The sequence below is a fragment of the Cryobacterium sp. W22_MBD10_FK3 genome (assembly GCF_052113745.1).
Lineage (GTDB): Bacteria > Actinomycetota > Actinomycetes > Actinomycetales > Microbacteriaceae > Cryobacterium.
Genome location: NZ_JBGQOH010000011.1, coordinates 56137 through 103964, shown reverse-complemented (window position 1 = coordinate 103964; position 47828 = coordinate 56137). Strand labels below are relative to the sequence as shown.

Below are 47828 nucleotides of genomic sequence, written 5' to 3'. Positions count from 1 at the left end.
CGCCGCGCCCGTCGCGCCCGCCGCGCCCGCCGCGCCGGCCACGCCGGAAGACTGCCACCGGGTCTCGACAGGCTCGGCCATCGAAATGGTCGAGGCCCGCCCACTGGTCGAACTTGTCGAGACCCCGCCCACCGCTGCATCCGCTCAGCGCTCGAGCTCGCCCACCTACGCCGGCGTCGGCGTCACCGCGATCGTGATCGCTCTCGCGCTCAGCTCATTCGCCACCTTCTTCGCCAGGTTCGGCGGCGAGCAGGGCCTCGTTCCGGTCGCCGCCTACGACACCGGCGGACTCACCCCGCTCACCCTCGGCGTGGCGCTGGCCGTGTCGACCCTGTTGTCGCTGGCAGCACTGCCCGTGGTCGGCTCGCTCATCGACCGTGGTTACCGCTTCGCCGTGCTCGTGCCCGGCACACTCGCCTCGGCGGCGGCCCTGCTGATCTTCCCGGTGGCGAACGGTCCGTGGCTGTTCGCCCTCGGGATCGTGCTCTACGGCCTGGCGACCAGCGTGGCCGCCATCGTACCGACGGTGCTCATGAGCGAGGCCGTGCCCGCCCGGCAGAGCGGCCTCGTGGTGGGCATCACCCGCACCGCCGGCGACCTCGGCGCCGTCGCGGGGCCGCTCCTGGCGCTGGCCGTTTACGACGCCAACGGCCTGTGGCCTGCGGTCCTGGTGGTCGTGGGCCTCCTCCTGCTGGCCAACGTGTCCCTCGCCCGGCTGTTGCTGCGTCGCCGCTGAGCCGCCGGGCCCACTCGGCCCCGCCTCGGCCCCAACCTGCCGGCACCCACTCTTTTGCAGAACTGCCCGGCGCCGCGGGCGGGGCACGGCAGCGGGGCACGGTGCGCGTTCCGACCGACATCCGGGCTGGTCACGGCGGTTTCAGCTTGCCTTCAGCGGCATCCGTCAGACTTGGCCTCGGCGGCCGCTTGGCCAACAGACGACGATGGGGGCCGGATGCGGGTGCTGGTGGTGGAAGACGAGGTGCGGCTGGCGACCGGGCTCAAGCGCGGCCTCGAGGCCGAGGGCTTCGCGGTCGATGTGGCCGGCACCGGCCCGGACGGCCTGTGGCTGGCCCGCGAGAACGAATACGCGGTCATCCTGCTCGACATCATGCTGCCCGGCCTCAGCGGGTACCGGGTCTGCGAGACCCTGCGCGCCGAGGAGAACTGGACCCCGATCCTGATGCTCACCGCCAAGGACGGCGAATGGGACCAGATCGAGGCGCTCGACACCGGCGCCGACGACTACCTCACCAAGCCGTTCTCCTCCGCCGTGCTGCTGGCCCGCATGCGTGCCCTCATCCGCCGCGGCACCAGCGCCAGACCCACCGTGTTGCGGGCCGGCGACCTGCCCCTCGACCCCGCCACCCGCCTGGTCACCCGGGGCGCCGCATCCGTTGACGTCACCGCTCGGGAGTTCGCGGTGCTGGAGTACCTGATGCGCAACCGCGGCACCGTGGTGAGCAAACGTGACGTGCTCGACAACGTCTGGGATTTCGACTTCGAGGGCGACCCGAACATCGTGGAGGTGTACGTGCGGCACCTGCGCAACAAGGTGGACCGGCCGTTCGACCGGGCCGCGATCGAGACGCTGCGCGGCGCCGGCTACAGGTTGGCGGCCGACGGTGGCTGAGCCGACCGATAAGAAGCGCGGCCCGCGCGCCCGGTCGTTGCGGGGCCGCATCACCCTGGTATCAACCGCGATCGTGGCCGTCACCCTGGTGGTGGGCGCGCTCCTGTTCGTGCTGGTGCTGCGCAGCCTGCTGCTTGACGGGGTCGACGCCGCCGTCGACCGCGACCTGGCGCTGATCGAGACCGAGCTGGAAGACACCGGCGGCCTCACCGGCGTCGACACCGACGACGACGAGGTGCTGGTGCAGGTCACCGACGGCTCCGGCGCCACGTTGGCCGTCAGCGACTGGCTCGACGGCCACACCCTCGACACCGCAGACTTCGCGGACGACGACGGCGCCCGCCCGGTCGGGGTCCCCGGCGAGGACGCCGCGTTCCTCGTCGCCGCCGAGACCCTCGACGACGACACCACCGTGCTGGCCGGCCGGTCGCTCGACGACGTGGACGAGTCCGTCACCACCGTCGCCGGTCTGCTCGCCGGCGCGGTGCCGCTGCTGATCGGTGTCGTGGCGCTGCTCACCTGGATCGTGGTGGGCCGGGCGCTGGCCCCGGTCGAACGGATGCGCCGCCAGGTCGACGCCGTCACCGCCACCAGCCTCGACCGCCGCATCGTCACCCCGGGAGGCGCCGACGAGATCGGCCGGCTGGCGCTCACCATGAACGGCATGCTCGATCGGCTCGAGCGCTCCCAGCAGGCCCAACGGCAGTTCGTCTCGGATGCCTCGCACGAGTTGCGCTCGCCGCTCGCGTCGCTCCGCCAGTACGCCGAGGTGGCCCAGGCGCATCCGGACCGGGTCAACCTCGACGACCTGTCCGAGGCGGTGCTCGACGAGGGCGCCCGGCTGGAGCGGCTCGTGGCGGGCATGCTGCTGCTGGCCAGGGTGACCGAGCTGTCGCCCGCGGCGACCGGCACCGCCGTGGACGTGGACGACCTGGTGCTCGCCGAGGCCCGCCGGTTGCGCGACACCATGGCGCTCGCCATCGACAGCACCGGGGTGGGCCCCGCCCGGGTGCACGGCGACCAGAACCTGCTCGGCCAGGTGGTGCGCAACCTCGTCGACAACGCCGCCCAGCACGCCTCCGGCCGGGTGAGCCTGTCGCTCGGCGTGGTCGACGGCCAGGCGCTGCTGGTCGTGGAGGACGACGGCCATGGGGTGCCGCCGGGCGAGCGCGAGCGGGTGTTCGAGCGGTTCGTGCGGCTCGACGAGTCCCGGGCACGGGCATCCGGCGGCACCGGGCTGGGGCTGGCGATCGTGCGGGAGAGCGTGCACGCGCACGGCGGCAGCGTGCGGGTCTCCGATAGCGCCCTCGGCGGCGCACGCTTCGAGGTGCGCCTGCCCGCCCAGGCCGACACCGCCGACGAGGCCTGAGCGCTCGTCACGCGCGTTTCTGAAGCGGCGTTCAGCGGGCTTCAGCCTGGCTTCAGCGGTGCCTTGGCACAGTAGGAACATCAGCCACGGCAACCGTGGCACCGCACGAGACAAGGGACACACCGTGAAGAAGAAGACCATCTGGATCACCAGCGCAGCCGTTGCCGCCGTTCTCGTGGCGGGCGGCGCGGGCCTGGCCATCGCCGACCCGTTCGACGGTCCGTTCGGGACTGACGGCCCCCTCACCGGCAGCACCCTCGACAAGGCCAGCGCGGCTGCCCTCGACGCCGTGGGCAGCGGCACCGTCACCGACAGCCAGGCCTCCGACAGCGAGGACGCGCACGCCTACGAGGTGGAGGTGACCCTCGCCAACGGCTCCGACGTGGAGGTGGCGCTGGACAAGACGTTCGGCGTGCTCTGGGTCGACGGCCTGCCCGCGGATTCCGCCGGCTCGGCTCCGGCCACCGGGACCGCCGGCTCCGACGACGCCACTGGTTCCGACGACTCCACCGGCACCGACGACTCGGCCCTGGCGCCGCTCACCGACTCTGACCGCGACTCCGCCTCGGCCGCTGCCCTCGCGGCTCTGCCCGCCGGAACCGTCGGCACCGTCTCCGAGGTCGAGCGCAGCGACGACTTCGACCACGCGTACGAGGTAGAGGTCACCCTCGAGAACGGCCAGGACATCGATGTGGAGCTCGACGCGAGCTTCGCCGTGGTCAAGGTCGACGACGTGCCCGCCGCGTAACGACGAGAAGCAGCCACCACCTCAGACCCAGGTCTGGCGGTGCTCCTCGACGAAACTGCGCAGCGTGGTCGCCGGCCGGCCGGTCAGCCGGCGGATGCTGCGGTTCGGCAGCGCGGTGAGGCGCCGGCGCACCGCGCGGTACCAGCCCGCCTGCGCGGCGATGTCCGGGGCACTGGCACCCTGTTTCGCGGCGAGGCCCGAGAACTCGGCCTCGGTCGTGATGGTGTAACGCACGGGCCGGCCGAGCACCTCGGTGAGGAGCTCGGCCAGCTGCGCGTAGCTGTGTGACTGCTCCCCGGCCAGGGCGTACGCCTTGCCCAGGTGGCCGCGTTCGGTCAGCACCCGGGCGGCGGCCCGGCCCACGTCGGCCGCATCCACGAACGCCACCCTGGCCCCGCCCGCAGGCAGCACGATCTCGCTGCGCAGGCGGATGTCGTCCCGATACAGCGTGGACAGGGTCTGCATGAGCACGTTGGGCCGCAGGATCGTGTGCGGTGTGCGGGTGCGCTTGAGATACTGCTCCACCTGGTGGTGCGGCGACCGGATGTCGAACCGGCTGCCCGGTGCCGATAGGAAGACGATCTGCTGCACGCCGCTCACCTCCATCGCCTGGTCGATGAACGGGATGAGGGTGCGGCCCACGTCGGAGATGGTGGGCGGCACCAGCAGGAACACTCTGTCGACGCCGGCGAGGGCGCGGGCCCAGGTGCTGCGGTCGGCGAAGTCGAAGGCGCGCACGCTGGCGCCGGTGCCGTCGGCAGCGTGTCCGGCGGCGGCTGCGGCGGCTTTGCTGGATGCGGCGCCGGGCCGGGCCGGGGTGCCCGCTGCGCCCGAGCCGGGGCGCCCGACCGTGCGGTTGAGCGGCGCGGCGGCGAGTCCGTTGGGCTTACGGGCGGGGTTGCGTTCGGGTTTCTGGTTGGGCGCCCGCACCGGCTTGGCGCCCGGCCGCACCGGGACCGCACCGACGGCGCCGGTCCGGCTGGCGCCTGGGCCCGCGGTACCGTCGTGGGCAGCGCCGGCTCGGGCAGCGCTGGAACCGTCGGGCTGTTGCCCGGCCGCGGTGCCGCTGGCCCGCCGGGCGCTCTCCGCGATCCAGGCGCGCGGGTCGCGCATCCCCGCGACCACGGATTCACCCGCGGCGGCCAGCGCATCCACGACGGCCCGCCCCACGGTGCCGGATGCCCCGGTGACCAGGATCTTGCCCGTCAGCGCTGGGCGCCGGGGCGGCGAAGTCTGGTCGTTCATGCCCCTTACGTTAGTGCCGCCCACCCCGCCCGTCTTCCGCGAAAGCGGGCGTATGGCTACCTCACGCAATTGAGGTAGCCATACGCCCGCTTTCGCGAAGTGCACACCCACGAGAGCGGGCATGTGGCTGCCTCAATCCGCTGAAGCAGCCATATCGCCGCTCTCGCGAGATCCCCCGCACAAGATCCCGCGCGCGCAATCCCGAACATGGGTCCCCGCAGGCGACTCTTCGCAAGTGACTCCCGGCAAGCGACATGGCACGGTGTGATGCCCCCCGCGCGAGTGGTCCGTCCCCGCGCGAGTGGTCCGTCCCCCGCGCGAGTGGTCCGTCCCCCGCGCGAATGGTCCGTCCCCGCGCGAATGGTCCGTCCCCGCGCGAATGGTCCGTCCCCACGCGCGAGTGGTCCGTCCCCCGCGCGAGTGGTCCGTCCCCGCGAAAGCGGGCGTATGGCTGCCTCAATCCGCTGAAGCAGCCATAAGGCCGCTCTCGCGAGATCTCCTATCCGCGAAAGCGGGCGTCTGGCTGCCTCAATCCGCTGTAGCAGCCATATGGCCGCTCTCGCGAAACATCACACCTCGCGAGACATGACGCCTCGTGAGACATCACACCTCGCGAAGCCAGCCCTCGCGCGGCGGCGAACACGTCGCGCGGTCAGGAAGCCCTAGACGGCGTCCAGGGTGAACAGAGCCGCCTGCTCCGGGGTGAGCAGCGGGGCCGGCAGTCCCACCTCGGCGAGCATGGCTCCGGTGAGCACCAACTCATCCGCGTCGGCGGCCAGCCAAGCCGGCGGGATGGTCTGCACGACGTGCGGCTGCGGGCCCACGAGCAGCGGCCGCACCCGGTACCGCCGGGCGGGGTCGAGGCCCGGGAAGCGGATCGGCGCGGGCAGCGCGGCGCGCGGCGCGGCCAGCGCGACCTGCGCGAACACTGCGGAGGCGCCATCCGTCGCCACCACACCGTGCAGCTCGAGCGCCGGGTCGGAGCCGTCGGCGTGCACAACGACGCCGGTGTGCAGCAGCGCCCGGCGCTCCTTGAAGACGGCGATCCAAGCCGCGATCTGGTCGAGCTCGGCCTCCGACGCCTGGGTGAGGTCCCACTCGATGCCGGCGCTGCCGAACAGCGCCGTGGCCAACCTGAAGCCCAGCGCCGAGGTGCGCCCGGTGGTGTGTGCGGTCGCGGCGCCGAGGTGCCCGCCGAGGTATTCCGGCGGCACCAGCACGCTGGTGTAGCGCTGGATCTGCTGGCGTTCCAGCGGGTCGTTGGTATCGCTGGTCCAGACCCGGTCCACCCGTTCGAGGATGCCAAGGTCGATCCGACCGCCGCCCGAGGCGCAGGACTCGATCTCCAGGCCCGGCTGCGCGGCGCGCACGGCGTCGATCAACCTGTACAGCGCGGCGGTCTGCCGGTGCACGGAGCCGCCGAGCAGGTCGCGGTTGTGGTCCCACTTGAGGTACGCGATGGGGTATTCGGCCAGCAGCGCGGTGAGCCGTTCGAGCAGCCAGGCGTACGCATCCGGGTTGGCCAGGTCGAGCACCCGCTGGCCACGCCAGGTGGGGGCGGATGCCGCGCCGAGCAGCCAGTCCGGGTGCGTCCGGGCCAGATCGGAGTCGGGGTTGACCATCTCCGGCTCCACCCAGAGACCGAAGTCGAGTCCGGCGGCGTGCACGCGTTCGATGAGGGGGTGCAGGCCCTCTGGCCACTTGGCGGCATCGACGAACCAGTCGCCGAGCGCGCGCTGATCGTCGGTGCGGCCGGAGAACCAGCCGTCGTCGAGCACGAACCGCTCCACACCGACCCGCGCGGCCGCATCGACGAGGCGGCTCAGGGTGGGCAGGTCGTGGTCGAAGTACACGGCCTCCCAGGTGTTCAGCAGCACCGGGCGTGGCCCGGCGATGGTCGACCACGCGCGAATCCACGGGTGCAGCCGGGCGCTGAGCCCGTCCAGGCCCCGGTCGGAGTACACGGCCACGGTCCACGGGCTGGTGTAGCTCTGGCCGACGGCCAGGCTCAGCTCGCCGGGCGCGAGCAGTTCGCCGGCGCCGAGAGTGGCGTAGCCGAGCGCGCTGCGCTCCGCGAACACGCGCTTGTCGCCGCTGGTGGCCAGGTGCAGCGCCCACACCTCGCCCCGGCGGAAGCCGAAGCCGGGGGTGCCCGCCACGGTGAGGTAGGAGTCGTCATGGCCGGGCCGGCCGTGCCGGGACTCCCGGCTCCAAACGCCCTGGCCGAGGGTGCTGCGCTGCGGCCGGCGTTCGTGGCTCCATAGCCCGGTGAAGTCCAGCAGTTCGCCCGCCCGGTCGGGCACCGGCAGGGTGGCGTCGAGGCTGCCGAGCTCGAACGCGTCGCCGCCGGTGTTGGTGAGGGTGTGTCGCAGCCGCAGCACGCCCTGCACGGTGAGTTCGAGTTCGGTGGCGACCGAGACGGATGCCGCGGCATCCGCCGACTCGATGGTCAGCTGGTTCGTACCCCGCTCGTGCACCGCCACCAGGCCCAGGGCCAGGTCGAGCGGCCCGGCGCCTGCGCGGAAGCCGCCGAGACCGGGCCGGCCGCTCCAGCCGTCGGCCAGGGTGGGCAGCAGCGAGAGCCGCAGCGGCACATCCACCGAACTGGGACCCACGGGCGGCACGTTCGCCGCGGCCAGCGCCGCGAGATCGGTCGGGGACAGCGCGCCGAGGTCGCCGCCCCAGTGCACGATCACGGGCACTCCGCTGCCGGAGGCGTCAAGAACGAGGCTGGTGCCGGCGGCACGGAGGTGGTGGATCATGGCGCTGCTTCCTACGGTCGGGTATTCGGGACTGGCCCGGATTTGCTAGTGACGGAGCCCACTCCACTAGCAAAAGTGGGCCAGTCACTCCAGGGCAGTTCTGGACTGGCCCATTTTTGCTAGTGCGCGGGTGCCTTCAACTAGCAAAAGTGGGCCAGTCACAACAGGGCAATTCTGGACTGGCCCGGATTTGCTAGTGCCGAGGCCCACTCCACTAGCAAAAGTGGGCCAGTCATGACTGGGGTGGCCGGGGTCACTGGGGTGAATGCGGTGAACGGGGTGAATGCGGTCACTGGGGTGAATGCGGTCAACGGGGTGAAGGGGGTGCTGACACGACCGCACCGCCCGGCGGATGCGCCGGGCGGTACGGTCGGGCAACGAGCGGGCGAGTTACTCCTTGACGGGAATGGACTGCGCCTGCAGGGCCTTGACGGTGGCGCTCTGGCCGGTGCTGAGGGCATCCGCGAGGGTGCCGTTGCCGCTCACCGCAGCCTTGAAGCCGTCCGAGACGTCGTTGTACGTCTGGGTCATGGTCGGACCCCAGACGAAGTCGCTCGAGACCTGGCCGGATGCCTCGGCGAAGACGTCGTAGATCGGCTGGTCGCCGTAGAACTCCACGCCTTCCTTGAGCACGGGCAGGTTCAGGCCTTCCTTGGCGGCCGGGTACAGGTTGGCCGATTCGTTGAGCATGGTGAGCGACTCGCTCGAGCTGTTCAGCCACAGGGCGAACTGCGCGGCTTCGTACGGGTGCTTGGAGCCGGTGAAGACCGCGGTGGATGAGCCACCCCAGTTGCCGCTGGCCTCATCGCCGGCTTCCCACTGCGGGGAGGCCGCGACGGCCCACTTGCCCGCGGTGTCCGGTGCGCCGCTGGCGATGGAGTTCGCACCCCAGGCTGCGGAGTTCCAGGTCCAGGCCGCGCCGGTGTTGTAGGCGTTGTCCCACTCGGTGGTCCAGGCCGGCTGCGTCGACACGAGGTCGCGGTCGATCAGGTCCTGCCAGTAGTCGGCCACCATGATCGACTCGTCGCCGGTCAGGTCGACGTTCCAGTCGGTTCCGTCGTTGCCGAACCAGGTGCCGCCGGCCTGCCAGACGAGTCCGGCGAACTGGTTGATGTCACTCTGCGAGAAGTTGGTGATGTAGGCACCGGTGGCGCGCACCTGCTCGGCGGCCACGGCGTACTCTTCCCAGGTGGTGGGGATCGCGATGCCGTTGGCCTCGAAGAGGTCGGCCCGGTAGAACATGGCCATGGGGCCGGAGTCCTGCGGGATGGCGTAGGCGGCGTCGTCTTCGTTGAAGCTGACCTGGCCCCAGGTCCAGTCGACGAAGTCGGCCTTGGCGTCCATCACACCGTCGCAGGATGCGAGGTTGACCAGGCCGTCCTGCACGCGGAAGTTGGGCAGGGCGTCGTATTCGATCTGGCCGAGGTCGGGCGCGTTGCCGGCCTCGAGCTGGTTGAAGAAGTTGGCGTAGGTGCCGCCGTTGCCGTTCGGACCGGTCTGCACGGCCACCTGGATGTCGGGGTTGGCCTTGTTCCAGACGTCGACGACCTCTTCGATGCCGGGGATCCAGGAGGTGAAGGTCAATTCGACCTTGCCCTCGGCGGGCTCGCAGGCAGCATCGGCGCTGTCGCTGGAGGTGCCGGCGGCGGAGCAGCCGGTCATCGCGACCGTGGCTGCCGTGAGCAGGGCAACGGTGGCCGCTCTTTTCGTGATTCGCATGATTTTCCTTCGTTGGGTTTTCGCTGAAAAGGAGTGGTGCTGGATGGTGCGGGTGAAGCCGGGTGGAAAAGTCGGGAGGTAGGGGGGTTACTTGACGCTGCCGGCGCCGAGGCCGTTCCGCCAGAAGCGCTGCAGCAGCAGGAACAGGATGATCAGCGGGATGATCGACAGCAGCGCGCCGATGAGCACGTAACCGCGCAGCTCGGGGATCTGGTTCACCTGCGAGTTCCAGGCGTAGAGGCCCAGGGTGACCGGGAACAGGGTCTCGTCGCGCAGCATGATCAGCGGCAGGAAGAAGTTGTTCCAGATGGCCACGAACTGGAAGAGGAACACCGTGACCAGGGCCGGGAACATCAGCTTCACCGACACCGTGAAGAAGGTGCGCACCTCGCCGGCGCCGTCGAGCCTGGCGGCCTCGATGAGTTCGTCCGGCACGCTCGCCGAGGCGAAGATGCGGGTGAGGTACACGCCGAACGGGCTGACCAGGCTGGGCAGGAACACGGCCCAGAAGGTGTTCGTGAGGTTGACCTGGCTGAAGATCAGGAACAGCGGCAGCGCCAGCGCTGTGGCGGGCACGAGCACGCCGCCGAGCACGATGTTGAACAGCAGTTCCCGGCCCGGGAAGCGGTACTTCGCCAGGGCGTAGCCGCACATCGCGGCGAACAGGGTGGCCAGCAGGGCGCCGGCGCCGGCGTAGATGGCGCTGTTCAGCATCCACTTGAGGAAGACCCCGTCGCGGTAGGCGACCAGGTTGCCGATGTTCGCGAACAGGTTGAAGTCGGCGAACCAGAGCGGGTTGGTGCTGGTGAACTGGGCGCTGCTCTTGGTGCCGGCGATGAACAGCCACCAGATCGGGATGAGGAAGTAGAGCGTGAAGACCAGCATCACGGTCATCGCGCCGACGCGGGAGAGCGGGCTCTCCTTGGCGACCTTGGCGGTCGGGGTGGTGTTCCTGGCGCGCTTGGCGGGGCGGACGACGGGCTCGGTGAGGGCGCTCATTTGCCTTCCTTCCGCTGGGTGAACTTGAGGAACGAGAACGAGAGCACGAAGGTGGCCAGGGCCAGCACCACGCTGAACGCGGCGGCGAGGTTCACGTTGGGGATCGAGGAGGTGGAGTAGACCATCAGGTTCGGGGTGAAGGTGCTGGTCACCGCGGAGCTGAAGGTGCGGAACACCTGCGGCTCGGCGAGCAGCTGCAGGGTGCCGATGATGGAGAAGATGCCGGTGAGCACGATCGCGGGCATGATCAGCGGGATCTTGATCGACCAGGCGATGCGCAGCTGCCCGGCGCCGTCGAGGCGGGCAGCCTCGTAGATCTCGGTGGGGATGGCCAGCAGGGCCGAGTAGATGATGAGCATGTTGTAGCCCACGTAGACCCAGGTGACGACGTTCGCGATGGCCCAGAGCACCAGGTCGGCGGAGAGGAAGCTGACGTTGCTGGTGAGCGCGGTGAACGGCGACAGGTTGGGCGAGTAGAGGAAGCCCCACATGATCGCGGCGATGACACCGGGCACGGCGTACGGCACGAAGAAGGCGAGCCTGAAGAAGCGCTTGCCGCGCAGCAGCGGGGAATCCAGCAGCAGCGCGAACAGCAGCGCCAGGCCGAGCATGACCGGCACCTGCACCACGCCGAAGGCGAGCACCCGGCCGATCGACTCCCAGAACGGACCGTTCTGGAACACCGCGATGTACTGGGTCAGGCCGCCGAACACCTGGGTGGCCTTGCCGAACGTGCCGTCACGCTCCACCACGAGCAGCGACTGGTAGATCGCGTAGCCGATCGGGATCAGGTAGAACAGCGTGAACAGGATGGCGAAGGGCACGATGAAGACCGCGATCGCCTTGGGGTGGGCCACCCTGATCTTGCGGGGCTTCGGTGCGGGGCTGCGGGTGGCCGCACGCCGGGCATCCGCGGCCGGAAGGGCTGGTGCACTCATGATGCGGTGTCCTCTCTGAGTACGCGCACGGCTCCGGCCGGTACGCGCAGGGTGCGGGCGACAGCGGCGTCGGTGACGAGTTCGTGTCCGGTCCCGCTCACCTCCACGTCGGTGTCGCCGTGGTTGATGATGAAGCGGTAGGAGCGGTCGGCCGCGGCGCGGCGCACGACCTCGAGCAGGCCGTCGTTCTCCGGGCCGACCGCGGTGATGCGCGCGGCGACGCCGATGGTGCGCAGCAGGTCGCGGTAGGTGTCGGGGTCAGGTGCGGTGGCGAGGTACCAGGCGGTGCCGGCGCCGTGGCTGTGCCGGGTGATGGCGGGCACCCCGGCGAGGGCGCCGTCGGTGTAGCCGGCCAGGGCCTCCGCTCCGGCCAGGCTGAGGCGTTCGGTCCACAGCGTGCCGGTGCTGCCGGCGGTCAGCCCGGCCAAGGCGCCGTCCAGGCCCACGGACTGGCCGGGCCGGATCGGGGCGAACTCCTCCACCGAGATGCCGAGCAGGTCGCGGAACGCGCCGGGGTAGCCGCCGAGGCGCACCCTGTCGTCTTCGTCGACGATGCCGCTGTAGAAGGTGACCAGGGTGTGCCCGCCCGCGGCGACGAACCCGGCGAGGTTGTCGGCCTGGCCGTCGGTGACCAGGTAGAGCGCGGGCACCACCACGAGGTTGTAGCCGGACAGGTCGGCATCCGGGGAGACGATGTCGACGGTGACGCCGAGCCTATGCAGCGCGGTGTACGCGGCGTGCACCTGCTCGAGGTAATTCACCGACTGCGACGGGCGGGATTCACCGTCCCCGGCCCACCAGGCTTCCCAGCTGAACAGGATGGCGACATCCGCCACGACCCGGGTGCCGATGATCTCGTCGAGGCTGTCGAGGGTGGCGCCGAGGGCCACGACCTCGCGCCAGAGCACGGTGTCGGTGCCGGCGTGGGGCACCAGGGCGGAGTGGAACTTCTCCGAGCCCTGCTGCGAGGCGCGCCACTGGAAGAAGCAGATCGCGTCGGCGCCGCGGGCCACGTGCGCCAGCGAGTTGCGGGTGAGCTCTCCCGGCGTTTTGGCCAGGTTCAGCGGCTGCCAGTTGACGGCGCTGGTGGCCTGCTCCATGAGCAGCCAGGCGTCGCCGCCGGCCAGGCCGCGGGTGAGGTCGGCGGCGAAGGCCAGTTCGGTGGTGGGGTCGGCGAGCCGGTGGTCGAGGTAGTGGTCGTTGGCGACCACGTCCACGGCGGATGCCCAGGACCAGTAGTCGAGATTGCGGATGTGCGCGGCGACCATGAAGTTCGTGGTGACGGGCAGGTCGCTGTGCCGGCGGATGACGGCCTCTTCGGCCTTGTAGTAGCCGAGCAGTTCGTGGGAGCTGAACCGGTGGAAGTCGAGCACCTGCCCGGGGTTGCGGCTGGACAGGGTGAGCCGCGGGGTGTGCACCTCGGCCCAGGCGGTGTAGCGCTGGCTCCAGAAGCTGGTGCCCCAGGCGGCGTTCAGGGCGGCGATGCTGCCGTACTTGGCCTCGAGCCAACCGCGGAACGCGGCGGCGGTGTCGTCGTCGTAGCAGAGCGCGTTGTGGCAGCCGAGCTCGTTGGAGACGTGCCAGAGCGCCACGGCGGGGTGGTGTCCGTAGCGGCGGGCGACCTGCTCCACCAGGCGCAGCGCGTGCTCGCGGAACACCGGCGAGCTCGGGCACCAGGCCTGACGGCCGCCGGGGTAGCGGGTGGTGCCGTCCTCGGTCTCGGGCAGGATCTCGGGGTGCAGGGTGGTCAGCCACGGCGGCGGCGACGAGGTGCCGGTGCCCAGGTTCACCCGGATGCCGTGCGCGTGCAGCAGGTCGACGATGGTGTCGAGCAGGGTGAAGTCGTACTCCCCCGGCGCCGGTTCGAGCGCGGACCAGCCGAAGATGTTGATGGCCACGAGGTCGACGCCGGCCTGCTGCATGAGCAGCACGTCTTCGGCCCAGACCTCGGAGCCCCACTGCTCGGGGTTGTAGTCACAGCCGTAGGCGATGCCGTTCTGCACGAACGGGGTCGTCGGGGTGACCGTGTCGGTCACGGCCGGGGTGGCTACTGGGGTGCTCATCTGCTCCTGCTCGGGGTGGGGCGGTACGTTCTGTGAACGTGCACAGGCCGACGAGCGAATGACTCCTCGTTGAGTGTCTGTGAACGTACACAGAGTAAGTACATCGCGGCGCCGGTGTCAAGCTGAGAGGACTGTACAGTTATCGAATGGTGACAATTCCGGGGCGGCGAAGGCGCGCGACGATCCACGACGTCGCCGCGGAGGCCGGGGTCTCCCGCGGCACCGTGAGCCGAGTGGTGAACAACGAGCCCTACGTGTCGGCGGAGGCCCGCATCGCGATCGAGGCCGCCATCGAGAAGGTCGGCTACGTACCGAACACCGCCGCCCGCAACCTGGTGATGCAGCGCTCCCAGGCCGTGGGACTCATCGTGCACGAGCCGCACTCCCTGTTTCTCGAAGACCCCAACATCGGCGAGATCCTGCTCGGCGCCAACAGCGCCCTCTCCCGCGCCGATTACCAGATGGTGAGCCTGGTGATCGAGTCCGACCGCGACACCGAGCGCGTGGCCCGGTACCTCAGCGGTGGCTTCGTCGACGGCGTCGTCGTGGTGTCGGCCCGCGAAGAAGACCCGATCACCCGCGTGATCGAGCGGCTGGACCTGCCGGCCGCGTTTGTCGGGCATCCGCACGACCTGCACGGCCTGTCGTACGTGGGAATCAACAACCGCGCCTCGGCCCGGGCCATCACCGAACGGCTGATCGGCACCGGACGGCAGCGCATCGGCATGATCGCCGCGGCCCTGGACCGGGACTCCGGCGCCGACCGGCTGGCCGGCTTCACGGATGCCCTCGGCGACCGGTTCGACCCGGCCCTGGTGGCCCCGGTGCCGCTCTACACCTACGCCGACGGCCGCGACGGCATGCGCGCGCTGCTGGCCCAGGACCCGTTGATCGACGGAGTCTTCGCGGCGTCCGACGTGATCGCCGCCGGCGCGCTGAACGCCCTGCGCGAGGCCGGCCGCAGCGTGCCCGGTGATGTGGGCATCGTCGGGTTCGACGACAGCGCCTGGGCGCTCCGCTGCCAGCCGCTGCTCTCCACGGTGCGTCAGCCCGCCAACGGACTCGGCGAGCGCGCAGCCGAATCGGTGCTCAGCCAGCTGCGCGGCGAGGCCCCCGAGCTCGGCGGCATCCTGCTCGACACCGAGATCGTCTGGCGCGACTCCGCCTGACCGGCGCTCGGCCCTCTCGAGACCCCGCCGCTGGTCAAACCCGTCGAGACTCCGTGAGCCAAGTGGTACCGCTGCGGACATTTTCCCCCAGTGCGCCGGGTGCAAATGTCCGCACCGGCAACAGTTGCGGCGCAGAACCGGCACGCACACAATGGGGAGCGTGAGTCGCAAGCGGGTGATCGTCAACGGAATGGTGCAGGGCGTGGGGTTTCGGTACTACACCGAGGCGCAGGCCAGCAGCCTGGGCGTGGGCGGATACGTGCGCAACCGGTCCGACGGCGCGGTCGAGGCCGAGATCGAGGGCACCGACGACGCGATCGAGCGGATGCTGGCCTGGCTGCACACCGGACCACGCTCGGCGAGTGTCGAATCGGTGCAGGTGACCGACCTGGCGGAGCACGGCGAGGCGAGTTTCAGCATCCGGCTCTGACCGGGCTGGCCCCGGGCGGCCGCCGGTCTGGCGTACCGTGGGAGTATGGGCGCGCAGGCTTCCGGTTCCGGCCGGACGGGACCGACGGTGCGCGAATCCTCCCCGATGCGGGAGGGTCCTAAGGCGCGCGAGCCGTTGCGCGCGCGCCCACGCCTGACCCTGCGGTCAAGTTACGGCATCGGCCGGCTGCTGTTGGCCACCGCCGGCGTCATCGGGTTGATCGGCAACTACGAGTACGTGCTGCTGTTCCCCACCTTCGCCGCCTACAACGTGTTCACCTATTTCACGGTGCAGAGCGCGATCGCGGCGGTGATCGCGTTTGTGCTCGGTGCGATCGTGGCGTTCCGCCAGGAGAAGGACCCGCAGTGGCTGGACCTGTTCCGGGCGGTCGTGACGACGTACATCCTCGTGTCCGGAATCGTGTTCCTCACCATCGTCATCCAGTCGTCATCGCGCGACTACACGATGGAAGTGCCCTGGCCGAGCCAGGTGCTGCACTTCTACATCCCCACCATCGCGCTCCTGGACTGGCTGACCGATACGGGCAAGGCCCGGCTGTCCTGGCGCTTCCTGCGCTGGATCCTGCCGTACCCGCTCGCCTGGGGCGTCTTCACGCTCGTGCGCGGCGCGAACGTGGGCTGGTACCCGTACTTCTTCCTCGACCCGGCGCAGGTGAGCGGCCCGCTTGAGACCCTGCTGTACTGCGTGATCGCCGCGGTACTTTTTGTGGGCATTGCGGCGTTGCTCGTGGCCACGTCGCGACTCAGCTGGCGGCCCCGGCCGCGCGGCGACCGCGCGTCGTCGGTGCCGAACTAGCCGGGGCGAGTGAGTGTTACTGCTCGACGGGGACGAAGGTGTACTGGCTGGTGAGGTGCTCAGACTCGCAGGTGCCGCAGTAGAGCACGCCGGAGGCCTGCATGGCCGAGACCCGTGGCGAGCACTGGATCACCTTCGGTCCGCAGCACGGTGAGATCACCATGAAGGCTCCGGGCTCTGCGGCGGCGTGGCCGCTGAGGCTCCGGTGATGGTGGCTGCCCTCGCAGGGCAGATTGGGATTGAAGTCCAGCAACGACACGGATTCAAGATTTGTCAGAATATACATGGTTCACACGGTCAATCGGGATGGGCAGTGGCCACGGTGCATATGGGACATCGGGATCGCGACCACACCCGGTGGCCGACGGCGAAAAACACCCGGCTGGACTCCGTCGGCACGACCAGTCGGGCAACGACTGGATCTCCCCGTGGGGGTGTCCCTGAGACGGGCGGCCCCTTCACCGTCTAGACGTTTCGAGGAGCTTACACCGGAACTCTGAGTTTTACTCGTTAATCTCCGGGCGACGGTTCCTGGCCCGCGCGGGCCGCGGCGGATGCCCCGGTCAGGGCGCCGGAGTGGCCGTCGCGACGATCGCGAACGGCTCCAGGCTGCGCAGGGCGGCGTCGGTGAATTCGGTGTTGTCGGACTTCGCCAGCGCGAGCGCCTGCTCGCCACTGACGAACCCCACCAGGATCGGCTCGTTGGTGATCGGCATCATGTTCACCCACACCCTGAAATCGAGGGTGTCATCGCCGACCGTGGTCCAGAGCACCGCCTCGGTATCCCAGAACGGCTCCTCGAAGCGCAGCCAGATCTTGTCGAGGGTGCCCATCCCGAGGGCGGCGATCGCGCCGCGGTGCGCGAACGGCAGCGGCGGGTCGAATTCGATCACGTCGCTCTTGAGCACGCCCAGGGGCACCGTCACGATCGCCCGGTCCACGGTGAGCGATTCGCCCGTGCCCAACCGCAGACTCACGGATGTGTCGGTGTACGACACCCGGGTCACCACGCTGGAGTAGAGCACGTCCAGGCCCGCCGCATCCTCGTCGAGCAGGGTGCTGTAGCCGCCGAGCACGATGCGGGTGTCGTCCGCCGCGGTGGATGCCGGGGTGGGGGTGTACCAGCCGGACATCTCCTCGGCCGGGGCGCCGGACTCCAGGGTGGTGGAGGTGGCGAGCTGGTAGTCCAGCCAGTCGGCGTCGGAGACCCCGGTCTCACCATCCGTCATCGACAGGGTGGCCGAGCCGGTGGCGACGAGGGCCTTGGCCAGTGAGGTGTCCTCGGCCTGCGCGGCGGCCCACGCCAGCGCGGCCGTGACGGTGTCGGCGCCCACGGGCGAGACCGGGGTGACGGTGCCGTCCGGGGTGCGGGCCTCAGCGGCCGGTGCGAACGGCTCGTGCGAGACCTCGAGTCCGGTGAACACCTCGTCGAGCGAGTTGGCGCTGCTGGCGACGATGAACGACGGGCCGAGTTCGACGGGAATCGGCCAGGAGTCGTTGGTGACGGTCTGGATGCGGCCGCCGAGCCTGTCGCGGGCCTCGATCACGAGAACCGTGAACCCGGCGTCGGTGAGCAGCCGGGCGGCGGCGATGCCCGCGGCGCCGGCGCCGATCACGGCCACCCGCTCGCCGGGTTCGGCGACGTCCACCAGGGCCCTGGCGGCGCGCTGACCGGAGCCGAGGGCGCCCTGCACAGTGCCGGGGGCGGTGTCGGAGAGCGCTTCGCCGGCGAGGAACAGCCGGTCGAGGATGGGTTCGGCGAGGTCTTCGCGTTGCTGCGGCGTCGAGGACACCGCCGCGAAGCTGTAGGAACCGCGGGCGAACGGGTCGGCGGACCAGGAGCTGCGCAGCATGTCTTGCGGCTGCGGCACCAGGGACGGCGCTGGCGTGCTGGTGGGTGTGGGCGAGCCCGTGGGAGTGGGCCGGGGCGGCACGCATCCGCTGAGCGCGAGCAGAGACAGCCCGGAGAGGGAGCTGATCAAGAAGGTCCGACGTTGCATGGCGTACTCGCGTCTGGTGACGCACTCCTCTCGGCCCCTCGAAGTGGTACCCCTCACGCTACCTCAGGCCGTGGCCGTCGGCTTTCGGCCGTGGCGGTGGCGCGCCGGGTGGGGTGGGCGACGGCCACAACTGTTCCCGTTCCGGACAATTGGTGCCGGCACACCGGGTGCAAATGTCCGTTTCGGCAACGGTCAGGTCGGCGGGGCGAGCGGATGCGGGCGGCCGACCGACCGGCCGGTTGGCGGGCAGGTCAGGCTGCGGAGCCGGCGGCAGGCGGCTCGAGGAAGCCGTCGTCGAGCAAGGCACGCACCCGGGGCAGCAGCTCGGTCCGCAGGGCGGCCGCGTCGGCATCCAGCAGCTGGGCGATCGCGTCGATGATGGCGCCCACCGGCAGCTCGCCGTCGCAGGCGCCGATCAGGGCGGCCTGGGCGGTGTCCAGCGGCACCGACCGGCCGAAGCCGCCGCCCTGGTGCAGGGTCATCAGGGTCGGATCCTCCTGGCCCGGCCAGAAGTGCCGCTCCTCGGTGACGTCGGATGCCACCGTGAGGGTGCTGCGCGACAGTGCGTCGTCGTCCAGCCCGGCCTGCCAGTCGTGCGCGGCCAGGCACTCGGCCAGGTGGTTGCCGATGCCGGCCGCGTTGTGGCCCAGCGCCTCCGGCAGCCGTTCGAGCCGCAGCAGGCGCGGGCGGGGCGGCGCGGCGCGGCGGCCTCGGCCATCCAGGGGGCGCCGCAGCAGCATGTAGCCGAAGCCCACCTGGCGCACCCCGCGGGCCTCGAAGTCGTCGAGCCAGGCGCCGTAGAGGCGGTCGAAGTCGGGGGTGTCCGGGCGGGTGCCGCCGTCGCGGATCCAGGTCTCGGCGTAGCCGGTGGGCGCCTGCACCTCGCGTTCGATGATCCAGGCATCCAACGCGGCAGGGTGGCCGGCGCGCCCCGTTGCCTCTGGGGCGTCGCCACCCGCCGGGGCTGCCAGCCAGTCCGTGAGCCTGTCGAAGGCGTCATCCTCGTGGTACTCCCAGTTACCGAGCAACTGAGCGACCCCGCCCGGCGTGAGATGCTCGGCCGCGCCGCGCACCACGGCCTCCACGAGGGCGTCGCCCACCATGCCGCCGTCGCGGTACTCGTAGCTGGGCACACCCTCCACCCGCGGGGTGATCACGAACGGCGGGTTGGAGATGATGTGGTCGAAACGCTCCCCGGCCACCGGGTCGAACAGGCTGCCGAGCCTGAACTCGATGTTCTCGACGCCGTTCAGCCGGGCGTTCAGCGCCGCAAGCTCGAGGGCGCGCTCGGAGATGTCGGTGGCGACCACCCGGGTGGCGTGCCTGGCGGCGTGCAGGGCCTGGATGCCGCAACCGGTACCGAGGTCGAGCGCGCTGTCGACCGGGGTGGGGATCATCAGGGCGCTCAGGGTGAGCGAGGCGCCGCCCACGCCGAGCACGTGGTTCTCACCGAGCGGATGCCCGAGGGCCAGTTCGCCCAGGTCCGAGGTGATCCACCAACTGCCGGCCCCGTGCGCGTCGACGAAGCTGTACGGGCGCAGGTCCACCAGCGGCGCCACCAGCGCCGGCCCGGCATCGAGGGCGGGTTCCTCGGCGGTGCCGCCGTGTGCGTGGTGGGCGCTGAGGAGGCCGAGCCGCTCGGCGCCGTCTACGCCGAGGGTCGGCAGCGCGGCGTCGATCTCGGTCCGAGCCACGGGCAGGCCGAGCACGAACAACTGGGCGAGCACCACATTCGGTTCGGGCACGGTGAGGGTGGCGCGCAGCCGCGCGAGCGCCCGCAGGGCCGGCACCCGCTGGTTGCGGTGCAGGGCGGCATCCGCCTCGATGCCCCACAGCCCGGTCAGGGCGGTCACCGAGAAGTTGGCGGTGGCGAGGTCGGCGCGGAGCTGGTCGATCAGAATTGCGGTCACCTCTCTATTCAACTGCACGCCGGCCCGTCGACCTTCCGCTGGTCGAGCCGGCTGCGCCCCGCGAGGCGACCCAGGCGCGGGCGCACCGGGTCTCGACACGCTCGACCATCGAGATGGGCACGACGTGCAGAGAGGCTACAGCCAGCGCATCGTGAAGGCGCGGGCGAGCAGGCCGTTCAGGGGCGGCTGGGCGAGCAGTCGCACGGCCCCGTTGCGCAGCCGCAGCCGCAGCCCACGCGCCGGCCGGCCCATCGCCATGTTGAAACCGGCCTGCCGGGCGGCCATGCGGGCGCTCCGCCGCCGGCGCCGGTCGTAGCCGGCCAGCGTCACGCCGGCCTCGGTCGGCTGGGCGAGCGCGTGGGCGAGCGCCGGCGCCAGCGCCACGGCGTCGAGCCAGCCCAGGTTCATGCCCTGCCCGCCGATCGGGCTGATCTCGTGCGCCGCATCCCCCACCAGCACCATCCGACCTTGTACCATCGTGGACGCCAGTCGCTGCCGCACCGAGAACGAGGCCGGTGCGGCATCCGAGAACGGCAGCAGCACGCCGGTGCGCTCCCGCACCAGCGCCGAGAGGTCATCGATCGAGGCATCCGTCATCAGCGTGGACGTCAGGGCCACCCAGCGACGCCGGCCGTCCGGCAGCGGGAACGACTCGACGACGCCGCCCCGCTCGAAGAACAGCACCGCCTCTGTGCCGTGCTCGCCGGCGTCGGGATAGTCGGCCATCAGGTAGGTGTCACCGCCGCCGAGCGGCCGGGACGCGATGCCCACGGCGTCGCGCAACCGGCCATGGGCGCCGTCGGCCACCACCACGTACCGCGCCGACCCCAGCACCGGAGGCGCGGCGCCACCCTCCGGCCCGGATGCGTCCACGCCCGTTTCGGCGACCAGGCCCAGCTCGGCACTCACGTCCACGTGGCCTCCGCGATCGTGCAGCATGCCCACGCCCACGCCGGAGCGCAACCCGTGCGGTCGCAACCGCCCGAACCGCGCTCGCAGCACGGCTTCGGTCTCGTGCTGGGGCAGGGCCACGACGAACGGGAACAGCCCGGTCGTCTGCGCGAACGACAGCCGGCCGAGCGTGTGTCCGCCGCTCTGCACGCTGCCGGTTTCGATGCGCACGGCGCGCGCGAGCACCTCCTCGGCCACGCCGGCCTGGCGCAGCACCCCCATCGACGGCGGGTGGATGCCGATCGCCCTGGAGAGCATCGACGGCTCGGTGCGCCGCTCGAACACCTCCACGTCCAGACCTCGCTCGGCGAGCAGGCAGGCGAGCAGGATGCCCACGGGCCCGCCGCCCACCACGATCACGTCACGCACGGGTCACCGCTCCTCGGCCGCACGCGCCGACTCGGCCCGCGCCGAGTCCGCCTGCGCAACGTCCGCCGCCTCGGCCCGCGCGGCCACAGGCGGAATCGCCCGCGACCCGGTCGGCGGGGCCTGCCAGCGCAGCATCAGCCGGTACGGCACCTCCCGGCGCACGCTCCAGCCCAGCGGCGCCACCGCCGCCAGTTCCCGCCAGGTGAAGCTGCGCCGAATGGAGGTGAGGCCGTCGGCACGAATGAACGAGCGGCGGAAGAACGGCCAGGTGCCCAGCCCGAACCCGAGGTACGCCAGCGGGGCCCGCTCGATGTCGCCGTGCAGCGCCAGGCCACGGGCGAGCCGTTCGGAGTCGACGAGCAGCGCGCCCAGCTCGGTGCCGCTGAGGTGGTGCAGCACGTGGTTGGAGAGCACGATGTCGAAGCGCTCCCCCGCGGCCACGAGGTCGCTGCTGAGCGCACGGCGAAACTCCAGCCCCGGCAGCGCCGGCCGGCCGCTCGCGTAGTCGTGCGCACGCGCATCCGGGTCGATCGCGGTCACGGTCAGGCGCAGGCCGTCGCGAGCCGCCCAACGAACCAGCGACCTGGCCACGTCGCCGCCCCCGGAACCGATGTCGAGCAGGCTGGTCTCGGCTGTGGCCGAGAGGCGGGGCCGGATGTCGTGCCGGTAGGTGTGCCGCAGCCCGGAGACCACGGCGTTGACGTACCGGAAATTCGCGTAGGTGCGCCGCAGCGTCTCGGCGTCGCAGTCCGGATCGTCCATGATCTCGACCGCGTCGACGGCCCGGTCGCGGAGCTTGCCGAGCACGTCGTCAGCCGCGCCGCACGGTCATCAGACCCGACTCCACGGTCAGGCCCGGCCCGAACGCCATGGCGCAGACCCTGTCACCGTCGGCAGTGGCCGCGCCGTCGAGGATCTCCTTCATCACGAAAAGAATCGTGGCGCTGGACATGTTGCCGTTCGTGCGCAGGACCTCCCGCGACGGCAGCAGCTGCGCCTCGGTGAGGCCGAGTTTGGCCTCGGTTTTGTCGAGGATGCTGCGCCCGCCTGGGTGGATCGCCCAGTGGGCGATCGCGGTGCTCAGCGGCGACGCCGGGGTGGGCATCGTGAGCACCTGGCCGGAGGCAGCGCCGCCATCCTGCGCCTGCTGTTGTTCCTGGGCCTGCTCGGCCAGCGCCCCGGCCTCGGCCACCACCTCCGCCGCGAGCGCCCGGGTGAGCGACTCGTCCCTGCCGAACAAAGGCGCGAGGGCCGACTCGATGTGCTCGTCGATGATGTGCGGCACATACGAGCTCAAGATCATCTCGAAGCCCTCGTCGCCGATCTTCCAGGCCATGTCGCCCTCACCGACGGGGGTGATCACGGTTTCGAAGTGGTCGAGGTCGAGGGCGTTCTCGCCGGCGACCGGCGGGCGGCTGCTCACGATGCCCGCGGCCGCGCCATCCGAGAACAGCGACGACGCCACGATGGTGTCGGGGTCGCTGGAGGTGCGCAGGTGCAGCGAGCACAACTCGGCGCTGACCACGAGGACCACGGCGTTCGGGTCGGCCTGCACGAACTGCTTCGCCGTGCGCAGCGCCGGCATCGACGCGTAACAGCCCATGAAACCGAGGTGGTAGCGCTGGGTGGACGGCGCCAGGCCGAGCTCGCGCACGAGCATGTAGTCGGGGCCGGGCGCGTAGAAGCCTGTGCACGACACCGTCACGACGTGGGTGATGTCGGCGGCGACCACCCCCGGACAGGCGGCCAGCGCGCGGCGGCCGGCCTCCACGAACAGCGTGGTGGCCTGCTCGATGTAGAGCTCATTGCGCACCCGGGTGCCTGGCACGAGCAGCCGCTGGGTGGCGGCGTCGAAGAACTGCGGATCGGCCGCCTCCGAGTCGAGGGTGAGTTCCTCGATCACGGTGTGGCGGGTATCGATGCCCGACAGGTTGAAGGATGCGGTCACCAACCGCTGCGCCAGCCGGCTGAGGCCGGGCTGGGCGGCGAAGATGTCCCTGACCTGCTCCTGCACAAGGACGGTGGGCGGTACAACGGTCTGGAGCGCTCTCAGCGTGACGGCCATGCCCCAGTGTTACACGCACCTGCGCCGGTGCACATCCCCCCGGCAGATTCTGCGGGAGTTGTGCTTTACGGCAGCCGGTCGAACAGGCGGGTGGCGGTGATGGCGAGCCCAAAACCGACCGCGACGATCGCGGTGACCGCGCCGAGATAGGCCACCGGCGCATCCGAGATGCCGAAGGCCCCGGTGGCGCCGATGCCCGCGGCCACGGCGGTGACGACGGCGGCGAGCACGGCGATCCAGGTCTGCAGTTTCAAGCCCACCCTGGCCGGGGTGGGGGTGCGCGCGGCGCGCTGCCGGCCGCCCGACCGGGTGAGCACGGCTCCGGCGACGCAACCCCAGAAGGCCACCACGAGCAGCGCGGCGATCACGTCGCTGGGCCGGTGCCACAGGCTCACCAGCGTCGACACCCCGGCCGCGACGGCGAACGCCGCGCCGATGGTGCCGGCCAGCCAACGCGTGTGCGGGCTCGCGACGAGGAAGACCACCAGCGCGGATGCCGCCGCCACCGTCGTATGCCCGGATGGGAATGAGTTGGGGATGTAGCCGTCCACGCCGAGTTCGGGGCGGGTGAGGATCACGTTCTTGAGCAGCTGGGTGGTGACCACGGCGGCCATCGCGGCGGCCACGGCGACCACGAGCGGGAACCAGGCGCGCCGCACCGCGGCGATGACGAGACTCACCACAGCGCCGACGGCGACCATCACGGAGGGGATCAGGTCGAGCAGTCGGTGCGTGAGGGAGGCGCCGGTCGTGCCGTCTTCGGCACCGTTGAAGGCCAATTGGTCGATGGCCTGTCCGGTGACGTCCCGGATGAAGAAAATGTAGAGCACCGCGAACGCGGCGGCGCAGAGCAGCGCGGCGCCGATATAGCGGGTGGGGGTGAGGCGGGAGATCGAGTGCACTCTCTACTGTCCCACGGGAGCATGGGTGAACCGTGAAAGCAAGGTGCACAACAGGTGTGCGCCCGCGGCTCGGAGACGCTCGAATCCAGCCTTGACATGGGGCCTCTGCGGCGTAGCGTCAGAATATGTTCAGCAGGAAGACCCGCAGGGAACGCACCGATCGACCGGCGAAGGCCGACCGTGGCTGGGGCCGTTCCCTCGACCGGGGCGGGTTCCCGGGCCTCGAGGGCGACTTCGAGTCCGAGCGTCGGCGTGCCGCGGCGGCCGACCACGACCGGATCGAACCGTACGAGCACGGCGAGGGCGAGATCCCTGTGCTGCCGGCCACGGCGCCCGGTCTCACCCACCCCTGAGGCGTCGGCACGACGAGCAGGACTTGAGCGCATCCGGCGCTGACAGGCGGCAGGCCCCGACGTCGCTGAGTCTTCGCTGAGCGCGAGCGGTCACGGCTTGCCACCGCCGTCGAGCCGGATCAAAATGTTAATAGTTGAGTCGGTCAGGCTCAACTTTGACACCCGGGCCGATCCGGTCGGCCGGTGCCGCCGCAATCGATGAAAAGGAGTTGAACATGGCCATGAACTACGATCCCTTCCGCGAACTGGACCGGTTCGCCGGCGCCTTGATGGATGTGCGTGGGCCCCGCGTGATGCCGATGGATCTCTACCGTTCGGGAGACGTGTACGTGTTGAACGCGGACATGCCGGGCATCGATCCCGGGTCTGTCGACATCGATGTGGACGGCCAGCTGCTCACCATCCGGGGTGAGCGCACCTTGGCCAACCACGACAACGTGAAGTGGCTCACCCGCGAACGCACGGCGGGTTCCTTCCTCCGCCAGCTGAACCTCGGCCAGGGCATCGACCTCGACAACATCAGCGCCACCTACGCCAACGGGGTGCTCTCGGTGACCATCCCGGTGAGTGAGGCCGCCAAGCCCCGCAAGATCGAGGTGAGCACCGAGAAGCAGGAGCCGCTGACGGTGCGCGAAGGAGAGAAGCACCTGGAGCAGTAGCGCGACAGGCCGCAAAGGACAGGATCCTGAGGTTTTATCCCTCGGGTCCTGTCTTTTTGCGTGTTGTACACGCTAAGTTCATACTTCTCTGATCGACTGGTTTTGTAGCATCCGCAGCGTAATCCCCGTAAAGTGCCTAAGTACCAAACGAATGGAAGCTCCGTGAGCATTCGAACGGCCGAATACCCTAGGCCGGATTATTTTCTTCTCCACCTCAGCGACACCCACTTGCTCGCAGACGGCAATCGCCTCTACGGCAGCGTGGACAGCGCCGCACACGTGCAACGATTGTTCGCCGATGTGGAGGCGTCCGGCGGCAGACCCGATGCCATCATCATCACCGGCGACCTGGCCGACAAGGGTGAACCGCACGCCTACGCGCAACTGCGCGACATCGTCGAACCCGCGGCCGCCCGCCTGGGCGCGAAGGTGCTCTGGGTCATGGGCAACCACGACAACCGGGCGAACTTCCGCACCGAGTTGCTCGGCCAGGAGCCCAGCCTGGCGCCGATCGACCACGTCGACTACGTCGGCGGGTTGCGCATCATCACTTTGGACACCACGGTGCCCGGCAGTCATTACGGCGAGATCACCGAGCCGCAGCTGGAGTGGCTCGGCGAGCAGCTGAGTTTCCCCGCGCCGGACGGCACCATCCTCGCCATGCACCACCCGCCGGTGCCCAGCATGCTCGACCTGTCGGTGGCGGTGGAGCTGCGCGACCAGGCCAGCCTGGCGCAGGTGCTCCGCGGCACGGATGTGCGCAGCATCCTCGCCGGGCACCTGCACTACTCATCGACCGCCACGTTCGCCGGCATCCCGGTGTCTGTCGCGTCGGCCACCTGCTACACCCAGGATCTCAACGTGCCCGTCGGCGGCACCCGCGGCCGTGACGGCGCGCGGGCGTTCAACCTCGTGCACGTGTACGCCGACACCGTGCTGCACTCGGTGGTGCCGCTGGGCGAGTTCGAGCCGCTGGACTACATCGACGCCGCAGAAAGCGCCCGTCGCCTGGCCGCCTCCGGCATCGAGATCATGCCTGCGGGAAGTCTGCCCGCATACCGCGAGCCGCCAATGACCAGGCCGATCCCGGTTCTGCGCTGACGTCGCCGTTGCCCAGGCCGAGGGCACTCTCGATGAGGGTGTCCTCGCCGTGCTGGCTTTCGGCGATAACGCTCTCGCGTTCCCACGGGGCCACGATCGGGAAGTAACGCTCGAGGAAGTCGGTGACGGCTTCGGTGCGCACCTCGTCGCTGATCTCGGGGAAGCTGCCGTCGTTCAGGCAGAACATGTCCTGATCGCGGCGCTTGAGTAGCTTGTTCATCTGGCGCAGGGCCAGCTTGAGCGTCGTCTCCACATAGAGCGAGCGGGCCTGGGTCTGCTCCACGGCCCGTCCGGTGGCCAGGGCGTAGTAGTGGTACAGCGAGTTGGTGACCGAGATGTCGGTCGCCGAACGGAACCGGCTCTTCATGGTGCGGGTGAAGTCCTCCGGGAACTCCGCCTCCATCTCCTGCATGACGCTCTTGCGCAGCGGCGCGGCCGTGTGCTCGAGGTGCCGGGTGGTGACCTTGCCGAACCTCTCGCGCAGCAGCGCCCGGTTCACCCGCGCCGCGTTCTCGAAACCGCTGCGGGTGGGGTCGTTCTCGCCCAGGCCGATGCGGGTGGGCGCCTCGATGAACTTGGTGATGCCGCCGGGCGAGAAGAACAGTTCCGGACCGATCGGACGGCCGAAGAACATGTCGTCGTTGGAGTAGAGGAAGTGCTCGGCGAGCCCGGGGATGTGGTGCAGCTGGCTTTCCACGGCGTGCGAGTTGTGGGTGGGCAGCCCGCTGGTGTCGGGAAAGAAGTCTTCGCTGTTCATGATCGTCACCCGCGGGTGGTCGACCAGCCATTCGGGGGCGGGTGAATCGGTGGCGATGAAGATGCGGCGCACCCATGGGGCGAACATGTAGACGCTGCGCAGCGCGTACTTGAGCTCGTCGATCTGCCGGAACCGGGCTTCCGAGTCGTCGCCCTCGCCGACCACGTAAGACGTCATGCGCGCCGCGCGGGCCTTCTGGAAGTCGGCGGAGGAACCGTCGACCCAGGAGAAGACCAGGTCGATGTCGAAGCTGATGTCGCTGACCAGGTCGTCGAACATGTTCTGCAGGGTGCGCCAGGTGCGACCGAACAGGTCGACGGTGGTCTCGCGGGCCTCGGACCGGGGCAGGCGCTTGCGCATCAGGACGTTCTCGACGGGTGCCACGATCTCGTCTTCGCCGAACCGCCACAGTTCGAGCTGGAACGCGGTCTCGGCACCGTAGCGGAGCCGGCCGATGGGTTCGATGCGCGGCTGGTAGACCCTGAAGACGTCGGAGGTGGCGAGAGCGGCCAGGGCGCCGTCGGCGAGCAGGGCCGGGCGGGCGGGGTCGCCGTCGAGGGGTTTGAGATAGAAGGGCGTGTTGCCGAACGCTTCGGCCAGCACCCGGCTGATCTTCTTGCGACGCTTGCGGTTGACGGCGATGACCGGGCGGTTGTGGTCGCCGCGCACCAGCAGGTAGTCGATGCCGGCGGAGTCGAGGGCGTCCGCGAGGGCGAGCAGGTCGCTGACCCGGGACTCGTGCGGGGTGAAGTGGCCGTTGATCAGGGCGATCTCGCCCTTTCGCACCACCACGTCTTCGCGGTCGAAACGGCGGGTGCGGTCGTCGAGGGAGAGCAGCACCAGTTCGGGTTCACTGCTCAGCGAGAGAACCGGCAAGGAGCCGGTGTCCGGCGCGGGTTCGTCGACCTGGCTCGGCGTCGACTCGGAGAAACCACTGCCGGCAGCCGTGCGGGAGTGTCGGGTGGAATCGGTGCGGTCAAAGCGTGCCATGGTCCTCCTTGGAGAAAATTACGTGGAGTGGTAACGGATGCAGGGCTGGCTGCGGGTGCTGAGCGGCTGTACGGGCAATGCAGAGGGTGTGAACTCCGCAGGGCGGGCATCGATGCGCCAGGCCCCGGAGTATGCGCCCGGGTCTCCCGGGCATCCACGCACCGGTCCAGACCGGGCAAGGGCCCGCTGGGAACAGTGACGTTGGTCTAGTGTACGTCGCCGCGGGGGCGGGCTCGTGACCTGCGGGGGTTCGGGCGGGTGTGGTGCCGCTGTGGCGCCCGCGCCCGGCGCCCCAACTGTTCCCGCTCCGGACAATGGCACCCGGTGTGCCGGGTGCAATTGTCCGCACGGGCACCAGTTGCCGGCGCGAGTCGGCGGGCGGGCGGGCGGGTCAGGTGCGGGCGGCGGATGCGGGCGGGTCAGGTGAGGGCGGCGGCATCCGTGGTGGGCAGGCGACAGACGAAGTCGCGGCAGAGGTAGGCGGTGGGGCGGCCGTCGCGGGTGCTGCGGTCGGCGAACAGTTCGAATCCGGCCTCGGCGAAGGCGGCGCACTGGTGCTCGGTGACCACGGCGACCAAGCCCTGGCGGCGCCGCGCCGCATCCACGAGGGCGGTGCCCGCACCCGGGCCAGTAGCACCGGGCCCGGACCGAGTGCCGGCGGCACCGGTGCCGGCGGTACCCTCGTCGGCGTGCGCAGCGGCGGAGGGCTCGGCGTCGGGGGCCGGGGTCACCACGACGAGCTGTTCGATGGGGGCCGTCAGCGTGCTGACCAGCCGCAGGGCGGCGCCGAAGGCGAGCGGGTTGGTGCCGCCGGAGCCGACCAGTCGCAGCATCGCCGCCGTGGCTGCGTCGCGGTAGCGGCCATCCCCGGTGAGCAGATGCAGCCGCCAGGCCGCCGCCGCGATGGCCGAAAGCCCCGACGGGTAGGCCCCTTCCGACGGGTCGGTCGCGAGGTCGAGGCCCTGCGATGTGAGCACCGGGTCGGCGCCTTCCGGCGCGGTGAATCCCTTCCCGGCTCCGGCCAGGCAGCCTTCCACGAGTTCCCCGGCCGCCACGGCGTAGCGCACCTCGCCGGTCGCCGTGGCGAGCTCGAGCAGGCCGCCGGCGAACATGCCGTAGTCCTCCAGGGTGGCGACCGCCGGCGAGAGCCGCCCGTCGATGGAGGCTCGCACCAGGGCGCCATCGGCGCGGCGGTGCAGCTCGAGCAGCCGGTCCGCGGCGCAGCGGGCCAGGTGCAGAGCGGTGTCGTCGGCGAAGGCGTGCCCGGTCAGGGCCAGGGCGCCGATCGCCAGGCCGTTCCAGCCGGTGAGCATCTTGGCGTCCAGGGCCGGCGGGGCCTGCTCGCGCCGGGCGTCTTCGTCGAGGGCGTAGTAGCCGCCCTCCACCCGCGTGCCATTGACTGTGCTCTCGGAGTCCTGGGCGCTGGCGAAGCCGCCGTCGGGCAGCTGGAGCACCGCGCCGAGAAAACCCACCAGTCCCTCGGCCACGATCCGGGCCCAGCGTTCGCCGGTGAGCATCCAGGCCCGGGTGTACAGCTCGAGCAGCTGCGCGTTGTCGTAGAGCATCCGCTCGTAGTGCGGGTCGCTCCAGTCCCGGTTGACGGCATAGCGGAAGAAGCCGCCCTCGACGGGGTCGCGAAGCGGCGACGCGCCCATGCGCTTGAGGGTACGGAGCGCCAGGTCGCGCCCGTCCGCCCGGTCAAGCAGCAGGCCCAGGGTCGGCGCCGCCGGAAACTTCGGGGCGCCGCCGAACCCGCCGAAGACGGGGTCTTCAGCGGTGGCCAGCCTGGCCACGATGTCGGCGAGCCGGGCCTGATCGGGCAGCTCCCCCGCCGTAGCGGCCGGCGCCGGCTGGGCGAGCGCCTCGGCCAGGCCCGCCGCGCTGTCTTCCACGGCGTCGCGACGGGTGGTCCAGGCATCCGTCACGGCGGCGAGCACCTCACGAAACGCCGGGTGCCCGGGCAGCGGCGCTGGCGGCGAGTAGGTGCCGGCATAGAACGGCCGGCCCGCCGGGGTGACGAACACGTTCAACGGCCAGCCGAGGTTTTGGGTGAACGCGCCGGCCGCGGCGAGGTAGCTGGCGTCGACGTCGGGATGCTCCTCCCGGTCGACCTTGATGCTCACGAAACGCTCGTTGAGGTACGCCGCCAGCACCGGGTCGCTGAAGCTCTCCCGGGCCATCACGTGGCACCAGTGGCAGGTGGCGTAGCCGATCGACACCAGCACGGGCACGTCCCGGCGGCGGGCCTCGGCGAACGCATCCTCACCCCAGGGCCGCCAGTCGACCGGGTTCTCGGCGTGCGAGCGCAGATAGGGGCTGATGGCGTCGGCGAGGCGATTCGTCATGCATCCATTGTTGCGCGACCCAGGGCGCGCCGTCTGCTGGGGCCGGCCGGGCCACCCGGGCCGCCGATGGGGGCTTGCCGCCCGGGAACGTGGCTGTGAGACTGGATGCAGGAAAGGGGCACGATGGACGTGTGGTCACTGCTGTTGGGGGTCGTCACCCTGGCCCTCGTCGCGATCGCCATCATCGTGGTCTTCGGCTCGCTGTTCCGCACCGCGATGTCCGGCACCGAACGGGCGATCTGGGTGCTGATCATCCTGATGTTCCCCCTGTTGGGTACCTTGATCTGGTTGTCCTGGGGCCAGGATTCCTTTCGCCGCAGGCTCGGGCAATCGCCTGTGGCGCTCGGCCGCACCCCCGCGCCCGCCGAACCGTCTCGGCACTGACCGGGCCGACTCCCCGCCCCGTCCATGAGCGCTCACCGCCGTCCCGTGATCGTCTGCGTCGCATGAGCGGACGCACGATGACCCCGGCCGAGGCGGCGGCGCTCCTCGAGGTCGCCGTGGATGCCGAACTGGAGCAGGTGGAGCGGGCGTTCAGGTTTCAGGCCCAGCGCTCGCATCCCGACCTGTTGACCGCCGCAAGCCCGGCCGAGCTGGCCGCGGCGGCCGCCCGGTTCGACAGGTTCACCCAGGCGCGGGCCGTGCTGCGTGAGGCCGAGGCCGAGCGGATGCGCCGCGAACGCCCGCCGGGCACCGGGAGTCCCGACACGGCCGCAGGCCCCGGCACGACCGCGGGCCCCGGTGCCGCCTCAGGTCCCGGTGCCGCCTCGGGTCCCGGTGCCGCCTCCGGCTCCGGCTCCGGCCAGGGCCCTGACGGGGCGTGGACCGGCTCCGGCCCGGCCCCGCGCCGCACCGGGCCCCCGCCGAACTGGGCGGCCGACGAGCCGTACGAGCCGGCGGAACCGGCGGGCCCCTGGCTGTTCTGGGTGTGGACGGGCCTCTACGTGCTCGCCGCGGTGATCTCCTACATCGGCGGGCCGCTGCCCCAGTCCGCACCCGACCTGTGGCTGCGGCTGGTGCCGCTCGGGCTCGCATCCGTCGCCTTCGCCCGCACCGGGCGCACCGGATATCTGGCGGTCGTGCTCGCGCTGGGCGCCGCCACCGCCGTGCTCACCGTGCTGTTCGCCTCATTCGGGCCGCTCGTCTCGATGCAGCTGCTCATCGCCCCGGTGCTGGGGCTGGTTGCCCTCGGCCGGCCCAAGCAGCTGCGGCACCGGACCGGTTAGCCTCCACCGGCGCCCGAGCACCCGCGCCCGATCGCCCCCGCCCGCCCCCACTCGGGTTCGCACCAGCTCGCGAAAGCGGGGATGTGGTCACCTCCGCCGAACCAGGCAGCCACACGACCGCTCTCGCGCAACAACCAGCTCGCGAAACAACCACCTCGCGAAACGACCACCTCGCGACCAGACCCTCTCGCGAAAGCGGGGTTGTGGTCACCTCCGCCGAACCAGGCAGCCACACGACCGCTTTCGCGCAATATCCAGCTCGCGAAACAACCACCTCGCGAAACGACCACCTCGCGACCAGACCCTCTCGCGAAAGCGGGGTTGTGGTCATCTCCGCCGAACCACGCAGCCACACGACCGCTTTCGCGAAACGACCACCTCGCGAAAGCGGGGTTGTGGTCACCTCCGCCGAACCAGGCAGCCACACGACCGCTCTCGCGAAACAACCATCTCGCGCAGCATCCACATCGCGACCAGACCAGCTCGCGAAAGCGGGGTTGTGGTCATCTCCGCCGAACCAGGCAGCCACACGACCGCTCTCGCGGATGGTGACGGGCGCCGGTCAGACCAGCGCACGCTCCACGAGAGCCCGGCGGCGTTGCACCCGGGCCCAGATCACGAAGCCGGTGATGGTGAACGCGCCATAGAAGAGGTACAGCACCGCGGAGGCGTAGTAGCCGGCGCTGATCAGCAGGGGCACACCGACGATGTCCACCGCCACCCAGATCAGCCAGAACTCGGTCCAGCCGCGCGCCATGCCGTAGGTGGCCAGCAGCGAGCCGGTGAAGATCCAGGCATCGGCCCAGACCGGTTCGAACGAGCCCAGCGCCCGGAAGATCGGGGTGAGCACCAGCGTGCCGGCGACCAGGCCCACGCCCAGGCCGATGCGCGCCCGGGTGCCGGCCCAGTGCGGGGCCACGGCCACGGTTCCGGCCGAGCGACTGCGCGACCACTGCACCCAGCCGTAGACCGACACGACGATGAACATGACCTGGCGGCCGGCCTGACCGAGCAGGTTGACCGGGTTGGGCGTGCCGAAGACGGCACCCAAAAACACCGTGAAGAGCAGCGCATTGCCGATGATGCCGACCGGCCAGGCCCAGATCTTGCGGCGCATGCCGCCCACGGCGCTCGCGATGCCGAAGACGTTGCCGATGATCTCGCGCCAGAGGATCGTCTGGTCGCCGATCTGCAGCTGGGCGTCGAATAGCCAGTCGATCAGGGACACAAGGATGCTTCTCTCTACGGATGGATCACATCCGTGCACGTCCCAATGTAAGGCTTGCGGGCGCAGGACTATTCCGCGAGCCGCCCGCGCGGGCGGGGCCGGGTTACCAGACGATGGCGGCGGAGTCGGCCGAGAGGTTGGCCGGCAGGCTGGCCCGCACCAGCGGCAGCCCGCGGCGGATGGCCTGGTCGATGCGATCGCGCAGCTCGGGGTTGGTCACCCTGTAGTCGGTGAAGTCGGAGTCCTTGGCGTAGACCCCCAGCGGCAGCGTGAGCGCCTGGAAGAAACTGAACAGGGGCCGGAACTGGTGCTCGAGGATCAGCGCATGGCGGTCGCTGCCACCGGTTGCGGCGAGCAGCACCGGCTTGTCCACGAGCGAGTACTGCTCCACGAAGTCGAACACGTGCTTGAACAGGCCGGTGAACGAGGCACGGTACACCGGCGACGCCACGATGAGCAGGTCGGCGCCCTCGATGCGCTGCAGGTCCGCCTCGGCCGCCGCGGAGAGTTCGTCCCGGCGCAGCGCCCCGCTGAACTCGCGGCCCACCTGGCTGAGCTCGATCAGGTGCACATCGATCGACAGTTCGCCCTCGAGCACGGTGAGGATCTCCCGCACCAGCGCTGTGGTCTTCGAGGGTGCGTGCAGGCTGCCGGAGACGGCGACGACGTTCAGGGTGTACGACATGCTCCGACGCTAAATGCCCCCGCCGGTTGCCGCCACCCGCGCCGACACACGGCGTAAGACGGCGGATGCGTCGCGGGCGGCCGCATCCGCTGCCACGACCTGCCGGGATCAGCCCCAGGAAGGGCGCGAGGCCGCGAGAGGACAGAAAAGGCCAGTGCTGACGCTCCAGACTGGCCCTATCTGTCCTCTCGGCGTGGGTCGAGCCGGCGGGGCTAGTTGACCTCGTTGGGGTGCGCGCTGACGCGGCCGCCGCGCTCGAGCGCCGAGATGGTGGCCAGCTCGGTGTTGCTCAGCTCGAAGTCGAAGACGTCGAAGTTCTCGATCATGCGCTCGCGGCGGTTGGACTTGGGGAAGACGATGTTGCCGGTCTGCAGGTGCCAGCGGATGATCACCTGCGCGGCCGACTTGCCGTGCGCCTCGGCCGCGGTGGTGACCACGCCCTCCTCGAGCAGCGGGTACTTGCCCTGGCCGAGCGGGCCCCAGGCCTCGATGTGGATGCCGTGCTCGCGCGCGAACGAGGTGATCTCGGCCTGCTGGTAGGCGGGGTGCAGTTCGATCTGGTTGACCGCCGGCACGGTGTCGGTCTCGGTGAGGAGGCGCTCCAGGTGCGGCACCAGAAAGTTCGAGACGCCGATGGAGCGGGCGCGACCGGACTCGCGGATCGTCTCGAGGGTGCGCCAGCTCTCCACGAACTTGTCGTTCGCGGGCGCCGGCCAGTGGATGAGGTACAGGTCGACGTAATCCAGGCCGAGCTTTTCCAGGCTCTCGTCGAACGCGTCGAGCGCGGTCTGCGTGCCCTGCTTGTCGTTCCAGAGCTTGGTGGTCACGAACAGGTCGGATCGGTCGATGCCCGAGGCGGCCAGCGCCGTGCCGACACCCTCCTCGTTGCCGTAGACGGCGGCGGTGTCGATGTGCCGGTAGCCCACCTCGAGCGCGTCGGTGACGATGCGGGTGGTCTCGGTCGGGTCGACCTTGAAGACCCCGAAACCGAGCTGCGGGATGGTGTGGCCGTCGTTCAGGGTGATGGTCGGTACGGAATTCGTCATCCGTTGAGCCTAGAGAACGCGCGGATGCCGCGCACGTCACGCGTGCCGAGAGCGTAATCCGCGGCCTCCCCGGGGCTGACTGTTCCCGTAGCGGACAATTGGTCCCGGTGCGCCGGGACCAATTGTCCGCACGGGGACCAGTTGCGACTCACCGGTAGCGGCGGCCCTCGTCGCGGCGGAAGAGCAGCAGGGCCAGGGCGAAGGTCGCCGCGGACCAGACCAGGATGCCGATCCACACCCACGGCTCCAGCTCGCCGCCCTGCACAGCCCAGATCACGAACTCCCGGGCCTGCCGGGACGGCAGGAACTTCGACAGGGTGTCGAGCCAGTCGGCGAAGAGGTACGGCGGCAGGAACAGCCCGCCCGCGAACGCCAGGCCGAACATCACGATCTGCACGACCGCGATCGCGGCCTTGGACGACATCGAGTAGCCGATCGAGATGCCGATGAACATGAACGGCAGCGCCGAGATGCCCAGCGCGATCAGCCCGGTCAGCACCCGCGGCAGCGACACATCTGCGGCGGTGAACAGTGCGCCGATCACCACCACCGGCAGGATCGAGGCGAGCCCCATCAGCCCGGTGGAGAACACCTGGCCGAGCACTCGGGCCACGCCGGGCGCGGGCAGGGTGCGCAGGTACGGGTCCCAGGGCTGTTCGCGGTTGGCCGAGATGGTGAGGCCGAAGCTGAACAGCGAGTTCGACATCAGCGCGAATACGCTCAGCGCGATCACGGCCTGGGTGGCGAACTCCGGGTTGTCGGCCACGGTGCGCTGTGGCACCACGAAGAACAGCAGCGACAGGCCGGGGAACACCAGCGACCCGATCAACGCGGCCGGGATGCGGAACGTCTCGACCAGGTTGATCCGGGCGTGCAGCAGGGTGAGGGCCAGGATGCCCGTCGGGCCGCCGAGCACGGGGCGCCGGCTCGGAGCTCCCGGAGCGGTGCCGGCCGGGGTGGGGGTGAGGGTGCTCATCGGTGCATCTCCTTCTGGGCGGGCTGGGTCGACGCTGTCGGGGCGGATGCGGCGGGCGGCGCATCCGTGGCTCCGGTGAGGGTGAGAAACGCCTCTTCGAGGGTGGCGCCGCGAACGGTGAGGTCCGAGAACGGGATGCCGGAGCGCACCAGCTCAACAATCAACCGGTCGCTGTCGCTGGCGTAGAAGGTGGTCGTGCCGTCGTCGCCGGCCTCGCGGGCCACGACACCGGGCAGGCCGCTCACCCGGTCGGGGTGCTCAGTGACCAGGCGCACCTGCCGCACTGAGACCTGGTTGATCACGGCGGCGACGGTGTCGTCGGCGATCACCCGGCCGGCGGCCATCACCACGACACGTTCGGCGAGCGCCTCGATCTCCTCGAGGTAATGGCTGGTCACCACCACGGTGGCGCCGGCCTCGTGCTGGCGGCGCACGGCGTCCCAGAGGGTGCGGCGGGCATCCACGTCGAGCCCGGTGGTCGGTTCGTCGAGCAGCACCAGGCTGGGCTGGCCCACGAACGCCAGCGCCACGCTGAGCCGGCGCTTCTGGCCGCCGGAGAGGGCGCCGGTCTGCCGCTTGAGCAGCTCCCCCAGACCGAACTCGTCGGCCACGGCCGCGGTCGTCAGCGGGTTCTCGAAGTGCCGGCCGACGAAGTCGATGACCTCCCCCACCCGCAGGGTCGGCGGCAACGCGGTCTCCTGCGGGGTGCAGCCGAGTCTCTGCCGGGTGCGGTAGTCGCCGGGCGAGCCGCCGAACAGGGAGACGGTGCCGGAACTCGGCCGGCGCAACCCTTGCAGCATGGTGAGAACGGTGGACTTGCCGGCGCCGTTGGGGCCGAGCAGGCCGAGGATGCTGCCGGAGTGGATGTCGAGGGTGACGTCGTCGACGGCGAGCACCTCACCGAATCGGCGGGTGACGGAGTCGAGCCGGGCGAGAACGGTCATGCGGATTCTCCCAACAGTGCACGGAGGGCTTCCAGGTAGTCCTCGAAGGCGCGCCGGCCCGACCGGGACAGCGCGAGGTACGTGGCCGGGGTGCGGCCCTGGTGCGACTTCACGACGTCGACATAGCCGGCGTCTTCGAGCTTGCGCAGGTGCGTGGACAGGTTGCCGGCGGTCATGCCGAGCAGTTCCTGGAGCCGGGGGAAGGCGATCTGGTCACCCACCGCCAGTGTGGCCAGGGTAGCGGTGATCTTGAGCCGGGCGGAGGCGTGGATCACCGGGTCGAGTTCGTCCATGGTTATCGCCCCTGCCGGCGCCGCACCATCAGGGCGGCAGCGGCAATGAGGAACGCCCCGCCGACGCCGAGGGCGAGCACGAGATCGTTGCCGGGCGACCCGGCAAAGGCGGAGGCGGCGCCGACCGCGAGCAGCACCAGGCCGAGCACGAGCTGGGAGATGTCGCGCCAGAGGGCGGCGCCGCCGAGGTAGATGGTGCCGCACATCAGTGCGTACGCGGCCGGGAAGTACAGGTTCGCGAGCTCCGGTGACAGGCCCTGGCTGATCAGGCCGGTGCCGAGCACCGCGAACGCGGTGCCGCAGGCCGTCCAGGAGAGCCCGTAGACGGCGCCGGAGAACACCGAGGCGCCGCGCACGCCACGGTTGATGCGCACACCGAGCACCGCCGACGCCACGATCGACGCGACGAGCATCACGATGAACACCGGGGTGGCCACATAGCCGGGGACAGTGAACCACGGGTTGCCGTCGGTGTCGCCGGACCAGAGGGCGAGGAAGCCGATGAACCAGGTGACGCCCCAGATGAGGTACATCCAGATCACCGGGGTCTGTTGGGCGTTCAGCACCTGACGCTGCTGGCCCTCCAGCAGCGCGAGCGTGGCCCGGGGGTCGCCCAGCGGTTCGTCGGCATCCATCGTGTTGTTGTCCATGTGTACTTTGTAACACAAAGTACTTTGCGCCACAACGGTGTGCGCCGAAGTAGTGCGACCCCTGGAGGCAATAACATGGAGGGCTAATGATTCCCGTCAAGATCACCTTCCCGCCCGAGTTGCCGATCAGCCAGCGCCGCGACGACATCGCGCGCGCCATCCGCGACAACCAGGTCGTGATCGTCGCGGGATCCACCGGGTCAGGCAAGACCACCCAGCTGCCCAAGATCTGCCTGGAGCTGGGCCGGGAGTCGATCGGACACACCCAGCCGCGCCGGCTGGCCGCCCGCACCATCGCCGAGCGCATCGCCGAGGAACTGGGCCAGGAGGTCGGCGAACTCGTCGGCTACCAGGTGCGCTTCACCGATCGCGTCGGCGCAGACACCCGCATCAAGCTGATGACCGACGGCATCCTGCTCAACGAGATCCACCGCGACCGGATGCTGCGCAAATACGACACCATCATCATCGACGAGGCGCACGAACGCAGCCTCAATATCGACTTCCTGCTCGGCTACCTGCAGCAGCTGCTCCCCCAGCGGCCCGAGCTCAAGCTGATCATCACCAGCGCCACCATCGACCCGGCCAGCTTCGCCCAGCACTTCGCGGCCGCCGATGGCACCCCGGCGCCCATCATCGAGGTCTCCGGCCGCACCTACCCCGTCGAGATCCGCTACCGGCCGCTCGTGGCCGAGGCCGCGATCGACGACGACGACGAGCTCTCGGATGCCGCGCCCAGCGTAGACCGCGACTACATCGAGGGCATCTCCGCCGCGCTCGACGAGCTCGAGCAGGAGTCCAACGGCGACGTGCTGGTGTTCCTCTCCGGCGAGACCGAGATCCGCGACGCGGCCGACGCCCTGCAGGGCAAATTCTCCGGCGGTGGCAATACCAGCCCCACCGAGGTGCTGCCGCTCTACGGCCGGCTCTCCTCCGCCGACCAGCACAAGGTGTTCCAGCCCTCCACCGTGCCGGGGGTGCGCCGCCGCATCGTGCTGGCCACCAACGTGGCCGAGACCAGCCTCACCGTGCCGGGCATCCGCTACGTCATCGACGCCGGCACCGCCCGGATCAGCCGGTACAGCGTGCGCTCCAAGGTGCAGCGACTGCCGATCGAGGCGATCGCGCAGGCATCCGCCAACCAGCGCTCGGGCCGCTCCGGCCGCACCAGCGACGGCATCGCCATCCGCCTCTACAGCGAAGAAGACTTCACCCGCCGGCCCGAGTACACCGAGCCGGAGATCCTGCGCACCAACCTCGCCGCGGTCATCCTGCAGATGATCTCGCTGGGCCTCGGCGACATCGCCCAGTTCCCGTTCCTCACCCCGCCGGACTCCCGCAACATCAAGGACGGCCTCGACCTGCTCACCGAGCTCGGCGCCGTCAAGGCCGTCGCGCCGCCCACCGGCACGCCCAGCGAAGACCCGAGCCAGGCCGGTGGTGGCCGCTCCGGCCGTGACGGCGGGCGCGGGCGCGGCGGGCGCGGCGGGCGCGAGAGTGGCGCACGTGGCGGCGGGCGGATGGCCGTGACGGCCGGCACGCACAGCCTCACCCGGGTGGGCCAGCAGCTTGCCCAGCTGCCCATCGACCCCCGGTTCGGCCGCATGGTCATCGAGTCCAAGGTGCAGGGCACCAGCCGTGAGGTGATGGCGATCGTGGCCGGACTCACCATCCAGGATGTGCGCGAACGGCCGCTCGAGCGCCGCGGCTCCGCCGACGAGAAGCACGCCCGGTTCGCTGACCCCACCAGCGACTTCCTCTCGCTGCTGAACCTCTGGAACTACCTGGAGACCCAGCAGAAGGAGCTCGGCTCCAGCGCGTTCCGGCGGCTGTGCAAGAACGAGTACCTCAACTACCTGCGGGTGCGCGAGTGGCAGGACGTCTACAAGCAGCTCCGCCAGCTGGCCAAGCCGCTCGGCCTGCACATCGGCGAGGCGGCCGTGAACCCCGACGGCATCCACCGCTCGATGCTCTCCGGCCTGCTCTCGCACATCGGCCTGAAAGACGTGGCCAAGAAGGACTACATCGGCGCGAGGCAGCAGCGCTTCGTGCTGTTCCCCGGCTCCGCGCTGGCCAAGAAGCAGCCCAACGCCGTGATGAGCGCCGAACTGGTGGAGACCAGCCGTCTGTTCGCCCGCATGAACGCCGTCGTCGACCCGGCCTGGGCCGAGCAGCTGGCCGGCGACCTCTGCAAGCGGTCGTACTCCGAGCCGCACTGGGAGAAGAAGCAGGGCGCCGTGGTCGCCTACGAGCGGGTCACCCTCTACGGGGTGCCGATCGTGCCGCGCCGCCGGGTGCAGTTCTCCAGGGTCGACCCGGCCTACGCCCGCGAGCTGTTCATCCGGCACGCCCTCGTCGACGGCGAGTGGGACCTCGACAGGGTCGACCAGCGCGTCACCGCGTTCGACCGCGCCAACACGGCGCTTCGCAAGGAACTCGCCGAGCTCGAGGAACGCACCCGGCGCCGCGACATCCTCTTCGACGACGAGGCCGTGTTCGAGTTCTACCACCGGCGCATCCCCGCCGAGGTGCACAGCACCCGCACCTTCGAGACCTGGTGGCGCGTCGCCCGCGCCCAGACGCCTGACCTGCTCACCATGACCGCCGAGGCGCTCGTGCCCGAGGATGCGCCGGAGATCGACGAGGCGCTCTTCCCGCCGTCCTGGCAGCAGCGCGACCAGCGCTTCGCCCTGAGCTACCGGTTCGAGCCCGGCGAGGAGGGCGACGGCGTGGCCGTGCAGATCCCCCTCGCGCTGCTGGCCCGGGTCTCCCCCACCGGCTTCGACTGGCAGGTGCCGGGCCTCCGCGCCGATCTGGTCACCTCGCTGATCAAGTCGCTGCCCAAGGCCATCCGCCGCAACGTCGTGCCCGCCGCCGACTGGGCGGTGCGCCTGCTCGCCGAGCTTCCCCCGGCCCCCGGCGTGGTGGCTCCCACGAGCGGTGCCCCCATCGGTGCCGGGGCGGAACCGGCCGACCCCTCGTTCGCCGAAACCCTCGCCGCCCTCATCCAGCGCCTCACCTACGTGCCCGTCACCGTGCGCGACTTCGACCTCTCGCGAGTCCCCGCGCACCTCCGCATGACCTTCCGGGTCGTCGACGAGCGCGGCAAGAGCGTCGCCTCGGGCAAGGACCTCGGTGAGCTGCAGCGGCGCCTGGGCAACAAGGTGCGCGAGTCCGTCGCCAAGGCCTCCGCCGCCACCCCGAAGAACGCCATCGAACGCTCCGGCCTCACCACCTGGGACTTCATCGAGCTGCCCCGGTTCATCGACACCAAGCAGGGTGACAACACCATCCGCGGCTACCCGACGCTGATCGACGACGGCGCGTCGGTGAGCATCCGCATGATGAGCACCGCCGAGGAGCAGGCCCGCACCCTGCCCGGCGGAGTGCGCCGGTTGTTGCTGCTCGCCACAGCGTCACCGGTGGCGTACGTGCAGCAGCACCTCAAGGGCGGCGAGAAGCTCTCCCTGGCCACGAGCCCGTACCGCTCCACCCAGGCCCTGTTCGACGACTGCCTCGCGGCCGCCGTCGACGACGTGCTCTACCGGGTGCGGCCCGACGGCCAGGTGTTCATGAAGGCCGAGTTCGACACCATCCGCGACCGGGTCTCCGGCGTGGTGATGGACTCGATGTTCGAGACCGTCGGCCTCGTCGCCCGGGTGCTCACCGCCTCCCGAGCCGCCGACAAGGCGCTCAAGGCCTCCACCAGCATGGCCCTGCTTGCCGCACTCACGGATGCCCGGGAGCAGCTGAACGGGCTGGTCTACCCCGGTTTCGTCAGCGCCACCGGGCTCGCCCAGCTGCGGCACGTGCCGCGCTACCTCGGCGGCATCAGCACGCGCATCGAGAAGCTCAACGACAACCCCAACCGCGACCGGGTCTGGATGAACGAGGTGCAGTCGGCCATGGCCCGCTTTAGTGACGCGGGCGGGCGTATCCCACTGCCGGCGGATGCGGCACCGAACCTGGTGCGCGCCCGCTGGATGATCGAGGAGCTGCGCATCAGCCTCTTCGCCCAGGAGCTGCGCGCCGCCGAGTCGGTCTCCCTGCAGCGCATCCAGAAGGTGCTCGCCTCCTAGATTCGTCGCGCGAGATCTCGGCAAGCTCGATCAACGAGATGCCCCCACGCTGGCCGCGCTAGGAGTCCCCGTCGCAGGCGGCGCGGTCGTCGGGGTGGGCGAGCGCGCGGGCGATCTCGTTGAGCGACGCCACCTGGGCAGGCGTGAGGCGGTCGAAGATCAGCCGCCGCACCTGCGCCACATGCCCCGGGGCCGCGGCCACGAGCTTCGCCAGGCCCGACTCGGTGAGGGTTGCCAGCACCGCGCGGCGGTCATCCGGAGCCATCTGCCGCGTCACGTAGCCGGCGGCCTCCAGCCTGGCCACGATGCGCGACAGCCGCGACTGCGACGTGCTGGCGGATGTCGCGAGCTCGCTCATCCGCATGCTGCGGTTTTCGCACTCCGAGAGCATCACCAGCACCATGTAGTCCGCCATGGCCAGGTCCGAGTCGCGCTGCAACTGGGAGTCGAGCGCCGTCGGCAGCAGGAAGAGCACCCCGGCGAGGGCCTTCCACGCCTCCAGCTCGTCGGCGTTCAGCCACTCCGGTTCGTCCATACCCCCACCCTACCGACAATTACTTGACGCAGAAAGTAGTTCACGCTAGTTTATTTGACGCGGCAACTACTTCCGCCGCAATCATCATCTCGCTCGGCGTCATCAGGGGCCGGCATCAACACAGGAGTCCCCATGAACATCGCCATCTGGATTATCACCGGCCTGATCGCCGTCGCCTTCATCGGCGCCGGCCTGATGAAGGTGGCGCAGCCCCGCGCCAAGCTCGCCGCCAACGGCATGGCCTGGACCAACGACTACTCGGATGCCGGCGTCAAGCTCGTCGGCCTCGCCGAGCTGCTCGGCGGCCTCGGCCTGATCCTGCCCGCGGTCACCGGCATCGCCCCGATCCTGGTGCCGATCGCCGCGGCCGCCCTCACCGTGATCATGATCGGTGCCGTTGTGTGGCACGTACGGGCGAACGACACCAAGGGAGCGCTGCCCAGCGCGGTCCTGGGCATCCTGGCCCTTCTCGTGGCCATCGCCCGCTTCGGCCCCTGGGCGTTCTAACCCGAGCACCCGCTAATGAGGAAATAGTGACCTAAAAAGGATGAAATCGCAGATGACGTCCTTTTTAGCGACCTTTTTCCTTTTTAGCGGCTGTCGCCGGAGGCGCTAGAGCACCTTGGAGAGGAACGCCTGGGTGCGCGCGTGCCGCGGGTTGGCCAGCACTTCAGAGGGCAACCCGGACTCGACCACGACACCGGCGTCCATGAACACCAGGGAGTCGGCGACCTCGCGGGCGAAGCCCATCTCGTGGGTGACCACGATCATGGTCATGCCCTCCTTGGCCAGGCCCTTCATCACGTCGAGCACCTCGCCGACGAGCTCGGGGTCGAGCGCGCTGGTGGGCTCGTCGAAGAGCATCAGTTTGGGCTCCATCGCCAGCGCCCGGGCGATCGCCACCCGCTGCTGCTGACCCCCGGAGAGGTGCGCCGGGTAGTAATCGGCCCGATCGGCAAGGCCCACCCGGGCGAGCAGGTCGCGAGCGGTCGACTCCACCTTCGCCTTGGGCAGTCCCTTCACGCGCAGCGGCGCCTCCATCACGTTCTGCAGCGCGGTCATGTGCGGGAACAGGTTGAACCGCTGGAACACCATGCCGATGTCGCGGCGCTGCTTTGCGGCTTCCTTGGGTGCCATCTCATAGAGCTTGCCGTTCGCCTCGCGGTAGCCGATCAGTTCGCCGTCCACGCTGAGCCGACCGGCCGAGAGCACCTCGAGGTGGTTGATGCAGCGCAGGAACGTGGATTTGCCGGAGCCGCTGGGCCCGACCAGGCACATCACCTCGCCGCGCTTGACCTCGAGGGTGATGCCCTTGAGTACCTCGTGCGCACCGAAACTCTTGGTGACCTGCTCGGCGAGCACCATCGGGGGCTCGACGGATGTGCCGGTCGCTAACGTGCCGCTCATCGGGGTCCTCCGGTGCCGGGCGTGCCCGGCTGGTCTGGGGTCGGCGGTAGAACCACGGTCGGCTGCGCGGCACCCACAATCGGCACGGCGCCGGTGAGGCCCGCGCCGGCATCCGACTTGTCCGCCTGCCGGTCACCCACACCGCGGGAAAAGCGCTTCTCGAGGAAGTACTGGCCCACCATGAGGATGGAGGTGAAGAACAGGTACCAGATCGACGCCACGATGAGCAAGGGGATCGGGTTGAAGGTCTCCGCCGAGATGTCCCTGGACCGGGTGTACAGCTCGAGGCTGAACGGCACGGCGGTGACCAGGGAGGTGGTTTTCAGCATCGAGATCACCTCGTTGCCGGTCGGCGGGATGATCACCCGCATGGACTGCGGCAGGATGACCCTGGTCATCGTCTGCGACCAGCTCATGCCGAGCGCGACCGCGGCCTCTTCCTGGCCTTTGTCTACCGAGAGCAAACCGGCGCGCACGATCTCCGCCATGTACGCGGCCTCGTTCAGGGCCAGCCCGATGATGGCCAGGGTGAAGGTGTTCAGCGCCGCATTGGTACTGAACGAGATCCACGGCGTCATGAAGGGCAGTCCGATGTCGATGCTCGTGTAGATCAGCGAGATCAGGCCCCAGATGGTCAACTGCACATACACCGGGGTGCCGCGGAAGATCCACAGGTAGAACCAGGCCACGCTCTTGACCACCGGGTTGGGTGAGAGCCGCATCACCGCCAGGATCACACCCAGGATGATGGCGATCACCATCGAAAAGACGGTCAGTTCGAGCGTCACCAGGGCGGCCATCGAGATGCGACGGTCGAACAGGTACTGGCCCACCGTCCGCCAGTCATAGGCCGGGCGGAACGCGGCGTCGATGACGAATAGGGCGAAGATCAGGATGAGCAAGACGGCGAACACCATGCGCCACGGGTGCCGCAACCGGATCGCCTTGATCGGCTCCGACGGCGCCGGGTCGCGCAGCGGCGGGGTCCCCTCCGCTGCGCCGTTCACGTTCGTCGCGCTCATCGCCTTAACCGTTCGCGGCTGCGTTGATCGTGATCTCGTCGATGCCGCCGTCGGCGACACCCCACTCGTCGAGGATGGCCTGGTAACTGCCGTCATCCACCATGGACTGCAGGGCCGCCTGAACGGCCTTCGTCAGCTCGGAATCCTTGGCCACGACGATGCCGTACGGGGCCACGTCGAAGGTCTCGCCGGCGAGCTGCAGCTTGTCTTCGGTCTGAGCGATCGCGTACAGGGTCACCGGGGAGTCGGCGCTCATCGCGTCGGCCTGGCCGAGCACGACGGCGTTGCTCGCGGCATCCTGGGTGTCGAACTTCAGCTTCTCGATGGGCGGCTTGCCGGCCGCGACGCAGGCGTCGCTCTTGGCGGGCACCTCGTCGGCGTCTTCGGTGGTACCGGCCTGAACGGCCACTTTGAGGCCGCAGGCGTTGTTGGGGTCGACGTCCTTACCCTTCGCCGAGGCCCACTGGATGCCCGCGGTGTAGTAGTTGACGAAGTCGACCTGCTTCTCGCGCTCGATGTTGTCCGTGAACGAGGACTCGCCGATGTCGACCTTGCCGCCGGTGACGCTCGGGATGATGTTGTCGAACTTGGCGATCTGGAACTCGGGCTGGAGGCCCAGCTTGGCGGCGATGCCCTCCGCGAGTTCGATGCCCCAGCCGATCGGCTCGCCGGCCTCGTTCTTGTACTCGTTGGGCGGGTAGGCGGCATCCGTGCCGATGATGAGGGTGCCGCTGTCGGCGATGTCGGCGGGCAACAGTGCCACGGCGGCATCGTCGGGTGCTATTGCGGGGGCTGAACTTTCGCCGCCGGACTCTGCGGGCGCCGAGTTGTCAACACATCCGGTGAGCGTCAGCGCGGCGACGGCCGCGATGGCGGGGAGTAGGTATCTAGCGCGCATGGCACGACCTTCTTCGTTGGGCGTCGAGGTTTCGATTCGACTGAATGGCAGTGAACGGTACGACTGCAGTGAGCCTAATACACCCCTGCGCTGGGGGAACGGCCTGGCGATATCGGTTCGGGAACAGCCCAACCGACGCCCGCCAAGGCTACCGTGTCCCGCGTAGTGGTGTCGTCGCTGCCCGCAAAACGTTGCTCGGCGAGAGCCGGCGGGGTCAGCCGTTCGCGGCTGCGTTGATCGTGATCTCGTCCACGCCACCGTCCGCGACACCCCAGGCATCCAGGATGGCCCGGTAGCTGCCGTCGTCCACCATGGACTTCAGGGCGGCCTGCACAGCGGTGGTGAGTTCGGAACCCCTGGCGACGACCATGCCGTACGGGGCCTCGTCAAAGGTGACACCGGCCGGCTGCAACTTGTCGCCGGTCTGGGCGATCGCATACAGCGTGACCGGGGAGTCGGCGCTGAGCGCGTCGGCCTGGCCGAGCACCACGGCGTTCGCCACGTCGGCCTGGGTGTCGAACTTCACCTTGTCGATCGGCGGCTTGCCGGCGGCCACGCAGGCCTCGCTCTTGGCGGGCACCTCATCGGTGTCCTCGAAGGTCGCGGTCTGCACGGCCACCTTCAGACCGCAGGCGTTGTCGGGGTCGACGTCGTTGCCCGTCGCCGACGCCCACTGGATGCCCGCGTTGTAGTAGTTGACGAAGTCGACCTGCTCCGCGCGCTCCGGGGTGTAGGTGAACGAGGATGCTCCGATGTCGGCCTTGCCGCCGGCCACGCTCGGGATGATGTTGTCGAACTTCGCGACCTGGAACTTCGGTGTCAGGCCGAGCTTGGCGGCGACGCCGGCGGCAAGCTCGATGTCCCAGCCGATCGGCTCGCCGGCCTCGTTCTTGAACTCGTTCGGCGCGTAGGTCGGTTCGGTTCCGATCAGCAGGGTGCCACGGTCGGCCACCTCGGCCGGGAGCAGGGCCGCTGCCGCGTCGTCTTTCGTGATCACGGCGGCGCTCGACTCTGGCGACGCTGACTGGGCCGGAGTCGAATTGTCGACGCATCCGGTGAGCGTCAGGGCCGCCACGGCAGCGAGGGCGGGGAATACGTATCTAGCGCGCATGGCACAACCTTTTTCATGGGTCTCGACGCCTCAAGGGATCGAGTCGACTGAGCGGTCCGTGGATGTACGACTGGAGCGAGCCTGACACCCCTGCGCTGGGGCTATGGCTCGTACGATATCGGCTTCGGGATCAGTCGAAACGGACGCATCCCAAGGTTATCGTGCTCCAGGGCGCCCGCACGCCCGGCCGTGACTACTTCGCGGCGTCTGCCGCGAGTGCCGCCGCGGAGAGCAGGTCGACGTAGTCGTCGATGCCCCAGGTGAGCGAGAGGCCGGTGGGCGGGGAGACCGAGGCGACGACGGCCGCTCCGACCGGGGACGCCACGGCACCGTTCTGCACCTGCGGCATGACCTGCGCGTAGCCGGCAGTCAGGAACGCGTCAGATTCTTCCTGGGTTTGCGCGAAGTTGACGATCACGTCGCTGGTGAGCTGGTCGAGCTGCTCGTAGCTGAGCGTGTAGAAGAAGTCGGACTCGCCGTTCGCGAGCTCGGCGACGCTCGGCGCGCTGTCGAAGCCCAGGTCGGTGGCGAAGGTCACGCGCGGGTCGGCGTCCGTGTAGACGTAGAAGGTACCGCTGCTGTCGGAGGTGAGGGCAACGGTCTTGCCCTCGAATTCCGGATGCGCCGCGGCCTTCTCGGCGATCGTGTCGTCGATGTCGGCGAGCAGGGTGGTGGCCTCCTCGGTCTTGCCCAGGGCCGTGCCGGTGATCTCGATCAGCTCGCGCCAGTCGGTGGACCAGGGCTGGTCGGGGTAGGCCACGACCGGGGCGATGTCGCTGAGCAGGTCGTACTGTTCCTCGGTGATGCCGGAGTATCCGGCGAGGATGACGTCGGGTGCGGCGGCGGCGATCTCCTCGTAGGGCGGCTCGGTGGCGTCCGAGAGCACCGTGGGCACGTCCTCGCCCTGCGCCTCGAGGGCGTCCGAGATCCACGGCAGCACGCCGTCCTCGTCGCCGCCGTAGGCCTGGAACGGGATCGCGACGGGCACGACGCCCAGGGCGATGGCGTCGTCGGCGCTGCCCCAGCCCCAGGCGACGACCCGGGTGGGCTCGGCGTCGATGGTGGTCTCGCCGAAGGCGTGCTCGATGGTGACGGGGAACGACCCGCCGGCGGCGGCATCCGTGCCGGCGTCGTCGCTGGAGGACGCGGAGCATCCGCTGAGCGTGAGGGCGGCGATGGCCGCGGTGGCGGCGAGCACGGTGGTCAAACGTCTGGGCACAGGAAACTCCGGTTCTGAGGGGGAACGGCCACGAATCTTTAGGGTAGCCTCACCTAATATAGCGGGTCAGGCGGTGCCGTGGAAGCGCCCGATGGGCACGACCATCGGGGAGCCGCAAACCGGGTCGGGAATGACGCGGGCGGTGAGGCCGAAGGCCTCGAGAACGACAGCCTCGGTGAGCACCTGGGCCGGGGGGCCTTCGGCGATGATCTTTCCCTG

Annotated in this window: 43 protein-coding genes (1 of these 43 running past the window's edge); 14 read left to right on the top strand and 29 right to left on the bottom strand. The window is 69.9% G+C overall.

Going from position 1 to position 47828, the window contains the following annotated elements:
• From ACEN2M_RS12120 to ACEN2M_RS12105, 4 genes are all read left to right on the top strand, one after another.
• Positions 1 to 736: MFS transporter (locus ACEN2M_RS12120; protein ID WP_441648385.1), on the top strand; the 736-nt coding region annotated here is incomplete at its 5' end.
• A gap of 216 nt (positions 737 to 952) precedes the next feature.
• Positions 953 to 1630, top strand: a complete 678-nt coding sequence (locus ACEN2M_RS12115; RefSeq protein WP_441648384.1) for a response regulator transcription factor — start codon at positions 953 to 955, stop codon at positions 1628 to 1630.
• Positions 1623 to 2999 carry a sensor histidine kinase gene (locus tag ACEN2M_RS12110; protein ID WP_441648383.1) on the top strand — a complete coding sequence of 459 codons (1377 nt, stop codon included), beginning with the start codon at positions 1623 to 1625 and terminating at the stop codon, positions 2997 to 2999. The genes ACEN2M_RS12115 and ACEN2M_RS12110 overlap by 8 nt, the downstream gene beginning before the upstream one ends.
• A gap of 124 nt (positions 3000 to 3123) precedes the next feature.
• Positions 3124 to 3747: a PepSY domain-containing protein gene (locus ACEN2M_RS12105; protein ID WP_441648382.1), complete on the top strand. Its 624-nt coding sequence runs from the start codon at positions 3124 to 3126 to the stop codon at positions 3745 to 3747.
• A gap of 21 nt (positions 3748 to 3768) precedes the next feature.
• Here ACEN2M_RS12105 and ACEN2M_RS12100 read toward each other — a convergent pair whose 3' ends face one another.
• The 6 genes from ACEN2M_RS12100 to ACEN2M_RS12075 all read right to left on the bottom strand — a co-directional run bounded on the left by ACEN2M_RS12100 (position 3769) and on the right by ACEN2M_RS12075 (position 13473).
• Entirely contained in the window at positions 3769 to 4992 is a 1224-nt protein-coding gene (locus ACEN2M_RS12100) for an NmrA family NAD(P)-binding protein (RefSeq protein ID WP_441648381.1), read from the bottom strand.
• 662 nt (positions 4993 to 5654) lie between these two features.
• On the bottom strand, positions 5655 to 7754 hold the full coding sequence (locus tag ACEN2M_RS12095) for an alpha-galactosidase (protein ID WP_441648380.1): 2100 nt from the start codon (positions 7752 to 7754) through the stop codon (positions 5655 to 5657).
• A 390-nt stretch (positions 7755 to 8144) separates the two neighbouring features.
• Complete coding sequence (locus ACEN2M_RS12090; RefSeq protein ID WP_441648379.1) at positions 8145 to 9473, bottom strand: ABC transporter substrate-binding protein; 1329 nt, start codon at positions 9471 to 9473, stop codon at positions 8145 to 8147.
• An 87-nt stretch (positions 9474 to 9560) separates the two neighbouring features.
• The gene (locus ACEN2M_RS12085) at positions 9561 to 10472 is read right to left on the bottom strand and encodes a carbohydrate ABC transporter permease (protein ID WP_441648378.1); all 912 of its coding nucleotides are present in this window, start codon (positions 10470 to 10472) and stop codon (positions 9561 to 9563) included.
• The gene (locus ACEN2M_RS12080) at positions 10469 to 11410 is read right to left on the bottom strand and encodes a carbohydrate ABC transporter permease (protein ID WP_441648377.1); all 942 of its coding nucleotides are present in this window, start codon (positions 11408 to 11410) and stop codon (positions 10469 to 10471) included. Before ACEN2M_RS12080 ends, ACEN2M_RS12085 begins: the two co-directional genes overlap by 4 nt.
• Positions 11407 to 13473, bottom strand: a complete 2067-nt coding sequence (locus tag ACEN2M_RS12075; RefSeq protein WP_441648376.1) for a beta-galactosidase — start codon at positions 13471 to 13473, stop codon at positions 11407 to 11409. Before ACEN2M_RS12075 ends, ACEN2M_RS12080 begins: the two co-directional genes overlap by 4 nt.
• Before the next feature lie 146 nt (positions 13474 to 13619).
• Here ACEN2M_RS12075 and ACEN2M_RS12070 point away from each other — a divergent pair, with 146 nt between their 5' ends.
• The 3 genes from ACEN2M_RS12070 to ACEN2M_RS12060 all read left to right on the top strand — a co-directional run bounded on the left by ACEN2M_RS12070 (position 13620) and on the right by ACEN2M_RS12060 (position 15888).
• Positions 13620 to 14642: a LacI family DNA-binding transcriptional regulator gene (locus tag ACEN2M_RS12070; protein ID WP_441648375.1), complete on the top strand. Its 1023-nt coding sequence runs from the start codon at positions 13620 to 13622 to the stop codon at positions 14640 to 14642.
• A 160-nt stretch (positions 14643 to 14802) separates the two neighbouring features.
• Positions 14803 to 15072 (top strand): acylphosphatase, encoded by a 270-nt coding sequence (locus tag ACEN2M_RS12065; protein ID WP_441648374.1) that lies wholly within the window; start codon positions 14803 to 14805, stop codon positions 15070 to 15072.
• Positions 15073 to 15117: 45 nt separating this feature from the next.
• Complete coding sequence (locus ACEN2M_RS12060) at positions 15118 to 15888, top strand: Pr6Pr family membrane protein (protein WP_441648373.1); 771 nt, start codon at positions 15118 to 15120, stop codon at positions 15886 to 15888.
• Positions 15889 to 15904: 16 nt separating this feature from the next.
• Here the strand turns inward: ACEN2M_RS12060 and ACEN2M_RS12055 are convergent, their stop codons facing one another.
• From ACEN2M_RS12055 to ACEN2M_RS12025, 7 genes are all read right to left on the bottom strand, one after another.
• Positions 15905 to 16174 carry a hypothetical protein gene (locus tag ACEN2M_RS12055; protein WP_441648372.1) on the bottom strand — a complete coding sequence of 90 codons (270 nt, stop codon included), beginning with the start codon at positions 16172 to 16174 and terminating at the stop codon, positions 15905 to 15907.
• 277 nt (positions 16175 to 16451) lie between these two features.
• On the bottom strand, positions 16452 to 17870 hold the full coding sequence (locus tag ACEN2M_RS12050; RefSeq protein ID WP_441648371.1) for an FAD-dependent oxidoreductase: 1419 nt from the start codon (positions 17868 to 17870) through the stop codon (positions 16452 to 16454).
• 269 nt (positions 17871 to 18139) lie between these two features.
• The gene (locus tag ACEN2M_RS12045; protein ID WP_441648370.1) at positions 18140 to 19798 is read right to left on the bottom strand and encodes a class I SAM-dependent methyltransferase; all 1659 of its coding nucleotides are present in this window, start codon (positions 19796 to 19798) and stop codon (positions 18140 to 18142) included.
• A gap of 135 nt (positions 19799 to 19933) precedes the next feature.
• Positions 19934 to 21118, bottom strand: a complete 1185-nt coding sequence (locus tag ACEN2M_RS12040; protein ID WP_441648369.1) for an FAD-dependent oxidoreductase — start codon at positions 21116 to 21118, stop codon at positions 19934 to 19936.
• Between the two features lie 3 nt (positions 21119 to 21121).
• Entirely contained in the window at positions 21122 to 21925 is an 804-nt protein-coding gene (locus tag ACEN2M_RS12035) for a class I SAM-dependent methyltransferase (RefSeq protein ID WP_441648368.1), read from the bottom strand.
• A gap of 4 nt (positions 21926 to 21929) precedes the next feature.
• A complete protein-coding gene (locus tag ACEN2M_RS12030) occupies positions 21930 to 23183 on the bottom strand; it encodes a type III polyketide synthase (RefSeq protein ID WP_441648367.1) in 1254 nt (417 codons plus the stop codon).
• A 65-nt stretch (positions 23184 to 23248) separates the two neighbouring features.
• Entirely contained in the window at positions 23249 to 24085 is an 837-nt protein-coding gene (locus tag ACEN2M_RS12025) for a phosphatase PAP2 family protein (RefSeq protein WP_441648366.1), read from the bottom strand.
• Between the two features lie 125 nt (positions 24086 to 24210).
• On the opposite strand from ACEN2M_RS12025, the gene ACEN2M_RS12020 reads away from it, so the two are divergent.
• The 3 genes from ACEN2M_RS12020 to ACEN2M_RS12010 all read left to right on the top strand — a co-directional run bounded on the left by ACEN2M_RS12020 (position 24211) and on the right by ACEN2M_RS12010 (position 26198).
• Positions 24211 to 24438, top strand: coding sequence for a hypothetical protein (locus ACEN2M_RS12020; protein WP_441648365.1), 228 nt, complete (start codon positions 24211 to 24213; stop codon positions 24436 to 24438).
• Between the two features lie 215 nt (positions 24439 to 24653).
• On the top strand, positions 24654 to 25097 hold the full coding sequence (locus ACEN2M_RS12015; RefSeq protein ID WP_441648364.1) for an Hsp20/alpha crystallin family protein: 444 nt from the start codon (positions 24654 to 24656) through the stop codon (positions 25095 to 25097).
• A gap of 162 nt (positions 25098 to 25259) precedes the next feature.
• Positions 25260 to 26198, top strand: coding sequence for a phosphodiesterase (locus ACEN2M_RS12010; RefSeq protein WP_441648363.1), 939 nt, complete (start codon positions 25260 to 25262; stop codon positions 26196 to 26198).
• Here the strand turns inward: ACEN2M_RS12010 and ACEN2M_RS12005 are convergent.
• Together ACEN2M_RS12005 and ACEN2M_RS12000 are read right to left on the bottom strand one after the other, a co-directional pair.
• Positions 26128 to 27945 carry a stealth family protein gene (locus ACEN2M_RS12005; protein ID WP_441648362.1) on the bottom strand — a complete coding sequence of 606 codons (1818 nt, stop codon included), beginning with the start codon at positions 27943 to 27945 and terminating at the stop codon, positions 26128 to 26130. The genes ACEN2M_RS12010 and ACEN2M_RS12005 overlap by 71 nt on opposite strands.
• A gap of 419 nt (positions 27946 to 28364) precedes the next feature.
• On the bottom strand, positions 28365 to 30290 hold the full coding sequence (locus ACEN2M_RS12000) for a thioredoxin domain-containing protein (RefSeq protein ID WP_441648361.1): 1926 nt from the start codon (positions 30288 to 30290) through the stop codon (positions 28365 to 28367).
• A gap of 123 nt (positions 30291 to 30413) precedes the next feature.
• On the opposite strand from ACEN2M_RS12000, the gene ACEN2M_RS11995 reads away from it, so the two are divergent.
• Together ACEN2M_RS11995 and ACEN2M_RS11990 are read left to right on the top strand one after the other, a co-directional pair.
• The gene (locus ACEN2M_RS11995) at positions 30414 to 30674 is read left to right on the top strand and encodes a PLDc N-terminal domain-containing protein (protein ID WP_441648360.1); all 261 of its coding nucleotides are present in this window, start codon (positions 30414 to 30416) and stop codon (positions 30672 to 30674) included.
• 62 nt (positions 30675 to 30736) lie between these two features.
• Positions 30737 to 31516, top strand: a complete 780-nt coding sequence (locus ACEN2M_RS11990; RefSeq protein ID WP_441648359.1) for a hypothetical protein — start codon at positions 30737 to 30739, stop codon at positions 31514 to 31516.
• Positions 31517 to 32078: 562 nt separating this feature from the next.
• Here ACEN2M_RS11990 and pnuC read toward each other — a convergent pair.
• From pnuC to ACEN2M_RS11955, 7 genes are all read right to left on the bottom strand, one after another.
• The gene (gene pnuC / locus ACEN2M_RS11985) at positions 32079 to 32744 is read right to left on the bottom strand and encodes a nicotinamide riboside transporter PnuC (RefSeq protein WP_441648358.1); all 666 of its coding nucleotides are present in this window, start codon (positions 32742 to 32744) and stop codon (positions 32079 to 32081) included.
• A gap of 103 nt (positions 32745 to 32847) precedes the next feature.
• The gene (gene msuE, locus ACEN2M_RS11980) at positions 32848 to 33429 is read right to left on the bottom strand and encodes an FMN reductase (RefSeq protein WP_441648357.1); all 582 of its coding nucleotides are present in this window, start codon (positions 33427 to 33429) and stop codon (positions 32848 to 32850) included.
• A gap of 212 nt (positions 33430 to 33641) precedes the next feature.
• Positions 33642 to 34475 carry an aldo/keto reductase gene (locus ACEN2M_RS11975; RefSeq protein WP_441648356.1) on the bottom strand — a complete coding sequence of 278 codons (834 nt, stop codon included), beginning with the start codon at positions 34473 to 34475 and terminating at the stop codon, positions 33642 to 33644.
• Between the two features lie 148 nt (positions 34476 to 34623).
• Positions 34624 to 35451, bottom strand: coding sequence for an ABC transporter permease (locus tag ACEN2M_RS11970; protein WP_441648355.1), 828 nt, complete (start codon positions 35449 to 35451; stop codon positions 34624 to 34626).
• Positions 35448 to 36395 carry an ABC transporter ATP-binding protein gene (locus ACEN2M_RS11965; protein WP_441648354.1) on the bottom strand — a complete coding sequence of 316 codons (948 nt, stop codon included), beginning with the start codon at positions 36393 to 36395 and terminating at the stop codon, positions 35448 to 35450. Before ACEN2M_RS11965 ends, ACEN2M_RS11970 begins: the two co-directional genes overlap by 4 nt.
• Positions 36392 to 36688 (bottom strand): transcriptional regulator, encoded by a 297-nt coding sequence (locus ACEN2M_RS11960; protein WP_441648353.1) that lies wholly within the window; start codon positions 36686 to 36688, stop codon positions 36392 to 36394. The genes ACEN2M_RS11965 and ACEN2M_RS11960 overlap by 4 nt, the downstream gene beginning before the upstream one ends.
• A gap of 2 nt (positions 36689 to 36690) precedes the next feature.
• Positions 36691 to 37338 (bottom strand): hypothetical protein, encoded by a 648-nt coding sequence (locus ACEN2M_RS11955; protein WP_441648352.1) that lies wholly within the window; start codon positions 37336 to 37338, stop codon positions 36691 to 36693.
• Between the two features lie 86 nt (positions 37339 to 37424).
• On the opposite strand from ACEN2M_RS11955, the gene hrpA reads away from it, so the two are divergent.
• Positions 37425 to 41417, top strand: a complete 3993-nt coding sequence (hrpA, locus tag ACEN2M_RS11950) for an ATP-dependent RNA helicase HrpA (protein ID WP_441648351.1) — start codon at positions 37425 to 37427, stop codon at positions 41415 to 41417.
• A 58-nt stretch (positions 41418 to 41475) separates the two neighbouring features.
• Here the strand turns inward: hrpA and ACEN2M_RS11945 are convergent, their stop codons facing one another.
• Positions 41476 to 41952 carry a MarR family winged helix-turn-helix transcriptional regulator gene (locus ACEN2M_RS11945; RefSeq protein WP_441648350.1) on the bottom strand — a complete coding sequence of 159 codons (477 nt, stop codon included), beginning with the start codon at positions 41950 to 41952 and terminating at the stop codon, positions 41476 to 41478.
• 132 nt (positions 41953 to 42084) lie between these two features.
• Here ACEN2M_RS11945 and ACEN2M_RS11940 point away from each other — a divergent pair, with 132 nt between their 5' ends.
• The gene (locus tag ACEN2M_RS11940; protein WP_441648349.1) at positions 42085 to 42459 is read left to right on the top strand and encodes a DoxX family protein; all 375 of its coding nucleotides are present in this window, start codon (positions 42085 to 42087) and stop codon (positions 42457 to 42459) included.
• A 105-nt stretch (positions 42460 to 42564) separates the two neighbouring features.
• Here ACEN2M_RS11940 and ACEN2M_RS11935 read toward each other — a convergent pair whose 3' ends face one another.
• From ACEN2M_RS11935 to ACEN2M_RS11910, 6 genes are all read right to left on the bottom strand, one after another.
• Entirely contained in the window at positions 42565 to 43359 is a 795-nt protein-coding gene (locus ACEN2M_RS11935) for an amino acid ABC transporter ATP-binding protein (protein ID WP_441648348.1), read from the bottom strand.
• Positions 43356 to 44381 carry an amino acid ABC transporter permease gene (locus tag ACEN2M_RS11930; protein WP_441648347.1) on the bottom strand — a complete coding sequence of 342 codons (1026 nt, stop codon included), beginning with the start codon at positions 44379 to 44381 and terminating at the stop codon, positions 43356 to 43358. Before ACEN2M_RS11930 ends, ACEN2M_RS11935 begins: the two co-directional genes overlap by 4 nt.
• 4 nt (positions 44382 to 44385) lie before the next feature.
• Positions 44386 to 45279: an ABC transporter substrate-binding protein gene (locus ACEN2M_RS11925; protein ID WP_441648346.1), complete on the bottom strand. Its 894-nt coding sequence runs from the start codon at positions 45277 to 45279 to the stop codon at positions 44386 to 44388.
• A 214-nt stretch (positions 45280 to 45493) separates the two neighbouring features.
• Positions 45494 to 46390 carry an ABC transporter substrate-binding protein gene (locus tag ACEN2M_RS11920; RefSeq protein WP_441648345.1) on the bottom strand — a complete coding sequence of 299 codons (897 nt, stop codon included), beginning with the start codon at positions 46388 to 46390 and terminating at the stop codon, positions 45494 to 45496.
• A 193-nt stretch (positions 46391 to 46583) separates the two neighbouring features.
• Entirely contained in the window at positions 46584 to 47609 is a 1026-nt protein-coding gene (locus tag ACEN2M_RS11915) for an iron-siderophore ABC transporter substrate-binding protein (protein WP_441648344.1), read from the bottom strand.
• Positions 47610 to 47675: 66 nt separating this feature from the next.
• On the bottom strand, positions 47676 to 47828 hold the 3' portion of the coding sequence (locus tag ACEN2M_RS11910) for an ABC transporter ATP-binding protein (protein ID WP_441648343.1). It continues 690 nt past the right edge of the window; the window shows 153 of its 843 coding nt (coding positions 691–843); the start codon falls outside the window, past its right edge; the stop codon is at positions 47676 to 47678.

Bases quoted from the DNA above. Each gene is read 5' to 3' on its own strand.
- ACEN2M_RS12085 (WP_441648378.1), bottom strand. From the start codon at position 10,472: ATGAGCGCCCTCACCGAGCCCGTCGTCCGCCCCGCCAAGCGCGCCAGG.
- ACEN2M_RS11990 (WP_441648359.1), top strand. From the start codon at position 30,737: ATGAGCGGACGCACGATGACCCCGGCCGAGGCGGCGGCGCTCCTCGAG.
- hrpA (WP_441648351.1), top strand. From the start codon at position 37,425: ATGATTCCCGTCAAGATCACCTTCCCGCCCGAGTTGCCGATCAGCCAG.
- ACEN2M_RS12070 (WP_441648375.1), top strand. From the start codon at position 13,620: ATGGTGACAATTCCGGGGCGGCGAAGGCGCGCGACGATCCACGACGTC.
- ACEN2M_RS11975 (WP_441648356.1), bottom strand. From the start codon at position 34,475: ATGACGAATTCCGTACCGACCATCACCCTGAACGACGGCCACACCATC.
- ACEN2M_RS12030 (WP_441648367.1), bottom strand. From the start codon at position 23,183: ATGGCCGTCACGCTGAGAGCGCTCCAGACCGTTGTACCGCCCACCGTC.
- ACEN2M_RS12060 (WP_441648373.1), top strand. From the start codon at position 15,118: ATGGGCGCGCAGGCTTCCGGTTCCGGCCGGACGGGACCGACGGTGCGC.
- ACEN2M_RS12055 (WP_441648372.1), bottom strand. From the start codon at position 16,174: ATGTATATTCTGACAAATCTTGAATCCGTGTCGTTGCTGGACTTCAAT.
- ACEN2M_RS12075 (WP_441648376.1), bottom strand. From the start codon at position 13,473: ATGAGCACCCCAGTAGCCACCCCGGCCGTGACCGACACGGTCACCCCG.
- ACEN2M_RS11925 (WP_441648346.1), bottom strand. From the start codon at position 45,279: ATGCGCGCTAGATACCTACTCCCCGCCATCGCGGCCGTCGCCGCGCTG.
- ACEN2M_RS11920 (WP_441648345.1), bottom strand. From the start codon at position 46,390: ATGCGCGCTAGATACGTATTCCCCGCCCTCGCTGCCGTGGCGGCCCTG.
- ACEN2M_RS11995 (WP_441648360.1), top strand. From the start codon at position 30,414: ATGGACGTGTGGTCACTGCTGTTGGGGGTCGTCACCCTGGCCCTCGTC.
- ACEN2M_RS12115 (WP_441648384.1), top strand. From the start codon at position 953: ATGCGGGTGCTGGTGGTGGAAGACGAGGTGCGGCTGGCGACCGGGCTC.
- ACEN2M_RS12000 (WP_441648361.1), bottom strand. From the start codon at position 30,290: ATGACGAATCGCCTCGCCGACGCCATCAGCCCCTATCTGCGCTCGCAC.
- ACEN2M_RS11935 (WP_441648348.1), bottom strand. From the start codon at position 43,359: ATGAGCGGCACGTTAGCGACCGGCACATCCGTCGAGCCCCCGATGGTG.
- ACEN2M_RS11945 (WP_441648350.1), bottom strand. From the start codon at position 41,952: ATGGACGAACCGGAGTGGCTGAACGCCGACGAGCTGGAGGCGTGGAAG.
- ACEN2M_RS11940 (WP_441648349.1), top strand. From the start codon at position 42,085: ATGAACATCGCCATCTGGATTATCACCGGCCTGATCGCCGTCGCCTTC.
- ACEN2M_RS12020 (WP_441648365.1), top strand. From the start codon at position 24,211: ATGTTCAGCAGGAAGACCCGCAGGGAACGCACCGATCGACCGGCGAAG.
- ACEN2M_RS11930 (WP_441648347.1), bottom strand. From the start codon at position 44,381: ATGAGCGCGACGAACGTGAACGGCGCAGCGGAGGGGACCCCGCCGCTG.
- ACEN2M_RS12080 (WP_441648377.1), bottom strand. From the start codon at position 11,410: ATGAGTGCACCAGCCCTTCCGGCCGCGGATGCCCGGCGTGCGGCCACC.
- ACEN2M_RS11965 (WP_441648354.1), bottom strand. From the start codon at position 36,395: ATGACCGTTCTCGCCCGGCTCGACTCCGTCACCCGCCGATTCGGTGAG.
- ACEN2M_RS12090 (WP_441648379.1), bottom strand. From the start codon at position 9,473: ATGCGAATCACGAAAAGAGCGGCCACCGTTGCCCTGCTCACGGCAGCC.
- ACEN2M_RS12015 (WP_441648364.1), top strand. From the start codon at position 24,654: ATGGCCATGAACTACGATCCCTTCCGCGAACTGGACCGGTTCGCCGGC.
- ACEN2M_RS11970 (WP_441648355.1), bottom strand. From the start codon at position 35,451: ATGAGCACCCTCACCCCCACCCCGGCCGGCACCGCTCCGGGAGCTCCG.
- ACEN2M_RS12005 (WP_441648362.1), bottom strand. From the start codon at position 27,945: ATGGCACGCTTTGACCGCACCGATTCCACCCGACACTCCCGCACGGCT.
- ACEN2M_RS12095 (WP_441648380.1), bottom strand. From the start codon at position 7,754: ATGATCCACCACCTCCGTGCCGCCGGCACCAGCCTCGTTCTTGACGCC.
- ACEN2M_RS11960 (WP_441648353.1), bottom strand. From the start codon at position 36,688: ATGGACGAACTCGACCCGGTGATCCACGCCTCCGCCCGGCTCAAGATC.
- ACEN2M_RS12100 (WP_441648381.1), bottom strand. From the start codon at position 4,992: ATGAACGACCAGACTTCGCCGCCCCGGCGCCCAGCGCTGACGGGCAAG.
- ACEN2M_RS11955 (WP_441648352.1), bottom strand. From the start codon at position 37,338: ATGGACAACAACACGATGGATGCCGACGAACCGCTGGGCGACCCCCGG.
- msuE (WP_441648357.1), bottom strand. From the start codon at position 33,429: ATGTCGTACACCCTGAACGTCGTCGCCGTCTCCGGCAGCCTGCACGCA.